The following is a 57,671-nucleotide window of genomic DNA, read 5'->3' on the forward strand; positions in this document are numbered from 1 at the left end:
CGATTGATTGGGCTGACATGGAATTATGCGAACTGGGCAGCTGACGGCATTATGGAACATAGAGGTGGCGGGCTGACTAGCAAGGGACGCGATTTGGTCAATCGCTGTAATGACCTGGGGCTGCTGCTAGATGTATCGCATTTGTCCGTACAAGGCTTCTGGGAGGTGCTGGAGGAGGCAGATCTACCGCCCATTGCCTCGCATTCCAATGCCTTTGCGATATGTGCTCATCCCCGTAATCTACGGGATGAACAGATTCGTGCACTGATCGCTCGTAACGGACGGATTGGTTTGACCTTCGTCACAATGTTTCTCAAAGAGCAGGGTACGGTAACTGCTGAGGATCTGCTACCGCACATTGAGCATATTTGTTCATTAGGCGGCGAAAGGCATTTGATGTTTGGCTCTGATTTTGACGGTATCGAGCACCATGTGCAAGGGCTGGAGCACTTGGGTAAATATCCGGTTTTTGCAGAACTGCTGCTGAAGCATTACCCTGAGGAGCTAGTCAAGGGATGGTTGGGAGGACATGCGCTGGAATACCTGCAAACGAATTTGCCTTCCAAAATGTCTTCTTAAATAGCTATTTACTAGGAGTTGTTTTTGGCTGCGAATACCTTGACAAAGTGAGAGCAATTACGAAATAATTGGAGCATCTTAGAATTTCATGGTGATAAAATAAGCATAAATACGGCAGACGTTGGAGCAAGACTGACGGGACACCATGCTGCACCGCCATATCAGAGGGGGCTCCATTACACAATGTTAATAAAGAAGGTTACTTGGCTTGAGCTCTTTTATGACTTATTGTTCGTAGCTGCTGTCTCCAAGGCCACTCATGTTTTGCTACATGTTGAGCATGGTAGTATCTCATGGGAACATATGGAAAAGTTTATTATGATTTTTATCCCAATATGGTGGGCTTGGGTGGGACAAACTGTCTACAACAACCGTTTTGGGCAAGACAGTATAACGCATCGAATCTTTATGATCCTGCAATTGTTTTTCGTGTTAATCATGACCGCCAGCCTTAATATAGATTTTGATGCGTATTATGTATCTTTTTTTGTTGGCTATATTGGGTTAAGAGGTTTGACTGTCATTCAATATTTACTTTCGGCACCCAAAGAAACGGCTCATAAACAGGAAACAGCTCGTTTTTTCGGAACCTATTTTTGGATTGGAATAGTTATCTCTAGTTTCTCCCTCTTTTTTGACTCTTGGGTTCGATATTTGATTTTATATACCGGTATAGCTGTTGATATCCTCATTCCTTTGATCGGTCGTAAAAAGTTGGTGATCACACCAATCCATACGGAACATCTTTTAGAACGCTTTGCACAGTTCACCTTAATTTTGCTTGGCGAATCTGTGATAAGTATGCTTTCTGTTTTACAAACCGATCATTTTACGGTTTCTTCTGTTGTATTTGCTGCTTTGGCTTTTGTATTAGTCATCGCAATCTGGTGGCAATATTTTGAGAATATGGAGAAGCGCGTAGATAAATCAAAACAATCAGCAGGACAGACTATTATTTATGGTCATTTGTTTATTTATCTTTCCCTTAGCATGCTAGCTGCTTCGATTCAGCTCTTGTTTTTGGGACAAGTAGACTATATCTTTGTGCTTTGCTTTACCTTTGCTTCTGTTTTTATTTACTTTTTGTCGGTTTTGCTGGTATTTCATCAGTACCGATTAAGTCATCTTAAACCTCGTCTCAGAGTCATTTTTTTCTTAACTGGAATACTCTGTGTCCTGTTTATCCTTAATATATTTATTGTCGTTCCCCCTCATCTCATCGTAGCTGAAATCATGCTTTTCTTTCTCCTGTTCGCTAAAACGACGGTTTGATCCGATTTCTATGGACGATATTTAACGCTGATTGGGGCGAAAAAGGGAACTTTATACGCTCTCCTTTTCTTTCTTGGCAAAATAGGAGTATAATAGCATGGATGTGTTAAGTATTGTATAGAGAAAAAGGAGTGACCACACGATGAGTAAAATCGTACCTGTCGGCGTTTCCGCCCGTCATATTCACCTGACTCAAGAGCATATTGAAATTTTGTTCGGAGCAGGCTATCAATTAACTGAATTTAAACCTTTGTCCCAACCAGGACAATTTGCCGCAAATGAAACGGTAGCTGTAATTGGTTCTAAGGGCCAATTTGATAAGGTTCGCATTTTGGGACCTGCTCGTCCCGCTTCCCAATTGGAAATCTCTCGCACTGATTCCTTTGCTATTGGTGTAAAAGCACCTGTACGCGAATCTGGTAGCATTGATGGTACACCAGGAATCACGGTAAAAGGACCAGCTGGTGAAGTGGAACTGCAAGAAGGCGTGATTGTAGCAGCCCGCCATATTCATTTCCATACATCTGATGCAGCTAAATGGGACATTAAGGACAAGCAGTTGCTGAAAGTACGTGTCGGCGGCGAACGTGGCCTTGTATTTGAAAATGTTCTTGCACGTGTGTCCGATTCTTTTGCTTTGGATATGCACATTGATACAGATGAAGCGAACGGAGCCGGTGTGAAAAACGGGGACAATGCTGAAATCGTAGACTAATATACACGTATTTAAATGCCGGAAGGCTTAAAGAGTCCGATTCTTGCAAAAGAATCGGGCTTTTTACATACTATATAATTTATAAATACTTCACTTATGTACAAAAAGAACATGAGTTCAAATTACACTCCATGGTATCTGCGGTTGATCTATGGCGATGGCCTATAAATCATGCTATAATTTAGTGTAATGCCTTTTTTAAAGGTTTTTTAGAACTTAAGATAAATTTACCCATGCCTAAAAATACAGTAAAATTACAAATTAGCTCGTGAAATAGATGGTGTAAGGAGTGACTAAGGAATGGAAAAGAAAACAAAAGATTACTCCAAATATTTTGATTTCTCGGATGCGAAGATTATTTCTGAAGATGAGCATAGCAAAAAGATCCGTATTCGCGGACGTGAAATCAACATTATGGCGGAGCCGAACCATAGAAAAGAAAAGCAGCGCGGTAAAGAGGACGTACAGGTATTGTATGATAACGCAGTTCCGGATGAGCTCAAGCATATCGGTGAGGGAAAGCATTATATCGTATACACATTTGGTTGCCAAATGAACGAGCATGATTCCGAAACCATAAAAGGCTTGCTGGAGCAAATGGGCTACCAGGCAACCGAGGATCGGAAGGAAGCAGACATCATTTTACTGAACACTTGTGCTATCCGTGAAAATGCGGAGGATAAAGTGTTTGGCGAGTTGGGTCACCTCAAGCATCTCAAAACAGAAAAGCCAGGATTACTGCTTGGCGTGTGTGGCTGCATGTCACAGGAAGAGAATGTCGTTAACCGAATTATGCAAAAACACGGTTTTGTTGATATGATTTTTGGTACCCATAATATTCATCGTCTGCCTCAGCTCGTCAAGGAAGCACTCTTTAGCAAAGAAATGGTGGTCGAAGTGTGGTCTAAGGAAGGCGACATTATCGAAAACTTGCCGAAGAAGCGTGAGGGTATGCGGGCTTGGGTGAACATTATGTACGGTTGTGATAAATTTTGCACCTATTGCATTGTTCCCTTTACACGTGGTAAGGAAAGAAGCCGCCGTCCAGAGGATGTAATCGCTGAGGTACGGGATTTGGCACGTCAAGGCTTTAAAGAAATTACCTTACTGGGGCAGAATGTTAACGCTTATGGCAAGGATTTGAAAGATTTGAATTACAGATTCGGGGATCTGATGGATGATATGCGCAAAATCAATATCCCGCGTGTACGTTTTACGACATCACATCCACGTGATTTTGATGACCATTTGGTTGAAGTGCTTGGTAAGGGTGGCAATTTGGTGGAGCATATTCATCTGCCTGTTCAATCCGGTAATACGGATATATTGAAGAAAATGAACCGAAAATATACCCGTGAGCGTGTTCTGGAACTGGCCGCGAAGATTAAAGTAGCTGTTCCGCATGTTTCTCTGACAACAGATATCATCGTAGGTTTCCCGGGCGAAACAGACGAGCAGTTTGAAGATACTCTATCTCTGGTGCGCGAGGTCGGATATGACTTTGCCTACACATTTATTTATTCACCACGTGAAGGTACGCCAGCTGCTTCGATGGAAGATAATGTGCCTATGTCGGTCAAAAAAGAGCGTCTCCGGCGTCTGAACATTGCTGTGAACCAAAACAGCCTTCGCTTTAATAGTCGTTTGCGTGGCGAAGTGGTTGAAGTGCTGGTGGAGGGCGAGAGCAAAAATGACAGCAAAGTGCTTGCCGGTCGGACCCGTTCCAATAAGCTTGTACATTTTGAGGGTTCTAAGGACCTGATTGGTTCCTTTGTTCAAGTGAAAATTACGGAACCTATGACCTTTTACATCAAAGGTGATCTGGTTGAAACGGCTGTAGCAGTTAACGGATAAAAGAATATTCTAGCGGGTTGCATGCGGTCTGAGTAAAGGGCTGTGTGCAAGGCCGTCTAAGTGAGAAAAGGAGCGATGGACAATGACAGAGGAGCGGTTGCAACAAACAGAACTTCAATCGGCGGCGCGCCAGCATGATCATTTGGTCAATCGCGAAATGATATTGGCAAAAGCCAAAGAATTGGCAGATATTTTGGGTAGCAGTGAGGAAGTACAGGTATTCCGGAAAGCAGAAGAAAAGATTCAAGATCATGGGCGCATCCAGCAACTGATTGCAACGATGAAAAAGAAGCAAAAGGAAATTGTAGCATTTGAATCCTTGAAGAATCAAAAAATGATTGCCAAAATAGAGGCCGAGCTACAGGAGCTACAGGAAGAGCTTGACGGTATTCCAATTGTAACGGAGTTTCAGCAGAGTCAGGTGGAAATTAATGAGCTACTGCAAATGGTGATCATGGCGATCCGTGATACCGTTGCTGAGAAGGTGAACGTAGAAGAGGGAAAAAGCACTTCCTCGTCGAATTGCAGTGATTAGAATGAAATCATGGTGTGGAGGCGTAGCTTCCACGCCTTTTTTTCGAAAGCAATTTGCCATCGTATGTGTTTATAAGACATCAAGAGAAATGGGACAACATAGAAGGGATGGAAGCAAGGAAATGGATAAGTTGGGTAAGATGCTAGAGGGAGAAAATAATACTTTTTGGGAGTATTTAGGGTGTGAGCTGATTGCAGCTGATGCAAACGAGGTACAGATCGCTTTGGAAGCCAAACAAGAGCATACCAATGTGATGGGTATTGTCCATGGGGGTGTGCTTACTTCATTGATGGATCAGGCGATGGGGATGGTCAGTATGGCTTCACGAAATATGGATCCATGTGTAACGACGAACCTAAATGTTCATTTCTTGTCAGCCATGAGACAAGGCCGCCTGGAGGTTAGGGCGCGGATTCTTCATCAGGGAGGTAGGACTATAACCACTGAGGCGGAAGTAAGGGATAGTGAAGGCACACTCGGGTCTACATCTACAGCAACCTTCCGAGTATTACGTACACAAGCAAGTGATTCAGGCAAAGCCTGACGCTTGACAAAAATTTTTATTATGTCATAATGAATTTATCAAAACGATATAATATGGTGATGCCAATGGATAGCAATCGTATAAACGAAGAGGCGCAAAAGGCGTCGTATAACATTAAGAAATACCGCACCCCGGATGGAGCTCCGGCGGATATCGTTATGTTTACCTTAACGAAGCGGGAGCGCAAGACGGTAACAAAGACGTTGCCGATTCGGGAGCTGAAAGTGATGCTCATCAAGCGCCGCAGTTGGCCGTTTGCAGGACGCTGGGCTTTGCCTGGAGGGTTTTGTCAGGAAGATGAGTCTATGTATGGAGCTGCCAAGCGGGAGCTGTTAGAGGAAACAGGTGTGGACGGCGGGCATCTGGAGTATTTGGGTGTATATAGTGGACCGGGACGTGATCCGCGCGGATGGATCATATCACATGCATTTTTTGCGCTGGTAGAAGAATGGATGTTGGAACAGCGCCAGGCGGCCGATGATGCTTCCGAGGTCGGGCTATTCACGATCCGCGAAGCGTTGGAGGAATTGGAGTTGGCATTCGATCACCGGGATATCATAGTAGATGCTTATCGCAAAATTCAGTTGCAGATGCTTCAGACGACGATCGCCAAGCAGTTTTTACCGCTACATTTTACACTGGGTGAATTATATCAGGTGATTCAGAGTGTCGTACCGGATTTCGAAGAGCCAAACTTTATTCGCAAAATAACATCGACTCGTAGCAGACAGGGAATACTGGAAGAGGTGCGTGATGAGAACGGCAAACCGCTCAGTTCCAACCAGTATTCACAAAGACCGGCACAGTTGTACCGTTTTAGTGACAGAGTACCGCGTTTATCTATCTACACGTAACATCTAATGTAATAGGTTACGCATAGAATGTACAATTTCACTTTGAGGATAAGGAGCTGACCGTACAATGCAGGCACTAATTGTTATTGATTACACGAAAGATTTTGTGGACGGTAGTTTGCCTGTAGGACAACCTGCGATTGAGTTGGATGAACGGATCGCAGCAATTACGCAGGCATACGTGGATCAAGGGGACTTTGTTGTCATGGCTGTGGATTTGCATGAGGAGAACGACCTTTATCACCCGGAGAGCAAGCTGTTTCCTCCACATAATATACGTGGAACCAACGGACGACATTTGTATGGCAAGCTTCGTAGCCTCTATGAGCAACAAAATAATCTTATCTACTGGTTGGATAAAACACGGTACAGTGCATTTGCGGGCACAGATCTGGAGCTCAGGCTGCGTGAACGTGGTATTCTGGAAGTTCATCTGATTGGTGTGTGTACAGATATATGTGTGCTGCATACGGCTATAGATGCCTATAACAAAGGTTTTGCTGTTATTGTATACAAGGACGCTGTGGCGAGCTTTAATCAAGCTGGACATGATTGGGCTTTAGGTCATTTTGAAGGAAGTCTTGGAGCCGCGGTATGGTCGGCTGAGGACACGGTTTTACGCCAGAAGAAGTAAAATAACTTAACGATTGTGCACCAATGTCCGATAACAAAATGGAGCCGGATATTGCTGGATCTGGGTAGATGAGGCGGTACGCTGCCACAAACCTGGGGACAGTCAGAGAGGATGATTACGATGCAGTCAACGAGCCTCGCATTACATACAGATAAATATCAGATTAATATGATGTACGCCCATTGGGTGAACGGAAGTCACCAGCGTAAAGCTGTGTTCGAGGCGTATTTTCGTAAACTCCCTTTTGGTAATGGATACGCCGTGTTCGCTGGTCTGGAACGCATTGTGAATTATATTGCAAATTTGCGGTTTACAGAAGAGGACATTCGCTACCTGTCTGAGCAGGAAGAGAAGTACGATCCCATGTTCATGGAGGCGCTTCGCCAGTTTAAGTTTGGTGGAACGGTCCATTCGATGAAAGAAGGGGCACTTGTTTTTCCAAACGAGCCTCTGGTACGTGTTGAAGGAACGATTATGGAAACGCAGCTTGTCGAGACGGCATTGCTGAATTTTATGAACTATCAGACACTCATTGCGACAAAGGCATCGCGCATCAAGCAGGTGGCAAGTGACGATACACTGCTCGAATTTGGAACAAGGCGTGCGCAGGAAGCTGATGCGGCGATTTGGGGAGCACGAGCAGCTTATGTGGCAGGTTTTGACGCGACTTCTAATATGCTGGCAGGCGAGCACTTTGGAATCCCGACGAAGGGGACACATGCCCATTCATGGGTGCAGACCTTTATGACGGAGCAGGAGGCGTTTGACGTCTATGCGAAGGTTTTGCCAGACCAGGTTACACTGCTGGTAGACACCTTTGACACGCTGGAAAGCGGTGTTCCTCATGCGATTCGGACAGCAAAAATGCTAGAGAGTCAGGGCAAGCGTATGAATGCAATTCGTTTGGATAGCGGTGACTTGGCTTATCTATCCATACAGGCGCGGGAAATGCTCGATGCTGAAGGCTTAGATTACGTACAAATTGTAGCTTCCAATGATTTGGATGAAAATACGATTTTTAACCTGAAAGCCCAAGGGGCACGTATTGATGTATGGGGTGTAGGAACACAGCTTATTACGGCTTCGGATCAACCATCGCTCGGCGGGGTGTACAAGCTGGTTGAGCGGGAAGTGGACGGCGAAATGCTGCCGACGATTAAGATCTCAGGTAACCCAGAAAAAGTATCCACACCAGGCAAGAAGGATGTATACCGCATTGTGGATAAAAAGAAAGGGAGAGCCGTAGCCGATTATATTTCTTTCCCTGATGAAGAACGTCCTCGCAATGGTAAGCGTCTGAAGCTGTTTAACCCCTTGCATCCGTATATGAAAAAGTATGTAGAAAATTACGAAGCCGTACCGATGCTTGAGCCTATTTTTATTAATGGACAGAAGGTATATGAGCTTCCTGAGCTGGATGAAATTCGTGCCTACCATACTTCACAGTTGAAACTGTTTTGGCCAGAATATTTGCGGAAGCTGAACCCTGAAATTTATCGTGTAAATCTGAGCGAGAAGGTATGGGAGCTGAAGCAAAAGCTGATCGACAGCTATATGCAGCCCGAAGTTGAAGAAAAAGAATAGTTGGAAGAGGCACCTCATGAATGTATGGGGTGCCTTTTTGGTTGCGGCATGTAAGAAACAGGAGCTTATTTATAAATTTCTCTCATCACATGTCGTAGCTCAGGGACAATAATGCGTTCCATTGCCAAACGAACAGCCCCGCGTGAGCCAGGCATAGAAAATACAGCTGTCTGGCCCAAAATACCAGCTACAGCCCGGCTTAAGATAGCTGCTGAACCAATGTCCTCAGCAAAGCTTAAATAACGGAAGATTTCCCCGAAGCCAGGTAGTTCCTTATCCAGTAGAGAGGAGACGGCTTCATATGTAGTATCACGTGGAGAAATACCGGTACCGCCTGTCAAAAGTACAGCCTCGATGTCATTCTGTGCCGCTGCTTCGGATACTAACTGCTGAATACCTTCGTAATCATCCTTGACGATGACATATCGAACAACCTTATATCCATTAGTTTCTAGTAGATCCATGAGCAGTCGTCCCCCGGTATCTGTTTCCACGGTACGTGTGTCCGAGACAGTCACGACCATGCAATTAACCTGTTGCGGGGATTCCTGTCGATGCTCCTCTACGGAAGACATATTCATTAAAATGTTCACTCCTTGATCGGTGGTTAGACATACACTTTTTACAATAGAGCAATGACTGAGTGTATGCAAGTCAGAAACAGGGGCTAAAAATCCATGTGATTAATATCCTTGCACTTGCACACTGGAATATAGTACACTTCCTTACATAAGTCGGGATTGTTTTGTTTTTATTTTATTGTAAGCGCGCACATCAAATGATTAATCTCAAGGATTAGCGGGTAATAGTACAGCAGGGTCAACAACTGGGAGGTAATGTAATATGAATCATTCATACCAACAATGCGTGGATGCTTGCCTGGAATGTATGAACGCTTGCAATGTATGTTACGTAGCGAGCTTGAAGGAATATGATTTAGCTATGCTGCGTGAATGTATTCGAGTGAGTAGGGAATGTGCAGAAATATGCGGATTTGCTGCTCAAATGCTGCAGCGTGGAACGGATTTTGCCGAGCAAATCTGTGAGCTGTGCGCCAAGGCCTGTGAGGTATGTGCTGCTGAATGCAGCAAGCATTCCCATGATCATTGCAAACATTGTGCAGAAGCCTGCCGTCGTTGCGTTCAGGCATGCCGCCAATTGGTGGCTGTGTAATTACATATATGGAACTAGTGCCTGAAGAGGAAATAAAAGGTTGCTTTCTACTGAATAGGTTTGTATAATGATTGGAATTAACGTCATGGAACGGGAGAGTAGCAGCGGAGCCGTATCATTACAGCGAGCCGGAAGAGGTGGAAGCCGGTATGAGGTCCGATGTGAAGCGCACCCGGGAGACGGTTGATCCAACGAGCAGAATTTCTAGTAGATCAGCCCGGCAGACACCGTTATTAGTCATTGGAGTGAAATCGCGATTTGTGTAAGTTAGCTTTAGCTGCACAACCGATTTACGAAGAGTGGTACCGCGGGGATATTGAAGTTCTCGTCTCTTGAATTATTTCAAGAGGCGGGGGCTTTTTTTGTTAGATTCTATAAAAAGAAGGAGAGAGATCATGTTAATGAGGATTGCTGCTCAAGCGATATTGGCCCATACGGGCTTGGAGGAAAAAGAAATTTTATCTTTATTTGAGGTGCCTCCGCAGCCTGAATGGGGAGATGTGGCGTTTCCGTGTTTTGTGCTGGCTAAAAAGTTTCGAAAGTCTCCACAGCACATTGCACTGGAATTAGCGGAGCTAGTAAACCATGAAGAAGGTTTAACTGCTTCAGCATCGGGTTCCTATGTAAATATAACATTGGATCGGTCAGTTCATATTCCGCTTATGCTTGCTGAATTGAGCAAGGCTGATTTCCTCAGGCCCAATATCGGGCACGGACAGCGGGTAGTTATTGATATGTCCTCGCCCAATATTGCCAAACCGTTTGGTATCGGTCATCTTCGCTCTACTGTTATCGGTGCTGCCTTGTATCGTATTCTTGGTGAAACCGGATATGTTCCAATAAGTGTGAATCATCTTGGAGATTGGGGAACACAGTTTGGCAAGCAAATTGCGGCCTATAAAAGATGGGGAAATGAGGAGGAGCTACAACATGATCCGATTGGTGAATCGCTGAAGCTGTATGTGCGTTTTCATCAGGAGGCCGAGCATGATCCGACTCTGGAGGATGAAGGCCGCGAGTGGTTCCGACGTTTGGAACATGGGGATGCTGAGGCTCAACAACTATGGGAGTTTTTTGTTGAAGTCAGTCTGGGTGAATTTGATCGTATGTACCAGCGTCTAAACATTACATTTGACCATGTGCTGGGAGAAAGTTTTTACAATGATAAGATGCAGGCAGTTGTTGCTCAATTAAGAGCAAAAGGATTGCTGGAGGAAAGTGATGGCGCGCTCGTGGTTCGTCTGGAAGATGAGGAACTGCCTCCGTGTCTTATTCTAAAAAAGGATGGGACCACCATTTATCCAACACGTGATCTGGCAACAGCGATTTATCGTCATGAAGTGATGAAGGCTGATCGGTTGCTGTACGTCGTTGGTGGGGAACAGAAGTTGCATTTCCAGCAGGTGTTTGCGGTGCTGAAGCATGCAGGGGAGGCTTGGGCGGAGCAATGTGAGCATGTGCCGTTTGGATTAATGCGGTTTGCGGGTAAGAAAATGTCCACAAGACGCGGAAAAGTTGTCAAACTGGAGGAGGTGCTGGATGAAGCTATAGCGCGTGCTCAAGCCATCATTAATCAGAAGAACCCCGATTTGCAGGAACAACAGGCAGTGGCTGAGGACGTTGGCATTGGGGCGATTATTTTTGGTGATTTAAAAAACAACCGGCTGAATGAAGTGGATTTTTCGTTGGAGGAGGCGCTGACTTTTGAAGGCGAGACCGGGCCTTATGTGCAGTATACTCATGCGCGCATACGTAGCCTTCTGGAGAAAGCTCACGCTCGCACCGATGTTGATAATACCAATTCTAGCGACAACGCCCTTGTCCAAGATAGCCATTCTCGTGATTTGAATGACGCATCGGATGAAATGTTGGGTGACGCAGGTTGGGCGCTGCTTAAGCAGTTGGGTCGCTATCACGGACAACTGATACGTGCGGCTCGCCAACTGGAACCTTCGGTAATTGCGAGATTTGCATTGGATACGGCCCAGGCGTTTAACCGTTTTTACGCCAAGGAAAGGATTGTCGATGGTGGACAGTGGCGTATTCAGTTAGCGGAACAAACTGCGGATATTCTGGCATGCGCGTTGCAACTTCTTGGTCTGAAAGCACCGAATCGGATGTAAGCAAAGCGAACAAAGGGGAGCGAGTTTTTACTGGCGGGATGACTGCTACCAGACCTGGCTCTTCCAAAGGAATACTGTAAAAGATTAATCTGTTACAGGCACTTTTGGGTATGTATAAAGATTGTGAGCAGAAAAGAGTTAGACGGGTTACACTAATCGCAGGTATTCCACTGTTTTGCAACCAATTTGTGCATATTTGAAACATTTGATGCTTTTATTGCGTCGGTAAGTATAGAAGCAAAGTAAACATGGAGGTGTATCTCATGAAAAAAAATAAAAGCGTGGCAGTTGCCCTGCTTGTCGTCTGCTCATTGGCTGTGGCTACGTCGGCTTCTGCTTTTCGTGATATAAAGGGAGCTGAACAGGAGAAGATCGTAAACTCACTTCAGGATAAAGGAATTATCCAAGGAATAACCAAGGATAAATTTGCACCAGATCAAACGCTCACGTATGCACAAGGAGTACACTTGGTTGTTCGTGCAATGGATCTTCAGGTAATGCCTGATTTCACAACGGGTTCCTTTGCAAACATTCCGGCTTCCGCATGGTATGCCCAGTCCTATCGGATTGCGGCCCAACACCAAATCCCTTTGTCACCAGATATTGATCCAAGCACCCGTATGACAAGAGAACAATTTGCGAATATTCTGTATAAAGCAGTGAGTGCAACGGGTGAATATCCAACTGTCCGTATGTTAATTAATGTAGCGGATGGCAAAAAATTAGATCAGGAATCAAACGCAGCAGTTCAATTCCTGCTATTGACCAAAATTGCAAAATTGGACGAACAGAGCAACTTTAACCCGGATCGTAAAGTAACGCGGATGGAGGCAGCAGAAATGGTCTATAACGCATCCGAATTTGTACAAAGTCATAAAACGGTTGAAGCTACTCCTGAAAATCAGGCTGAGCCTGTAGATCCGGTTCAACAAAACAATATTAGTATGAGTATAGAGAAAGCAAATGACCAGCAGAACAAAGTGACAATCACCCGTCTGCAGGCACCTAATCCAGGTTACGGCATTGAAGTGGATCACATCGACTACGTAGATGATACGAATGCAGTAATTTACTACAAGCTGACTAGTCCAAAGCCAGGGGAAATGAACATTCAAGTCATTACGGACACCCACACAAGTACGTTGGTAGACAGCAAGTATAAGCTTACGCTCAAAGCAGTAGATGGAACAGTGCTTCCACCCACAGGAACAGGCACGTCTGTAGCTAAATAAAATTACAAGCCATATGTCCTATATAAAAATAAACCAGCGAGCCTCCAATGTGTAGGGGAGGCTCGCTGGTTTTTTTCATGCCAAATGTTCATCGTTAGCCCTAAGTAATTGGGCTATTCAAGCTTTAAATGCTGACTTTGCCAGCAAGTAAGTCATTTTGCGCAGGAGGCGTAGCAGAGATTGAATCTGATTCTGTTGCAACTGTTCCCGACTGGAGCTGATACATTTGGAAGTAACGCCCGCCTTGGGCCATAAGTTCATCATGGCTACCCCGTTCAACAATTTCACCCCGATGCAGCACCAAAATTTGGTCCGCACTGCGAATGGTGGACAAACGGTGAGCAATGATAAAGGTCGTACGTCCCTTCTTGAGCACCTCAAGAGCGGATTGGATGAGCGCTTCCGTTTCGGTGTCAATATTGGCAGTAGCTTCATCCAGAATTAAAATTGCGGGATCAAAGGCTAGTGCACGAGCGAAGGAAATAAGCTGGCGTTGCCCGGCTGATAAGGTGCTGCCTTTTTCAATAACAGGCTCATCGAATCCTTGCGGCAAATGGGCCAGCAATTTGTCGGCTCCAACATCATGCAGCGCTTTATTCACCTGTTCTCTCGTGATTCGGCTGTCTCCGAGACTGACATTGGAGGCTACCGTACCTGTGAATAAATATGGATCTTGAAGAACAATGCCCATATGATGGCGAAGCCATTGCTTAGGGATGTCTTTGACGGACGTTCCGTCAATGGTGATCGTTCCTTTTTGCGGATCATAGAACCGGAATAGCAGGTTGATAATCGAACTTTTGCCTGATCCGGTATGTCCGACAAGGGCAACAGTTTGCCCGGGTTGTGCTGTAAAGGAAATATGTTTAAGTACATCATCCTTTTTGTAGGCAAAGGAAACGTCGTTAAACTCTACCTGGCCTTTGTATCGCGGCATGGTGCCGTCCGTCACCGGCTCTCCAGTTTCGTCCATCAACTCAAATACGCGTCCTGAGGATACGATGGAAGTATCCAGTACAGCGAGTTGGTTGACCATACCCGTCATAGGTTGGAACAGTCGTCCCAATACATCGACGAAGGCATACAATACGCCTAGTGAAACAGCACTACCTGTAGTTCCGAGCGCCTCAGATCCAAAATACCACAACACGACGGCAAAGGCGAGATTTCTCAACACGTTGACTAAATTGTGCGAAGTGAAAGCGTTCAAATTCAGCATTTTATTCTGATGCTTCATATAGTCATCATTCAGTTCCTCAAACTCTTGCTGCGTTTGTTTCTGGTGGCGGAACACGCGAATAATGGACATCCCTTGAATCGATTCATTGATAATCGCATTAATTTCACTGAGTCTGGACCGAATGATCGTATTATAGCGGGTGGCGACCTTGCGATACAATACAATCCACAAGATCAGTAACGGTACAATAAACAGAGAGATAAGACCCAGTCTGAAGTCCAGCAAAAAGAGTGCAACATATACTCCTGCCATCGTCACAATCCCTGAAGTGAAATTGGAGAGCACAGCCACAAACAAATCTTTGACTGCCTCAGTGTCATTCGTAACACGGGATACGACTTTGCCTGCAGGCAAGTTATCAAAAAAGTAAACTGGCAGCCGCTGGATGTGAGCGTAGAGATCAAGCCGAAGCTTTTGTATGACCTTGTTCGCCGAGGATTGCAGCCAGTATGTTTTGCCGAATTCAGCAAAAATGGAAATAACCAGGAAGAAGCAATACCAGCCAATCAGCTGAAAGATACCGGGCATTTCCGGTTTGTAAAAGCTATACAGTTCATCAGCTGTCAGAGCCTTAGCTTCATAGCGAAAGGTGTCGGAGCCGCGTGTCACAGTCAGCGTTCCGTTCGTAAAGGAGCGGTTACCGTCAGCCACTTGAACCGACCCATCGACAAATACGAAAGATTTCCCAACTTGTAAAATCCTCGCTTCGCGACCTTTAGTCTCCCCGGCCTCAAAGCGATCTTCACGCTTAAAGTGGGTGCCAGCATAACTTACAGTTCCGTCCACACGAGTCGTTTCATAAAATGGTTTTTCAATAGCGAGCATATGGTCGTCAATCATCGTTTTGGCGATGAAGGGACCAGCCAGCTCGGCGGCTACTCCGATAGCCAAAGCGATGAGAGCGGCGATAAAGCCTGCTTTGCTCGTCAGCGCGTACTGAAATAGCCTTTTGCCGATATTTGGTTTCATTAGGATACCTCCCCTGAGGTCAGATCAGATTCCACTTGTTGCCGTTCATACTGTTGTCGGTACCATCCGTCAGCCTGAAGTAGCTCGCTGTGGGTCCCTTCCTCAATAATGCGTCCTTGCTCCAGCACGACGATCCGGTCTGCATGTTCTACAGCGGAAAGGCGGTGGGTGGAGATCAGGGTTGTTTTACCCGAGCGCTGACGTCGGATATTGTCAATAATTCTTGCTTCCGTCCGGGCATCTACTGCAGATAGTGCATCGTCGAGCAATAGAATATCCGGATCACCGATAAAGGCGCGAGCCAGCGAAACGCGCTGCTTCTGGCCGCCGGACAGGGCGATACCTTTTTCTCCGACCAGTGTATCCAGCCCATCAGACAGGGTACCTAAATCCTGGTCGAAGGCAGCAGTACGGATAGCTTCCATAATGTCGTCGTCATCTGCATGTGGTTTTCCGAATTGAATGTTCTCGCGCACCGATTTGGAAAACAAAATTTGCTCTTGCGGCACGTAGCCGATCCAGCTGTGTAGTTGTTCTACTGCAATGTCCTCCAGACGTATGCCGGAGATTAAAATATCACCGCTACCCGTCGGATATTCATGTAGTAGCTGTTTGAGCAGCGTGGATTTCCCACTGCCTGTTCTACCGACGACGCCCAGCGTTTCTCCGCGTTTGAGCTCCAGACTCACATGTGACAGATTGTCAATAGTAGAGGTAGGGTAACGGAAGGTAATGTCTTTCATCCTGATGGATTCGAGGCGGTCCACTGGAACAGGTTGAGCTGCATCCTGAACGTCTGGCTGGACATCGAGAGTTTCATTAACCCGGTCCAAGGAAGCGCTACCGCGCTGCATAATGTTAATCAGCTCTCCAATGGCAAACATCGGCCAAATCATCATTCCCAAATACATATTAAAGGAGACCAATTCGCCTAGCGTGATATTGTTATGAAATACTAGATAAATACCATAACCGAGTCCGATGACGTAGCTAAGTCCTACACATAAACGAATGGTTGGTTCAAAGAGGGCATCCATCCGAGCGACAGCCAGATTTTTACGAAATACATCGTCGGTAATATCGGCGAAACGCTTTTCGTCCATTCGCTCTTGCACATAGGCGCGAATGACTCGGATACCTGCCACGGATTCCAACACCTGATCGTTCATATCACCAAATGCATCTTGTGCCAGTGTGTAACGCTCGTGAACGGCTTTACCGTAAATGCTCATAGCCAGTGCGATAAAAGGTAGGGGCAGGATAGCTGCCAGTGTCAACTTCCAACTGATTAAGGTGCCCATGGCAACTAATACCACGCTCAGATAGACCGTAGAGTCTGTCAGTGTCAGCATGCCGAAGCCTGCTGTACTTGCTACGGAGCGAAGGTCGTTCGTGGCACGAGCCATCAGATCGCCAGTGCGATTGCGTTCAAAAAATGGAGGGGTCATCCGCAACAGATGATTCATAAAGCGTGTGCGCAGTAAGCGCTCCACCAGATTGGCACCACCGAACAGCTTGTGCATCCATATGTACGTAATGTAGTAGATGACGGCTAGAATGCCTATGATGTACAAAATATAACGCCAAAGTGAGGACCAGGAAATTGAACCGCGCACAATCTCATCAATGGCACTACCTAGCAGCCGAGGTGGAGCAAGCTCCAGCACACCAACGGCTATCAGCAAAAACAATCCAATGGAGTATCGGCTTCGTTCTCTTTTGAAAAACCAGCTTAAATTTTTAAGTACCGAAAACAAGAGGAATCCCATCCTTTCATGACAAGTTCATTCGAGAGTTGTGTACCATTTTGAAGAAACAACAGGGCTTGCTGTCACAAGTATGATCCAGCAACAGGCGCAAAAAAGGCATACCGTCCGCAGACGATATGCCTTAAATCTCAATATCATATGGCGCGCAGGTATTTTCAGCACACTCACCACTGAAAAACTGCTCAAACGCAGGCAGCCACTCGTATTAAACCATACAACGCGAATGGCCCAATTTTGAAGGATGCGACAGGGGAGATGCTCCGGTATGAAGTTGTTGTGTTTGTAGATGTGGGTAAAATGCAATAGGAAATTTTAGCACCGGTAACACTCCTTTCATCCTCAAAATGGGTTCATTCTAACATGAGTAATCGTTCAAATTGGTAATAAATTTCAAAATGGATCTCGTATGGTTGAATCTTAACACCCTTTTTTGCGAGTTGTCAAACCTTTTTCAAAAAAATGTATATGGCTTGTCCAAGAAGCCCGCTGGGTTGGAACGGTTGGTGGTCATTCTAAAAGATGCTATGATATAGTTGGCAGACGTCATTGTACAAGGAGATGAGCATAACGTATGAGCATACAGGTAACTGAACCTGCGGCACAGTGGTACATTAAGGAGCTTAGTTTGAATCGTGGAGATTCGATCCGTTTTTTTGTTCGCTATAGCTCTGGCGGCGGGTTGCATCCAGGCTTTTCTCTGGGAATTGCCGTAGAGCCTCCGCAGCACCCCGTATTACAGCATGAAGCGGCTGGCATTACGTTTTATATGGAGGACCAGGATTACTGGTATCTGAAGGGCCATCACCTGGAAGTTAAGTATTTAGAGGAACATGATGACATTATTTACACCTATGTTGAGGATGGACAAACTTAGTGTTCCACTGTCAATCATAGCGTGCAAATAGTTGTTCTTGGACATGAAAAGCGGCGGAGTATCGTGTTACAGGAGATGAACCTGTACATGATGCTTCGCCGCTTTTTTGTGGTTAAGGCGGGTATGTCGTATGTTAAGGGTTGTTAAGTATCGGGCCATCGAGTGCAAAATCAAAATCATCAATGTCGTACACATGTACAGGTACGGAAGCTTCGATAATGCGGTGGATCCAGTCCAATTGATCCGTCAGAATGGGTAATGATTCACGCTGAGCTGTCAACACCAGTTCAGTCTCAATTGGATCAAAATATTCTCCGTAATGCGCCGTATCAACAGCATTAACGACAATGAGTGATGTATTGGCATCGAATAGAATAGGCAAGCTCTTGGCCCAAGGCATCTGAAGGGCACGCCGAATTTTTTTCTGATTCAAAGGTTCTTCAAAATAACTGATCAACTCGCTTACCTTCCGCTTCACATGTTGATCGTCCATAGGATTATCCATGAGCGGCTCTGTGCTATCCTGGAATTCGTATAGCTCTAGCAGTGATGTGTAAGGCACTATATATTCCACAGGGGCGGGAGATGTAAGTAGTTGGCCGTATATAGCCACCATTACAGCTTCCGTTACAAATTGTCGAGACATCGGTCAAGCCTCCTGCATTTACCAAATTATGCGATATGAGTATACCACAAAGCGGGACTGAATTCAGCCCGACATGCAGATTGCTATCATGTATTCCTATATTTGTTGTACGAATTTAGCTGCGGCCGATTAACAAGGAAAGCAATCCGGCAGCAATCAGAGGTCCAACAGGAACTCCTTTAAAGAAGGCAACGCCAATGACGGTCCCGATCAGTAGACCTGTCACAATAATGGGCTGTCCAGACATCAAAGTTACTCCGCGGCCGCCAAGATAGGCTACCAGAATTCCGATACCAATCGCGAGCAGTGATTTCCAGTGCAGGAAAGACTCCATCACCTGATTGATACTGATTTTACCGCTGGCTAGCGGGGTCATGACCCCAATCGTCAAAATAATAATTCCGATCGTCAGGCCATACTTTTCAAGCCAGGGGAAAGCAGAATGAAAGCTGGTTACCCGCAGTAGCAGTAATACAACCATGGCAATAGTCACGGTAGAGTTGCCACTAACAATCCCAAGACCAGCCAATACCAGTAAGATAAGTGAACTGTAATCCATACAGATGTTCTCCTTCGTTTATTTAGCTTTGGATATGTTCGGCGATTTGACGCCCGTGCCAGCGGCCTGTTTCAATAAACACTTCATTGGCATTGCTGCCTGAAGCGATGACCCCAGCGACATATATACCTGGGATGTTCGTTTCCATCGTGGCAGGATTAAATTCTGGTTTGTCCAGATCCTCAGCCATGTGGACGCCGACAGACTCCAGTAGTTTTCGTTCCGGGTGAAATCCAGTCAGTGCTAGTACAAAATCATTTTCGAGCCGGAACGCTTCTGTGTCCAGTGGAGTGACTAAGACATGGTCTGGATGAATTTCGGTAATACGTGCGCCTAAGTGCAGCGTGATCTTCCCTTTTTGTACCATACTGTCAAACAGTGGACGAACCCACGGCTTGATGTATTGGGACAACTCGCTTCGACGATATACCATATCAATCGTAGCTCCGACCCGCACCAATTCCATAGCAGCATCTACCGCAGAGTTGCTACCACCGATGACTGCGACCCGGGTTCCTGTATAGGGATGGGCTTCGCTGAAATAGTGAGTGACTTTATCCAATTGTTCCCCGGGAATGCCCAAATAGTTCGGATGATCAAAGTATCCTGTAGCCACAACGACATAGCGTGAGGAATACGTTTTGGTAATTTCCCCTTTGCTCAGGGTATGTACGGTAAATGTACCGTCATCCTGGCGATGAATGGACTGGGCCTCCTCATAATGCTGAATGTTCAAGTTATAATGAGTGGCAACCTTACGATAGTACGCCAGTGCTTCATGACGAAAAGGTTTGTCATTAGGGGTGCTGAATGGAACATCACCGATTTCCAGTAGTTCGGCGGTGCTAAAAAACTGCATGTTCGTCGGATACAGAAAAATGGAGTGAACGATGTTGCTTTTTTCAATAATGACAGTTTGCAAACCTCTGCGGCTGCATTCGATTGCAGCGGATAGTCCGCAGGGTCCGCCACCGATAATGATTACGTCGTGCATTTGGATGAACCTCCAGTTGTATTGGTTTATTACGCCAGTTTTGTAGGGTTAACATTATTTTGACGATTAAAAACAGCTCTCAGAATAGATGCAAATGGGTCGGGTATGGGAGAAGTTTTCAAATAATAATCCTACCGCAATGCGAACACAATATCCAGCCGTTTTCAGAAAGAGATGACGGACGGTGAAGATTGACAGCTACTTTTAGCGAACATATAATTAGATATATATCTATTTTATGTGGTTGAATTCGCTTGCATAGCAAGTATGTACTAGTGAAAAGAGGTGCAATAACGATGCAACTGGATAAAATGGTCAATTATCATAAAGCACTTGCTGATCCAACGCGAATGCGGATATTACTTCTTTTGTCCCGTGGGGAGATGCATGGCCAAGCTTTGGCGAAAAAGCTGAATTTATCCCAGCCGACTGTTACACATCATGCTTCCAAACTCCGTGAGGCTGGATTGATTAAGGAACGACGTGATAAAAACACGGTGTATTTTACACTGAATCCAGAGTTGATCCGGCAGCATGCCGAGGCGACGGTGCAATTTATTTTCGAAAAAGGCGAGGGGGAGGAAGAGATGTCAGAGTTGAATGAAACGCTGGAGGCGTCGGTCTTACGCAATTTTTTTTCCAAGGACGGCAAGTTGCGCCAAATCCCTGCACAGTATAAGAAAAAATTGATTGTACTTCAGATGCTGGCAGAAAAGCTGGAGCCAGGCCGTATGTATCCTGAACGTGAATTAAACGAGTGGATCAAGCAATACCATGAGGATTTTGCAACGATTCGGCGTGAGCTGATTATGCATCAGTTTATGTATAGGGAACGGGAAATGTACGAATTGAACCCGCGTGAGATGTGGACGCGCTGGGATCAGGTACGCTAAACGAAACTTGACAAAGATTTCAAAAAAGTTTCGTAGCAGCCTTGACAGACAATTGATGGACTTGTATGATAAAGGAAATTTTAGGAGGAGGCGATGTTATATGCTTACGAACATGAATGGATGGGTTCAGCAGCAGAATAACTTGTCTCCCGCACGGACGATGCACGGTTAAAGACTGTATAGATCTATAGTCTTGGCTTAGCAGTTGGTTGGACAGTAGAACCAACGAAATCCGCAGGGAGTGATTCCCTGCGGATTTTTTTATGGTTAGGCGTCTTGTTATCCAGTTGTTGGTTCTGGGGAGTGGTCCTTGAGAGACTGCTTGCTTAAGTGAACGAACGGATCACATCGGCCTGAATCGTATACCCTCCGCAGGGAAACCCCTGCGGATTTTTTGCGTTGTTTGCATGCGGGTAGAAAAATGTACACCTATCGAATAACACTACGATTAAAAATTAACGATGATTTCAGGAGGAAAACAATGAGTATACATGAATACGGTTGGTCTGATTACTGGAACGGTCTTTGGGACCAATGGAAGCAAAGCTTTGAGGAACGCGCAGGAAATACACAGGTACGTCCTGCCCGCTTGATTGCCGATTATGGACAAAAGGTGAAGCTTATCACAATGGATGGAGAACGCTGGGGAGCTGCTTCAGGTAAGCTACGACATGCTATTGTCGATCCGGCAGAAATGCCTGCTGTAGGGGACTGGCTAGCAATCACTACGCCAGATGAAGTGTCGGATGCAGTCATCCATGCAGTCTTGCCACGGAAAAGTCGAATATCTAGACAGGCCGCGGGCTTTGAGACGAAGGAACAGCTGATCGCTACCAATGTGGATACGCTGTTCCTTGTTAATGCGCTGAATCATGATTTTAATATGCGCAGACTGGAACGGTATTTAATTATGGCTTGGAACAGCGGGGTAAACCCGGTTGTCCTTTTGAGTAAGAGTGATCTTTGTGAAGATGTCGAACAACGGGTTGCTGAAGCGGAGGGAGTTGCCCCTGGTGTACCTGTTATTGTTATTTCTGCTTTGCAGAACGAAGGCAGAGAGCAACTGGAGGCGTTTCTTCAACCTGGCTGCACAGTTGCTTTGACAGGCTCTTCCGGTAGTGGCAAATCCACGATAGTAAACTGGCTCTCCGGGTCTGAAGTTCAACTGACACAGGATGTGAGGGAGGAAGACAGCCGGGGCAGGCACACAACCACTCACCGACAGCTTTTTCCCATCGCAAAGCAAGCCGTTTTACTGGATACACCTGGTATGCGCGAGCTTAATCTGTGGGATGATTCCATGGGTGTCGCTCATACCTTTACGGATATTATGGAAACGGCGCAGCAGTGCCGTTTTGCAGATTGCAAGCATAAGGGCGAAGCTGGATGTGCAGTGGAGGAAGCTATAGAGAGAGGGGAATTGTCGGAATCCAGAGTGAACAATTATCGCAAAATGCAGCGGGAACTGGAATATCAGGCGCGTAAGGAGGCAGACCGGCGCAGGAAAGATAGCCGTTCAAGCACAACCCCGGGTCGTAGGGATCAGCGAAGCGGCTGGCGACGTGATGTGGAGTGGTAAGCCGAACTGCAGTGAAGCATCAAATGTAAAAATATAAGAAAATCTATGTTGTAGTCGGCATATGGTATAAAGGGGTGAATATATGCCGAACTACAGCATTGTTGTGGATTTATCGGATCGTCGTTTATATTTAAAAGATGGAGATCAGATTGTTCTTAGTTATCCAGTCGGTATTGGCAAGTTGGCTACACAGACACCGCATGGGCAATTTACGATTATTAACAAACAGCCCAATCCCGGCGGCCCTTTCGGAGCGTTCTGGATGGGGCTGTCCAAGCCGCATTATGGCATTCATGGCACCAATGAGCCATGGTCCATTGGCAAGATGGTGTCACATGGCTGCATTCGAATGCAGAATAAGGATGTGCTTGAGCTTCAGGAGAAGGTAAGTATAGGCACGCCAGTCACGATACAGCCGTAGCGGCTAGACGACATCAGATTCTGTATTTACTCAGACGTGGAAACCGCGTCATAGGCTGGATCTGTGAAGCGTATTTCATGGCGAACGGCCGTAACCTTAAGTTAGATGCTGCGTTTAGTTACGATTTGGGTTGGATAGGGATACGGGCTTCAATTTGTTTGGAGCCCTCTTTGTCGTCTGCGGATTTGACTAACGGTCCCGAAAGACGTTCTCCTTGTGTACCGTACGCCTGTTTGGCGTTGGTCCACATATCTTCGTTTGGTTCGAAACTTATGACTATGGTGTAGCGGTTGGCAAGGCTCGGCTTTTTGACCCTCATGCTGAAGGAGCCGTCAGGCATAACTTTGGTTTGATCATCGTAGCCAAACTGCCATCGTCCCGGAAAATCAATCGTGAGTTTGACGTCCGACCCTTCCAGCAAATTGCTGCGCGCATATACATGATAATAGTTACCTTCTTGCTTCACATCAGGCTTAATCCACACTTGAGGGCTACCGTAGTCCTTAGGTTTGTTCCAGACGGGCTTAACCAAAGGGGTATTGTGGTCTTGTTCAGGGTCAAATTCAGCCCCAATCCGAACTTCATGCAGAAGCTGTTTGTTTTCTTCGTATTGATATACATAAGGACCTTCCAATTTGTTGCCACCGCTGCCATACAGATTTCGTATTTCATTTTCTTGGTCATCCGGACGGAACAGAACAGTCAGATCCATACTACCCTGTATACCGGGACGTTGCACCTGGAGTACAAAACTTCCGTCCTTTTGAATGGTTGTCTCATCCGTGTACCCAGTTAACAGGGAGTTTTTGACCGCAAGACTTCCTTTGATCCGCGCCCCAGCCGGGAGGTTGGAGTGTCCTGTAACCTTTACGATATTTTTATCTATACTTACGCTACCTGATATTTCGACATAGCTGCTGCCTTGCTGATGTACAGGTGTATGATTGGCAGCTCGTTCATCAAGGGATGATGCACCTTGGTTGGGATTACCCGTTACGGTGTAGGCACGTGCTTCAGCTTCATGTTGGGCTATACTCCGGGTAGAAGCTTTTTCCCTGCTGCATGCAGCCAGCATCGTTAGGATTAAGAATGCGCATAAAAGGTTCCAGCCTATTTTGGTAATCATGTGTTTACTCATGGTTTTTGCTCGCTCCTTGTCCATAGCTTCCAGGCTTAACGTGATAAAATTTTCGAAACTTTATGTATTTACCCTAATTAAAGGTTATGTAATCCCGTGTGCTTTATCCTATAAGTAACGTACCTGTTTAAACAACAGACAGAATGGTTAAAAATGGATAGCCTGATCATCCCCTTGAAAAGCAGGGGCAGCTTGCTGTAAAGGAGCCTGAGTCATATGTCCATTGACCGTTTTATCTTAAAAAAGCTGGACAACTGCCGGGAAGAGCATACACGCGCTAATTTACTAGAACTGTTTAGAATACGGATTGAGAAGGCGCAGAATAAGGAACGAGGCGGTAAAAAAGGTTATCGCAGAATACTTTAAATAGAGCCTGATCAAATGCATAAGCTACGGTAAGTCACATGTATCATGTTTCAAAGCTGCTGATATGGAGAGGGTGCTTAAATGCCCCTCTCTTTTTTGTGTCTAATGTGGACAAAAAAAAGTCCCTCTTAATAGAGGGACAATGCTAATGAATCATTTTCACTAACGCTATGCAGGATGGCTTCACAACCGACAATCTCTATACTGATCAAAGAGTTAAGACATTTTTGAAGGGCACGCTTGCCGCTGGAGATTTTATTCTCCAAAGTGTTACTTAGAAGTTTTAATGTTTTTTGTACCGGTTGCTTATTTTCTTGATTGAAGTATACGGGAATACGTTTGTTTTGAAATGTAATTAATGTTCTCACAAAAATCACCTCGCCTGAGTTATTTCATGGCTTAATTGTAGTGCCCGTTTCTTAAAATTACCTTAAAAACACCTTATAAAAACATAAAGGTCTGAAAAATTTACAAAGTGTTCACAACAATCTAGGTAACAATCGAATTTAGTTCTAACTAATCGACAAAATGACGTATATACCTATATTAGAAATGATTAAATACATATTATTGATACCAATGACTCTACTATTATTCGAAAATATGACTAAAGTATCTGTTTTATTTTTTAGAGTGGGTATTTTGTAACAAATTGACAGTCTGATAGTCGGATGCTACAGTTACGATAGCCATATTTCCGTAGAAATAGGCTTTTTGCGTGAACTTTGCTATATATTTAAGGATCGGGAGGGATGACAGATGATCCTGACCGTGCTTTCAGGACGACAGGAAACAGAGTGGTTTGACATCGAGGTAGCTGATGAATACTCGGTGGAACATTTAAAGTTGATGCTGGGTGTGCGCATTTTCGGCGAGCCTCCGGCGGAAGGCATGCAATATATTATGGAAGCAAAGTTCCCGGAAGGGCTTTGGTTCAGGGTGGGGGATAACCAGCTACTCACAGGATCAGGCTTGCGGGAAGGCTGTACTGTGCGTATTCAGCGCGCTTTTTCGACAACTCAGGACGAAGCGCCTGTGTATGGAAGGCGTTCTCTGTTTCAAAGTGAAAAAAATGGGTAAATACACACATGAAATTATATGAAACCTTGGTAAAATGAAATAGTAAGCGAAAAGGGGGACTTTTGTCTTGAATGCATTATACCAGCGATCCCCGAGATTAAGGCCGGCGCTCCGAGAGGAGAAGCTGGAGATTTTACGGCCTCCGGCTGAGCCGAGCAAGCCGTCTTTTTCTATTATATCTATACTTATTCCGTTAATGATGACGTTGGTGACTATAGGCTTTTACGTATATATGAGCAAAACAGGCAAGATGGGCAACAGTAACTATTTGATGTTCCAGATGGTCACTGTGGTCATGATGCTTACATCTTATACGATTCCTTTTTTCGTCTATTTAAATAATAAAAAGGAATATAAGCGTAAGCTGGAGGAACGGGACCGGATGTACCGAGAACAGCTCCAAAAGCATCGTGAAGAACTTGAAATGAAACGCGAGGAGCAAATTCGCACACTATATGAAATTCACGGTGACCCGCAAATATGCACTCAAATTGTTAAAAACCGTAACAGTTCACTTTGGGAACGATCACCGGAGGATGAGGACTTTTTGCAGGTGCGTATTGGGACTGGACAAGTCCCCTTTCATATTAAATTGCAAATTCCACGCCCAGACGGTTATGATCGAGATCCTTTGTTGGGAGCTGCGGATGAACTGGAAGAAGAATTTCGTCTGGTAGACGCCGCTTCCATTGCATTACCGCTGTTTCAATCCAAAGTGGTTGGATTGGTCGGCGAACGGGAGCATACCCTTGCTGCGTTAAGAGTCATCTTGGCACAAGTGACTGTTCGTCACTCGCCAGATGAAGTGAAAATTGCTTCCTTCTATGACGAGCGAGAGGAAAGTGAATGGACTTGGATGCGCTGGCTCCCACATGTGTGGGATGATGACCGAATCCAGAGAATGATGTCAGACCGCAGTAGCAGTGCCCATCAACTAGCTGATTTTCTGTTTGCCAGACTGAACCGTCGTAAAAATAATCGCAATGATCGCCATGGTAAAGGGATGGAAGTCCCGTGTTATATCGTTGTTTTATCTGACACCCAGCTGATTGAGGAAGAACCCTTGCTGCCGTTGTTACTGGAGGACGGCCGAGCCATTGATGCGTGTACAATTGTGCTGGCTTCTCGTAAAGAGGCTTTACCGATGCAGTGTCAGCTGATTGTGGAGGCTTCCAAAGAGCAGGGCGTATATGCCCGCAAATCAGAATCGGCGGAGGTTGAACAACAAAGTTTTAAACCGGATCGTTTGTCAAAAGAGGAAGCCGATGCATTAGCGCGGTACATGGCTCCTATTCGCTTGAAGCGTTCCTCTGCTTCTGATATTCCCGCTGTGCTGCCTCTGTTTGATATGATGAGCGTAGCGAGTGTGGAAGAACTGGACGTGGCAGATCGGTGGCGACGTAACCGCCATCCTGATACCTTACCCGTACCGATGGGCGTGCGTGCAGGCGGTAAGAGGATTATGATTAACCTGCATGATAAGATAGAGCGTCAAGGACATGGTCCCCATGGCTTGATCGCCGGTACAACGGGTTCAGGGAAGAGTGAGGTTATCCAGTCCATCGTAGCCTCGCTTGCTGCCGAGTTTCATCCGCATGATCTTGCTTTTATGCTGATCGATTACAAGGGTGGAGGCATGTCCAATACGTTCGTTAACTTGCCGCATGTTGTGGGTACGATTACGAACTTGGACAATAATTTGATTGAACGTGCCAAAATATCTCTTAAAGCAGAACTGGTTCGTCGACAGAAGATATTAAACGATGCAGGCAATTTACAGCATATTGATGAATATTACAGACTACTCCGGCAGCGGCAGGAACAACCGCTGCCTCATCTGGTTATTATTATTGATGAATTTGCACAATTAAAGCGGGATCAGCCAGAGTTTATGGACGAGCTAATTAGTATTGCCGCGATTGGGCGGACACTAGGTGTCCATTTGATTTTGGCGACGCAAAAGCCCGCAGGTGTCGTGGATGATAAGATCTGGAGTAACTCCAGGTTCCGCATCTGCTTACGGGTGCAAAGCGAAGGTGATAGCCGTGACATGTTGAAAATACCGAATGCCGCGTGGATTACGAAGCCGGGACGAGGATATTTCCAGGTGGGTAGCGACGAGGTGTTTGAAGAGATGCAGTTTGCTTGGAGCGGTGCGCCGTATATAGGCAACAGCGATATTTCTTCTGCACTACCTGTACATGAAGTGAGACTGAACGGGAAACGTGAAGCGCTACTGACGGGCGGCGAACGGGCAAGCTCAGGCTTAAAAGGAGAAGAAGCCCCTAAACAGCTTCAAGTATTTATTGATTATATTGCGAATGAGGCTGCTAAAGCAGGGATTGAACGACTTCAGGGACCGTGGCTTCCGCCGCTGCCTGAATTGCTGGATTTAACAAATCTGCCGGCATGCACCGAAATAGATAGTACATCGTCATCTTTGGAGCTGAAGGCTCTTATTGGTCTGGTTGATGATTTGCCGAATCAGCGGCAGGAGCCAATTTATGCATCGCTCGATCATGGTCATTGGGCTGTGTATGGCATGCCGGGCATGGGTAAAACGACCTTTTTGCATACGTTGCTGATGTCCACGGCTCAGCGTTTTACTGCGAATCATTGGAACGGTTATATCATTGACATGGGTCGAACGATGCGCGACTTTGGGGAACTTCCCCAAATCGGGGCTGTTATGATGGCTGAGGAGGATGACCGGATCAAGCGATTGTTCCGTTATCTGTTCAAGATGGTGGCCGTACGCAAGGAAATGCTTTCCGAGGCTGGTGTCAAAACAATAAGCTCTTATCGACGTTCTGCTGTCGAGGATATTCCGCAAATTGTCGTAATTATTGATGGATACCTTAATTTCCGTAATGCTTATCCAGATGAAAATGAATTACTGGAATCTCTTTTGCGTGAAGGAGGTAGTCTAGGTATTACGTTTATCATTACAGCGAACCGGATTACCGATGTATTTGAGAAATTCCGTAGTAACATACCAAATGCTGTTTCTTTTGAAATGTCCGACCCGAGTGACTATTATTATGCGGTAGGGCGACCAGCCAAAACGCCAGGACCGTTAATTCCAGGTCGCGCTCTGATTAAAGGGCATGTTCCTCCACTGGAGTTCCAGACGGCTTTGCCTTCACCAGGAGAAGATGAGTCTGAACGATCAGCACAGCTACGCCGTAATATTGCTGGCATTGCGCAGGAATGGAAAGGTACGCACGCACCAGCCATCCTCCCATTGCCTGAGCGGATTCCACTGTCGGAACTGCTTCAGCAGTGGGATCGGACAAGTGGACCATCGGGTGCACTTCCTTATGAGGTACCTGTAGGTCTACAGAGTGACGATCTTGAGCCTTTTCTCCTGAATCTAAAAGAAGGGCCCAATTTTATCGTAGGTAGTCCAATGGAGGGCGGAAAAACGTCTTTTCTAATGAGTTGGATTATATCGCTTGCTTATTACACATCACCCGATCAATTGGAAGTCTATACGATCGATACACGCTATGGAGGCGGAGGACTATCTAGATTACGGCATCTTCCTCAAGTTAAGGCTGCTGCCGAAAGCGAAGAAGAAATGGGACCTCTGGTCCAGCAAGTGTATGATATCGTTCAACAACGGAACAAGGAGGGGAATGATCCCGAATTGCTCTTGGTCATTGATGATGCGGATATGTTAAGCAAGCAACTGAACGATTTTATGATAAAGGATCAGCTCTCCGCCATTGTACGGTTGGGACGTGATCGCAATGTGCATGTCGTGCTATCGGGTGTGCCATCTGATTTCCCTACCTTTGGTGTGGACTGGTTTAATGATGTCAAGGCAAGCCAAAGCGGTATGCTATTTGGAACACTAGATTCGAATGATCTATCGTTCTTTCGTATCCCTTATTCGGAGGCGAACGTCGCTGCTGGTGGCCTAAAAGTCCTGCCACCTGGGCAGGGATACTACGTACGGCGCAAATTTACCAGGATAAAAGCTGCAATTCCCTTCTCAGAGCAAGTGAGTTGTGAGGATTGGATAACGAAAATTCGTGACCGATGGCATGTTGTAGTTTGAAGGGAGGTGGCTCATAATGTTAACGTTTCAAGCTTCCAAGCAGAAGTTAATAACCCTCAAGGCGAAGGAACTGTTTTTTCTAGCAGGCGTATTGGGTTCTGACAGACTGCTTGGGGTGGAAGATCCGTTTAAGGGCTATCTAGCAGAGGAGTTGGCAGAAGAGTGGGAGCAGGTAAAAGCTACTCTTTTGGAAAAGGGTTATCTAAAGCGGGTAGATAAGGGCAAAGAGCTAGCAATGCCTCCTACCGTTTTTTCAAGAGTCGCTATCGCGGGATTATCCAATAGGGCTTGCCGTATACGCTATGTGCGGGGAGGTAAGCGGTTTGAAGGCTATCTCCATTGCACGAACGAGCGTGTAGTGGAACTCGTGAAATCCGCTGATGAACCCGATGAGTATCGACTGTACGATCTGGGTAATGTGGAAAAGGCTTGCGAAACATTGATTGATAAAATGGGTTGGGTAGATCGACTTGTACCTGAATCCCCGGCGCTTATGTTCTCCAAGCAGGCATTTAATAAGATTTACGAGCAATCGGCAGGAGAAAGTGTGTCTCTGATCAGCAGTAAACTGACCGAGGCTAGCGGAGATGCAGAGGGGGCTGCAAGACTGGCTCAGTCTTTGAGTTCCCGTGTAGCCGAGGGAGAACTGCAATTGCTGGTTTGGAACGGCAGGGAGTGGGAATCACAACGAGCAGCCTTTGTCCTGTGTCCTGCAATGAACTGGATATTTCGGATGAGCTCTAGTGGTAACGGAGACTGGCTGATTGCAGCTATGGCTTCAAGAGATCAGTTTGTGGATTTATTATTAAATTGGTTGAAGCAGTCGGCAGCGACTGAAGAAGTGACAGAAGAAGGGTGATGGATATGCGCATTCGAGTTGAACCGGATGTGCTTCGGGGGCTTAGCGGGCAGCTACAGCATGCGGCGGAGCAAATTCAACAGTTAACAGCAGGTTTGGAGCAGGCGTTACAATCGCTGGATTGGGATGTATCTGCACGCGAGGCGATCTTGAATCATTGGATGCAGGCCAAGCGGATGTCAGAACAGATCCATGCTTACCTCCATACATCAGGTACACAACTGAACCGAAAGGCAGAGCAGTTTCAGTCTGTTGACCACAACTATCAAACGATACTGTCATTTGCCAGCCAACCATTGGGACGACCCGTCACGATGCTCGATTGGTCGAATCAGCAATCACCGTCTATTCTGCCTGGGCAAGCTTCAGAAGGAAGCAGTCTGATTTCAAACCCGCAGTCTGTTGTACATGCCATTGCTGGTGTACAGTCTTCGGATGTAGAAACGTTGCATCAGGATATACTGATGCAGGCATCTTCTAGCAGTCCGCAGGATTGGTATTTTACTGATCCGTCTACAGCAAGAGATCAGCCTGTCGCTTAGTTGGGATCGCGTTCCGGGACAATCTGGATCGACTGCAAATTTTACTTGAATTCGCTCCACAATTCCCGGCTTTATGGGACTTATTAGGTGGTTGTTTTATTAATATTATACTGTTAGGTGCTGTTTTATAGTTAAAAAGTGGGATTGTTACAATTAGGTCCTTTGCCTTTTGTAGGGAGTTAAATAGCCATAGTACAATTTGAACCAGATAAACAAAAACATTTGTATCATCAAGGAGGACGCAAAAAATGGCAGGACGCATTTTAATTACCCCAGAACAGGTTGATCAGGTGGCTAACCAATTTAAACAAAGTGGTGAGCAAAGCCAACAGATCGTTTCCAGTTTGACACAGTCCATCTCAGGTATGGAAGGTCAATGGGAAGGTATGACTAAACAACGCTTCTTCCAAGAGTTTCAGGAAGCTAGCAAACAAATGCAAGCTTTCGTAACGACTTTGAATAGCATCAGCCAAGAATTGACAGCTATCGCTAACAAATTCCGTACAGTTGACCAAACGAAATAAGTTGCCTTGCCTGATAGGGATCAACTTATCATACACCACTCTATAAAGAAGCAATATGTGAGCCATTCCTCATGGTTTGGCACAGGATGTTCAGGAAAAACCGGGCGATCTTCGGATACCCGGTTTTCTTGCCATCCATAGATGTATATAATAAGGTGAGGAATACTAGTATACTGAATGATGTAAGGAGAGGGATGTTTCATGTCTTTTCAACCGAATCCGGGAGACGAATTGATCATAAACGGCACAGCTTATGTGGTTGGGCGACATCCCGCTGCACCCGGTTTAGCCTATGCTCAAGCAGGGCGACAGGGAATTGTATACCAGCTAAATGCCAAAAACGGAGCACCGCATGAGGCCAAAGCCCTTAAGGTGTTTTTTCCGAAGTTTCGCATCCCGGCTATGGTTTATCAATCTGAGCATATGGAAGCATACGGGGATATTCCCGGTTTGCAGGTATGCAAGCGTGATGTGCTCACTCCAGAAAGAAACGGAAGTCTGATCGCCGAGCAGCCTGATTTGCTGTATGCGGTGCTGATGCCATGGGTTCACGGTATGACATGGTTCGATTGTCTCACAGATCAGCGTCAGCTTGAGGCTTCCGATAGTCTGGCTTTAGCCAGAGCATTGGCAGGGATCGGTTCAGCTATGGAGCAAAAAGGATTGGCGCACTGCGATTTATCGGCGCCGAATGTGATGCTTCCGTTTTTTTCTGAAGTGGAACTGCCTCAAGGCACGTCAGCTGTGGAATTGGTGGACGTGGAACAAATGTATAGTACTAAAATGGATCGTCCAGACGCTCTATTGGCAGGTTCGCCAGGGTATGCCGCCCATCGTACCGTCCACAGCGGGTTATGGAGTGCGTATGCAGACCGTTTTGCAGGGGCAATTATTATAGGAGAAATGCTAGGCTGGTCTGATCGTGTAGTAGTCGACAAAGCGTGGGGCGAAAGTTATTTTGATCAGCATGAAATGCAGACGCCTTGCGAACGTTATTTTATTTTACGAAAATCACTTGAATCCCGTTGGGGCAGCAAGGTGGTAGAATTGTTCAGCCGTGCCTGGGATAGTCAGGATTTAAGCAGTTGCCCTACTTTTGGCGAATGGCTGGTTGTACTTAATGCGGTTACTGAGCAGGAAATTCCAGTTGAGGCTATAGAATCAGAGCCTGCTGCGACAGAAACAATAGAATCGGCAGCGGTGGACGGCCTTGCCAGTGAAGCAGCATCCTCTTTGGCAGCGCCTGCACCGCTCAAGGCTGAACAGGCTGCACTACTAAATCAGGCTGCCCTGGAGCAGGGAGAGCGTGGGGTAACGGACAAGCTGTTCCGACAAGCACGTGATTTAGAGCAGCAAAACAAACCTGCTGCAGCGCTGGAAGTATACCGGTCGTTGTATCATTTTGTAGAAGACGGCAGTCCTCTGCATGTGGAGGTGTCGGCTGCGATCACAGGACTAGAGGAGCAGTTGAATCCCAAGACGCCAGAGCAGCCTGAAAAATCAAAAGCCTGGTATCGCTCCAAGGCGTTTATCGTGACAACTGCGGCCGCAGTCGTTCTATTGGCAGCTGGAATCCCAGCCGTGAATATTCTTGCAGATCAGTCCAATCAGCGGCAAATCGAGGCAGCCAAGCAGGAAGAGGCAGCGAAGGCTGCAAAGGCGGCCGAGGAAAAGCTGGCAGCCGAGCAGGAAGCCGCTCAAAAATTGCTGACGGAGAAACAAAGCCAGGAAGCGGAACAACAGGCCAAACAACAGGCACTTGCTGTTCAAAAGCAACAGGAAGAGCAGAAGAAACAGCAAGCCCTTATCGCTCAACAGGTTAAATATGAAGCTTATCTCGCTCAAAAGGAACAAAATAAGCAGGTGGCTGCCAAGTTGGCGAAGCAAAAAGCGTATGATCAACAGGCAAAGTATGAAAAATACTTGGCTTTGAAAAAAGAGCAGGAAGCTCGTGCCGCCCAGGAAGAGGCAGCTCGTAAGGCAGCAGCCGAGGCGGAACAAAAGCAAAAAGAGTCCATGCATGCACGAAATAAGGAGAACGTTCTTCAGCTTATTTCCCTGTACAACAAGGCGTATGCCTCTCAGGAAGGTGGAAGCGCTGCGAAGGCAAAGAGCTTTGCGAAGCGTTTTAGAACACTATATGATAGCAATCCTTCCTATTATCGTTCGGTAGGCGAAGTGGGGTATCGCGCTTCCTCGATCTATAATTTTTTAGGGGATACGAATTTTAGACTGCCTAAAATATAATATTTAATATGTCTATATATGGACGGAATGATAGGATACGACACAGATGGAGATAGAAGGTAACTGAGGGGAGCATGTACAAATCATGAATTATACAATACAGGCTTCACAACGGACTCCCGCCCTGATCATTTACCTGATTGACATCAGCGCGTCGATGAACATGCTGATGGAGGGGCGGCGGCGTATTGACGTTGTATATGAAGCTATATCGTTGGCGATCCGGCAGATGGTTTTTCGGTCAACCAAAGGAAATCGGCTGACAGCGCGCTATCGGATTGCGATTTTGGCTTATAGTGACGATGTGTATGACCTGCTGAATGGTGTCAAGGGAATTGATGAAATCGCGGCCATTGGTTCGTTGCCCGATTTGACACCCAAACGATTCTCGGATTCAGCAAAAGCCTTCTTGCAAGCTGAACGTATTTTGCAGGCAGAATTACCAGGGATGCAGGATTGCCCTGCACCATTGGTCTGTCATATGACAGATGGGGTTTCCACAGGCGATGATCCGGAACCGATTGCGAAGCGTATTATGAGCATGAGTGTACCGGACGGTAATGTACTGGTGGAAAATATATTTTTATCCGACAGGTTGCTGGAAACGCCTATTCAGGACCCCCGTCGCTGGAAAGGTCTGACGCATAATACGCCGTTGCAGGATGAACATGCTGTGAAATTGCGTGATATGTCTTCTGTACTGCCTGAAAGCTATCGAGAAATGCTGTTTGAGGCAGATTATCAGTTAGGTGAAGGAGCCATTATGATGCTGCCCGGAACCTGTGCGGAACTGGTGTCCATTGGGTTCCAAATGTCGGCCGCAACGCCTGTACGGTAAGGAGGTAAAAGCATGAATCCACTGCTGTCCCTGCTCCCCGCGAGCAAAAAAAAGGGAATGAATGCAAGGCTGACTCAGCAATTTGCTTACATAAGCTCTCAGACAGGCGATCAGCCTTTATCATCTCATCACAGTCGTTTTATGTGTCGTTATGGCTATGGAAGATCTGCCGAATCTGCCAGTATGGGGGAAAGCGGACAGGATTTCGCCGCAGTACGTATTCATAAATCCGTCTGTTGTTTTGTCTTGTGTGATGGTGTCGGGCTCAGTTACCGAGGAGATTTTGCGGCGCGCTATCTGGGTTCTTCTTTACTGGATTGGATGGAACGGGGACAAGATCTGTCTGCTGACCAATTGAGAGTGTACCTTGAACGTTTGGCAGGTACAGCGGCAGAGGAACTGGATCGGCAGCCTTTGGATCACGAATCAGGCTTAATGCGTTCGGTATTGGAAGATAAACGTCGTCAAGGTAGCCAGTCCATGTATATTTGCGGTAAAATCGAACTGCCGAAGCGTGGTAGCCGTGGTCGTCTCCGACTTGCCTGGCAAGGGGACTCACGTTTGCGACTATGGAATGGTGCCGAGGAAATCAGCGAGCTATTCGATCATACCTTCTCAACAGCGGAGCGCTGGTCTACAAGCCGTGGGCCGATTGGAGGGAAGCCTCATTGGTATGAAAGAAGCATATCCACAGATATGCCGATGAGATTACAGGTATATACGGACGGTTTATCCGATTTGGACCCCATTCGCGAGCCTGTCCCTGATGAGCAGATACAGGTATTGCTAGATGCATCCCATACCGGGGGACTTGATGATGATGCTGCATTTATTGAGCTGCAGTGGTAAATGAATAAGCAAAAGGACGTTATACAACCATGGATATGGATGTATACGTCCTTTTTTTGATTTTTGATGAATGCATGGAACATTCAATTCGTTAAGATATTTATAGAATGTAACGAGGAGAAGAAGGAAAGACGCGCTATTTCGCGTAATATTCGTCTTTTTCTTAAATATCGCAAAAAAATGCGCAAAAATGGTGATTATAAAGTATATCCTTTTGGGTAATCTTGTGATTATACAGATTACTGAAGGGAGCGATAGATATGAGCTACACATATGCAGGAGGCGCGCGCTTTGAAGGCAAAACGGCTCTGATCACGGGGGCTGGTTCTGGCATTGGCAAGGCAACGGCCATTCAAATGGCTAGAGAAGGAGCAAATGTCGCTCTTTTTGACGTAAGTAATGAGCGTATTTTGGAGACAGAAAGAGAAATTAATGCTATACGTGAAGGGTCAGCGCGGGCATTTGACGTGGACATTGCCGATCCGGTGCGTGTGGAAAAAGCAGTTCTGGAAGCGGTTGAATTATTTGGCGGTCTGCATATCATTTTTGCTAATGCGGGGATTAACGGGGTCGTCGGACCGATCGAGGATCTGAGCATTGAGGATTGGCGGCAAACATTGTCCACGAATCTGGACGGTACCTTCCTGACGGTGAAGTATACAATACCACATTTGAAAAAGAACGGTGGCGGCAGCATTATTATTACCAGCTCCATTAATGGAAATCAGCGCTTTACCAGCTTTGGGATGTCAGCCTACAGCACATCGAAGGCAGGTCAAACTGGTTTTGCTAAAATGGCTGCGCTGGAGCTGGCTAAGTTTCGTATTCGTGTCAATGTCATCTATCCGGGTGCCATTTCGACGAATATTGATGAAACCACGGAGAAGTCGGAAGGGTTAAAGCAAATTACCATCCCCGTCAAGTTTCCCGAAGGAGGACAACCGTTGGCTGATGGGCCGGGTCAACCCGAGCAGGTGGCTGATTTGGTAACATTTTTGGCCTCAGATCATTCGCGTCACATTACTGGCGCGCAAATTGTAATTGATGGGGCAGAGTCGTTATTGTTTTAAAAAATACTGTTCATACACTGATCGACAGCCTGGATGACAAATATGTTGACTATATTACTTTCATCAGCTTCACGATGCTTGGTGATATGTACAATGCTCGCAATGGGCGCGATGAGAGGCAATGATGCGAGGGCGTACAGGAGATAAAATACGGAAGAACCACCGAAGGATGAAAAATCCAGTGCGGTGGTTCTTTTTTTTCACTCGTCTTGTATGCCATCATTATAGGGGGAGGCGATGAAGGATGTTCCAGGATTTCAAGCTCGTCAGTGACCGCCCGGTCTCGATACAAGTAAAAGAATACGTCAATCGTTTAATTATAAAAGGGGCGCTCCAGGCGGATCAGAAGCTGCCTTCCACACGAGAAATGAGCGTTCTGCTTAAGGTGAGCCGCAATACAGTCATTGCAGCCTATGAAGGCTTGGAGGATGACGGGTTTACGTATGCAATTCCCGGAAAGGGTAGTTATGTGGCCGCCATGGTGGGCCAGTCGGCCGTAGATAACGGAGGATCTGACGGTTCTGCCACCTGGGAGATCGACTGGAAGGCAAGAATGAACGAGTATGCTGTATCGGCTGTTGATCTGGATATGATGAAGCAGGGCATTCGTGCCCAAAAGGGAACTATCTCGTTCACAAGCATCGCTCCGGATGAGCAGCTATTTGATCTGGGGGATGTAAGGCGAGCTTTTATGGATCGGATGGCAATCGAAGGGCAGGTGCTGCTCAACTACGGCTATGCCAAGGGCTACAAGCCGCTGATTGATTACCTGATGCATTATATGGAGAACAAGGGCGTCGATATAATTGGCAAGGATATGCTGATTACAGGCGGGTTTACAGAAGGCTTTGACATTGTGCTGTCGGCTTTACGCCCTTCTGCACGCCGTGGAGCGGTAATTTGTGAAAATCCGACCCATCACACAGCGATCAAAAATTTGAAGTTGCAAGGATTTGAGATTACCGGCATTCCGATGGAGTGTGACGGTATTGATGTAGAGCGGCTAGAGGAGGTATTGCAGACCAATAGCTTCGATTTGGCTTATTTGACTCCTTCCTATCACAATCCGACAGGCATCGTCATGTCGCCAGCAAAGCGCAGCGCTGTTATGAAATTAATGATGCGCTATCAGATTCCGGTGATCGAGGATGGATTCAATGAGGAGCTGCGTTACTCGGGAGCGCATATTGCGCCCTTAATAGCGACAGCAGGCCAAGGGAACGGAGTAATCTATGTTGGCAGCTTCTCCAAGGTGCTGTTCCCTGGCTTGCGTGTAGGTTGGGTGCTTGGAGACCGAGCACTGATTGACACTCTGGAAAGCATTAAGCGTGCGCGCACCATTCATACCTCAACAATCGATCAATCGATTTTATACCAATATATGCTTAACGGAAATTTCGATAAACATGTAAAAAAAGCACGTACAGAGTATAAGCGCAAATATGAGCTGACAAAGACATGCTGTGAAGCACATCTTCCTGAGGCGCAGGTGTCTGGTGACGGGGGCTTGCATTTGTTCCTTACCTTCCCGACAGGCGTAAATACACGCCAGCTGCTAGAAGCTTGCACAGAACAGGGCGTCATTTTCACACCGGGAGACAAGTTTTTTATTCAAGAAGGCGAAGGGATGAATACATTGCGGCTTGGGTTTTCACGAGTAACAGATGAAAATATCGAACGGGGTATTCAAATAATCGGTAAACAGACGCGTAACTTTCTTAAGGCATAAGGATTAAGAAAAGAGCTATGGAGACGGAATATTGTTCTGAAGAAGCACCAGCGATCGGATGAACATCCGTAGCCACATAAAGATTTTGAAGAAAAATGAGGTGTCATGATGAAAATTGGCGTTATTATGGGCGGTATTTCCTCTGAGCGTGAGATTTCTCTGCAGACAGGTCAAGAGATGATCAATCATTTGGATCGCAGCCGTTATGAAGTGGTTCCAATGGTGATCGAGCAGCGAGCGGATTTAATCGCGCAGGTCCAGCAGGCAGGCATTGATATCGCGCTGTTGGCACTGCATGGTCAGTATGGCGAGGACGGCACGGTGCAGGGAGCGCTGGAGACGCTGGGCATTCCCTACACAGGCAGCGGTGTCCTGGCAAGCAGCTTATGCATGAATAAGCAGTTGTCCAAGATGCTGTTGAAGGCAGCGGGTGTGCATACGCCTTCAGGCCTTTACTGGCAAGGGATGGACGATTATGATCTGCAGGTGGTGGAGCGTTTGGGCTACCCGGTTATTGTGAAGCCGAATACGGGGGGATCCAGCATCGGCATCCAGCTTGTACAGAATGAGAAGGAGCTGCTACCGGCTGTTCAGGAGGCTTGCAGCTTGGATCAAGAGATTTTGATTGAGCCCTATTATAAAGGGACCGAGATTACCTGCTCGATCGTGGACGGCGAGGTATTGCCGATTATTGGTATTAGCTCCGCTCGTTCGAAGTGGTTCGACTACAAAGCTAAATATGAGGTCGGTGGTGCTAAGGAGGAGGTGATCGAGCTTCCTCCCGTTATTGAGGAGCGTGTGCGCAAGGCGGCACTGGCCAGCTACCGACTGCTGCAATGTAAGGTCTATGCAAGGGTCGATATGATTTTGTGTCAGGATAGGCCTTACGTGCTGGAAGTGAACACATTACCGGGAATGACCGCCAACAGCCTGCTTCCGAAGAGTGCGGCAGCTGCGGGTATAACCTTTACACAACTGCTGGACCATATTATTGCCAGCTCGCTCCATGAGCGTAAACAGGAATGGGGGATGGCGTAATATGTTTAGTGAAAAGGGGACAGGGCGGTTTGTATCCTCGCGTGTACGGGATATTCGGCCATCGGGAATTCGCGCTTTTTTTGATCTGAATGCAGCAGGAGGAGATACAATCGCCCTTGGGGTCGGAGAGCCTGATTTCGTTACACCGGAAAAGGTACGTGAAGCTTGCATTCAAGCATTGCGTGAAGGACAGACGAAATATACTTCGAATGCCGGCTTGATGGAGCTGCGGGAGGAGATCTCTGCTTATTTTTCCGGCAGCTTTGCGCTTTCCTATGACCCTGAGCAGGAAATGATTGTGACGGTGGGGAGCAGTGAAGCCGTCGACCTGGCGCTGCGAGCAGTGATCGATCCGGGTGACGAGGTGCTGATTCCAGCACCAAGCTATATTGCCTATGAACCCATTACCCATCTGCATGGCGGTAAAATTGTAGAGGTGGCGGCTACGGCAGAGGAGCAATTCAAGCTGACCCCGCAAGCGCTGCAAGCGGCAATTACACCTCATTCAAAGGTTTTAATGATCAATTATCCCTGTAATCCGACTGGAACAGTTATGACGAAGCAGGATTGGCTACCGATTACAGAGCTCATTATCAAACATAATCTGGTCGTCATTTCGGATGAAGTGTATGCCGAACTGACTTACGGGAGAAAGCATGTCAGTATCGCCTCTTTGCCGGGCATGAAGGAGCGTACGATTGTCATCAGTGGTTTTTCCAAAGCATTTGCGATGACAGGCTGGCGGGTAGGCTATGCGTGCGGTCCGCATGAGCTGATTGCCAGCATGCTGAAAATCCATCAGTACACAGCCATGTGTGCGCCCACCATTGCACAGACTGCCGCGCTGGAATCATTGCGCCATGGCTTGGCTGCCAAGGATGAGATGATGGCGAGCTACAACGAACGTCGCAAGCTGTTTGTGGCCGGCTTGAATGCAATCGGGCTTGCTTGTCATGAGCCTGAAGGGGCTTTCTATGCCTTCCCTTCAATTACTTCTAGTGGCATGTCATCTGAGCAGTTTGCACTTCGTATGCTGAAGGAAGCGAAGGTGGCGGTCGTACCGGGACATGTATTCGGATCAGGCGGAGAGGGCTTTATTCGCTGCTCATATGCAGCCTCGCTCGTCGATTTGGAGAAGGCGCTGGAACGGATGGGAAGGTTTATGCAGGTAATGCAGCCGGTATGATGAACAGGGTTAATAACTCAACTTTTGCCGAACGTTTTCATAAAATATTTTACAAATACCTTTATGATTTTCGAAAACATAAAGGTATTTTTCTAGGGCGTGTATTCAAACTATAAATCATAGTTAAATGATGGTAAATTGAGATATGAAAAGACGATACGAAATATGCGACGATCAATGGGATCAAATTAAAAAACGATCTAGAGGCGGATTAACTACCTTTTGGTAGTTAATCCGCATGCCATTTTGCATTAATTGAACATGTGGAACCCGTCGGTGATCAGCGGCATTACCCGCACGGCCAGCTCGGAGGGGGGCTCTGTTCTTCCCTCCAGATTCCAGCGGTAGGTAACACCGTATAAAGACCAACTTAACAGGATTGCTGCGGTTGCGAGCGACTTCGAGTCCGCAGCGGCGTCTGCTCCAGAGATCAGCTGAAGGGTGAGTTTCTCAAGATGCAGCTTGATATTTTCTTCAAGCAAGAGGGCCACTGAATCGTATTTCTTGAAGCAGTGGTGGCTTGTTTCATGGTAATTACATAATGCCACAATAAGCTCCAGAAGCGTCTTCTTCGTCAAAGGTCCTTTCGTATCGACTTTACAGACTACCATATTCGTAAATGCGTCCAGCAAAAAGGCTTCGAACAGCGCATATTTATCCGGGAAATGTGCATAGAAGGTCGCCCGGTTAATCGTGGCTGCCTTGGTGATGTCACCGATAGTTATCGAGTTGAAGTCCATGATGTTCAACTGCTGAATGAAAGCATCCAGAATTAATTGACGTGTCCGAATGACGCGCGGGTCGTTTGGATTGGGAGGAAGTACACCAGCCATCCTTTGAACACTCCTTTCAGTAAAGATACTAATCTCTTATTATAAACATGTGTTGAATAGACAACAATTATTATCTCCCAATACGACAGTTTTTTTCACTTCTTGCTTAAGCAACAAATTAGTCGGATTGTTGGTTGAAGCGGGAACAGGAGCTTGATACTATTGCACTCATATCCACTTTGAAAATAATTATTGAAACTATAGGAGGCGTAATTCTTGACTAAAGAGCAGCAGCAAACTCATTCACTGGAGGCCTTATTTGAACCTCATACGGTTCATCAATTAACTATACCTAACCGGATTGTAATGTCGCCGATGGCGCGTGCTTTTGCACCGGAAGGAGTGCCGGGTGAGGATACTGCCGCCTATTACCGACGCCGCGCAGAGAACGGGGTAGGGCTCGTCATCACCGTAGGCATGATTGACCATCCGGCTGCAACAAGTGAGCCCGGACTTCCTAGTATCTTTGGCGAAGCCGCTTTGAACGGCTGGAGGGAAGTGGTCAGACAGGTCCATGAGGCTGGAGGGGTCATATTCCCGCAGTTATCGCATATGGGGATGATTCGCCCCGTGGGTTCCCAGCCTTACCCGGACGCTCCGTCGATTGGGCCTTCGGGACTGGATATGCAGGGGAACAAAGTAAGCGAGCCGATGACGGAAGAAGAAATTGCCAAGGTCATCCAATCCTTTGTCGATGCGGCAGTAAATTCACAGCAGGTTGGCTTCGACGGAATTGAGCTGTCGGGCGGTCACGGCTTACTGATCGACCAATTCTTCTGGGAGAAAACCAATCAACGGACGGACCGCTATGGCGGCGATTTCCTGAAGCGTACCCGGTTTGCAGCCGAGATTGTCCAGGCAGTCCGCGCTGCCGTCGGCCCGGATTATCCGATCTCCATGCGCCTGTCCCAGTGGAAAATGGCAGATTATACGGCGAAGCTGGTAGATACGCCGGAGCAGCTGGAGCAATTCCTGACTGTGCTGGTACAAGCGGGCGTAGACATTTTTCATATCTCGACGCGCCGATTCTGGGAACCGGAATTTGCAGGTTCGGAGCTTAGTCTTGCCGGATGGGTGAGGAAGCTCACCGGGAAGACAACGATTACTGTTGGCTCCGTAGGCATGGACAATGATCCCGCAGATGGAGAGAAGGCAGACAACCAAGGACTGAAGGAGCTGCTGAAGCGGCTGGATAACTGTGAGTTTGATCTGGTAGCTGTCGGACGCGCGCTCCTGGGTGATCCGGCATGGGCGAAGAAAATCCGGGAGGGACGGACAGAGGACATTCTAGCCTTTACTCCTGAGTCTGCAGCCAATCTGTATTGATTGCGTGCTTGTCATAAGAAGGTGACATAAGAAAACCAAACAAGCAGGTTAAGACATCCAGCCTTGATCCGCTTGTTTGATTTCATAAATTAGGGTGATGGTATATTTGTATAAAGACAATGTAAACAACCAAACGAAAACAGATGGACGATAAGATCAGAAAAAGAATACACTGACGAAGACGATTGCGGCCTGCTATCCCCAAACCGAAATCCAAAAGTGTATCAGGCTGTGCGGTTTGGAAGGGACGGCGACGGTTCAGTACAATTCCGTTAGGATGGGCTGATCTTACAGCAAAAAGATGATTTTCACTTCCATGGACACCATAAACGCCCGCCGTTAGATAATGTGAATGCCCTATTATCTTTTGCCTATACACTGCTGTCCAACGATATGAAATGGGCACTGGAAGCTGTGGGCTTGGATGCTTATGTAGGTTTTCTGCATAGAGGTTGTTCAGAGTGAGCCTCATTGGCATTGGATGTGATGGAAGAACTTCGAGAAGTATATGCCGGCCGTTTTATCCTTACATTGATTAATAAGAAAAATGATTAAATAAAAGATTTTACAAAAAAAGAAAACGGGGCTGCCATGATGAACGATGTTACAAGGAAAAATCGTAATGAAGGCATGGCACAATGAAACAGGATAGGATTATTTATCCCTATGTGAATGTATTTCGGATTTTACCCAATTCGACGTTTAAAGTACGAACTCGAAGAGTTGATAGACAAAACAGAAGACAGCTTGCGCTTCTACAACTTAGAAGATAACTACAAAAAGAAAGTGGATCATATAGGGGCCAAAGAAGCTTGCGATATGGAAAGTCCGCTGATTCTGTAAGGTGCGAATGTGAAGCTCACATAAAAATCCCGGGTCCTTCGCACCTCGAAAAATGTCGAAAAGCAATTGAATCGGTTGCCTTCAGAAAAGGGCAATGGTTGATCCAAGCCTTTTTGGCATCGTTTTTTGCGAGAATGTGTGGAATTGATATCATTAGGGTATGAATTACTGTATTTTCGCTGTCGCACTCCATGTGAGTGCGTGAATGATATGAAAAAAGAAGTCTTATTTCGTGGCCTGCCCAGCAGTGAATAAGTGCAAATTTCTTTTTAAAGGATTATTCGACAAATTCCCCCTTACTTTTATACAATAATGAACTAACATTTACTATGTTGAAGTATAAAATAAGGTGGGAGTTGCTTATGAGGATTTCCATTAGTAAGTTTCTAAAGCGTTATGTAACGATTCTATTGAACTACGCAATAGTTATAGGGGTATTTTACGCTTTGGGATATCAAATGAGTGCTATGGGAATCTATGCAATTCTGACAGGAATTGTGAGTGGAGAAATAATCAATTTGGCATTATCAAAGCGAGAGAAATGAACCTATGTATCCCTTGATTACATCAAAATCAGGGGATTTTTCATTTGATTAAAAGGTTCAACAGAGTTTCTACCTGGGAACTCTGTATCATTTACTAATAGTAAGAATATGGAGAAATGAAATAGTCATATCAACTCTGTTAAACCTTTTATTTCGGCAATCCAATTTTACTTTTGCTATTCGTTTTCACAATCTTCCCTTGTGTGTAAGTTATGCTGAATTTTCGTTATAAACATTAGCTGCATAATATATTGACAGATGGTTAATTATGGAGAAGAATAGAGGGTGATTTTTAAAATAATGGAATTTTTATGTGAAGGATGGTTATGACTTGAAGCATACACCTACGATTTCAGCGGAGTTTGAGGATTATCTAGAACAAAATGATATGACGTTGAGTCAATTTGCCGAATATTCAGGGGTTCATCAAAGAACGCTTAGTCATTGGATTACTCAGCATCGTCCTGTTTCTGTACAGCAGCTAGACCGAATTACTGTGGCTATGGATTTGCCGGAAGGCTATTTTTACGATCTATACATAGAAAATTACATCATTGACCTTTCCCCGAATTTTAGGCGAATTGAGCCATTATTGTATCGTTGTGCGGAGCTGGACAAGCTGGATGCAATCCGTCGAATGGTTGGACATATCATGGATAATCCGCTATATGCGACCAGGCTATTTGATGTTGCAGAAGCATTATTTGAACAGGGACGACATGCTGCTGCGCTGCCTCTCTATGAGAATGTCGCAGAAGTGGAGAAATATCAGCATTCTGAACGCTTGGCCATCTGCCAATATCGTATATTCTCGATTCAAGTTGGAGACGATCAGAGCGTAATCTCAAGGCAGCAACGCTATTTGAACCCTTCGTGGAACGTCTGGATGAAATAGACCAGCTTGATGCTTTAAAAGATTTGGCGAATGTGTATCGTTCTTTGCGCTTATGGGACAGGCTTGATGTGACCGCTCGAAAAATGAGAGATAAAGCGGAAATCCAATATACATTAGAGCATCAGCAGAAAAAACGAAAGCCTGCGGAACTAGAAAAGAGGCTGAGCCGTCCATTGTTTGTGTACATCACCTATTCTGATTTACTGTGTGCCAGTGTATATGAGGCCAAAGGCGATTATGAGCAGGCATTAGAATATACATACGCCTACGCTAATTTAGATTGGGTCAAAGAGACGGACGAGGAAACTCTGCATTGGATGAAACTATTTCAAGATTGGGCAGAAGGTAATATCTACACCTATAAACTATTATCTGGAGATATAAGTGTACTAAACAATTATGTTGAATATATTGCTGCATCGTCAGATGCTTCTGAAAAAGTAATGGTTACAAAACTATTAAATATTATGATGGCGGCTAACCGATATCAAGTTGATGTGGATGACATACTTCAACAGTTCGAAACGGAGATTGATTCGATCACCCAACAGCAATTATCTGCTGATATGTACACTCATCAAGTGGTTCCAGAACAATCAACACGTTTTAAATATGAACTGGCTAAATACTACTTAAATAAAGGTAATTACTCATATGGATTTAAATACTTACTAGACGTTTTATCTAAATCATTAGTCATTAACAAAGAAGCCTTTTTCATTAGCTGCATAAAATTATTTGAGCAGTTCAAACAATTTGCAGACTTTAGACTGTGTACAAAGTATGAGAGTTTAGTTAGAGAAGGGCGAAAAGAAAGATTATTTTATTATTAATAGTTATTAATCATTTCTCAGTGTTGATTCCAAGTTGAATAAAATAAAATATATATGGAAAACGAAGAAGGTAGAATGTTGCTGTGCAAGTAAAGCGGTCGCTTTTGCCACGAATTTTAACCCTCCTCTGACTTTTTTTAGGAAATACGGGGGCGGTGACGATGGGAAGCAACATCCGACTGCGTAGTGAAACAATAGTTGAATTTTAAGTTCAGCTTGTAGGAGTCTGTTGCATTTTTTTAAATAAACATAAAACGCCAAAAAAGTGCCTCTGGAATGCTCCAGAAGCACTTTTTTTTGTCGAGCAAATTTTCAAAAAATCCAAAAATTTACGTTTTGTATTAGGATATGACACAGAAGGGGGAATCATGCTGATGAATCCAGGTGTGACTTTACTTCGTGTCGAACGGGCCAGAAAAAGACTGTACCAAGTCCAGAAGAAATATGGATTTTTAACGCATCCCAAAGTGATTGAACAATCCATGAAACTGGATGAACTATTGAATCAATACCAAATATACAAAATGAAATCTTAACAAATGAGTTCATGACATGTTGCTAAAGGAAGAGTGTGAAATCCAATCTCCAATCTCCAAACCCCAATCAAAATTCTAAATCTATACTATGAAGAGGTGATAACGTTGTTGAACAAACGAAATCCTGTAACCCCTTTTGGCTGGAAAATCAAAGAAAAGCTAGTCGAGAGGCAAATGGATCAGAGAACATTTTGTGATACCTACCATATTCCTGCTAGCCGCTTGTCTAATCTCATTCATGGAACACGTAAGGCCAAAAAATATAGAGTACAAGTATCTCAATTGCTTGGGATCGAAGAATAACCCTCTTTCTCCTTTATGGATACAGGACATCCTAATGATATGTAAGCTACAGTGGCAAAGGACTCCAGGTTTCTTTAATATAGATTGTACATAGGAAGCTTAATACAAGGAGTGATGGAAATGTTCTCCAGAATGGCAGAGCAGAAGATTGCCGAGGCGATGGCCAAAGGTGAGTTTGATCATTTACCGGGAGCGGGCAAGCCACTGGTGATCGAGGATTTGTCACATGTTCCAGAGGAGCTGCGGATGTCGTACAAGCTGTTGAAGAATGCAGGCATTTTACCGGAAGAGCTTCAGCTGCAAAAGGAATGTGTCCAGCTACGTGATTTGCTTCACGCTTGTCATGAGGCAGGAGAGCAACAACGGATCAGTCGCAGGCTGACTGAAAAATCACTTCGTCTCCGTATGCTGCTGGAGGAAAGAGGGCTGAATACGTCGTCTGTATTTTATGAATATGAGTCCGCTATGCGTAAGCGATTGGAGGAATAGAAGCGAGAGGAGCAAAGGGCGGATGCCCCTGCCCGTACACTTTAATCTCCGTGCTTTACCTCATTACCGTTGCAGTGCAGATAATCTCGTGAGGCATTGTTTCGTCAGGATGACAGGTTCTTTGGGCAGTTTGTCCAAATGAAAGTCATCGATTAAATCCACAGCCTTCACAGGCTCAGGTGAATCCAGCAGCCCGGAAAAATAGGCGAGCCAGCCAATGACTGCTTCCGGTGTGACACCTTGTCGGCGCATAGCTCGGAGTGCTACGCCACCATGTCGTTTGGCCAGCCTTCGCCCATCAGGGCCTAGGACAAGGGGAACGTGTGCGAAACGTGGCGGCTGCAACCCCAAAGCTTGGTACAGCAATAGCTGACGGGGAGTCGAATCGAGAAGATCATACCCGCGTAGTACGTCGGTCATATGCATATCCGCATCATCGACAACGACAGCCAGCTGATAGGAAAACATGCCGTCGGCTCGTTTGACGATAAAATCGCCCCCCTCAGCCGCACCAAAGGCCACATGACCTGCTACCTGATCATGAAACGAAATAACGGCATCTGGATGTTGCGGCACTTTAAAGCGAAGTGAAGGGAGTTTATGTTGTGCTTTGGCTACGACATCTTGAGAGCTAAGGTTACGACATGCCCCCGAATACGCAGGCCCTTCACCAGACAGTCCATGTGGAGCATGGGCGGCGGCCAGAATGTCGGCCCGACTGCAAAAACAAGGATACAGTAAATCTTGCCTCTGTAGTTTCTCCAATGCAGACTGGTAGCGTTCCAGCCGTTGGCTTTGAGTGTAGGAACCGTAGGGACCGCCTACGTCGGGTCCTTCGTCCCAATTCAGCCCGATCCAGCGCAAGTCTCCCATAATCCCTTGCGCCAACTGGCTGCGAGCTCGCGTCATATCAATATCTTCCATGCGCAAAATATAGGTTCCGCCCAGGGAACGAACGTGCAGCCAGGATAATAAGGCAGTACGAGCGTTTCCTAAGTGTATCCATCCCGATGGTGTTGGGGCAAATCGCCCTCTGATGGGTTGGGCCTGTAATTCCATACGAAAGTGACCTCGATTCTATATTCCGTCCTTCAGCAATCCATATCAACCATATTATAAAACGAACTTACCGCGAGTGCATCCCGACAGGTACAGGAGCTAACACAGGAAACTTACATAGCCGCGATGGCCAGACGGGAAATTTAAATATCTGTATAATAGATTTAGAAGAATTATGCACTACAGATCAAAGAGAAGTCCCAGAGTGCAGCTTAACATTTTTTATTCAGTATTCAATAATTACAGGTAATGAAAAATTCACAATAATAAAGGAATTAAAACTTAGATTCTACGCATCAAGCGTATCATTGGAGAGATTTCATTGACAGATAAACAACTGCCTATTATACAAGTGATCCCCGAGCTTAAACATACACTGCAATCCCAGTCGGCGGCGGTACTGATTGCACAGCCGGGAGCGGGGAAAACGACGGTAACACCTCTGGAGCTACTGCATGAGCCGTGGCTGGCAGGGCAAAAGATGATTATGCTGGAGCCGAGGCGTTTGGCAGCGCGTGCAGCAGCAGCGCAAATGGCAAAAGCGCTCGGAGAGCCCACCGGGAAGACCGTGGGTTACCGGGTTCGTATGGATACAAAAGTAGGGCCATACACGCGGATTGAAGTGGTTACGGAGGGCGTACTGACCCGGATGTTGCAACATGATCAGGCGTTGGAGGGAGTCGGCCTGATTATTTTTGATGAGTTTCATGAACGCAGCCTGCCTGCAGATTTGGGATTGGCACTTGCTCTGCAAAGCCAGGCGCTGTTGCGACCGGATTTGAAGATATTGATCATGTCTGCCACCCTGGAGGCAGAGCCTGTATGCAGATTATTAGGGGATGCGCCATTGCTGGAATGTCCAGGCACTGTATTTCCGGTAGAAACCTTTCATACGTCCAAACCTTCGTCAACCTCATTAGAGTCCTTTACGGCTGAGACGGTAGAAAAGGCACTTCATGCTCATGATGGCGATCTGCTGGTGTTTTTACCAGGGGCTAGAGAAATTCACAGAACGGAACGAGAATTGGCTTCAAAGCATTTACCAGCACATGTCAAGGTCATTCCGCTGTATGGGAGCATGAAGCTGGAGCAGCAGGATGAAGCAATACGCCCGTCGGCTTCGGGCAGTCGAAAAGTGGTATTGGCCACTTCAATTGCGGAGTCTAGCTTGACCATAGCCGGGATTACGGTGGTGATCGACAGCGGACTGTCGCGGGAGTCTGTATTTTCCGCGCGGACCGGTATGAGCCGTTTGACCACCGTCAAGGTGTCCAAGGCCTCCGCCGATCAGCGGCGCGGACGGGCGGGCCGTCTCCAGCCGGGCGTATGCTACCGGCTGTGGAGCGCGCAGGAGCAAGCCGCGCTCCCCGATGCCAGTCGCCCGGAAATCGCGGCGGCGGATCTGGCCCCGCTCGCGCTGGAGCTGGCCGCCTGGGGCGTGCGCGAGCCCGCCGAGCTGGCCTGGCTGGATGCCCCGCCTGAGGCCGCGTACCGCCAGGCCACAGGTCTGCTGCGCCAGCTCGGCTGCCTAGATGAAGCAGCCGATGGCACTACAGGCGGCATCACCGCGCATGGGCGCGAGGTGTCCGCCTTGGGCACGCACCCGCGCCTCGGGCACATGCTGTTGCGCGCAGCAGCCCTCGGCCTGGCACCAACTGCCAGCCGTCTGGCTGCGCTACTGCAAGAGCGTGATCCGTTCCGCGCTCATGGCGGAACGGATTTGCGCCCGCGGCTGGATGCCCTGCGCGAGGCGACCCATGCCCGCAGCACGCACAGCCTGCTGCGGACGGCAGACGATACAGTGATTCGCCGTATCGTGCAAGAGAGCCGGCAGCTGCTAGCCTCGCTGCCGACAGTAGCCGCAGCGCAGGACAAGCCTAACGGCTCCGCGGCTTGCGGGCTGCTGTTGGCCTTTGCGTATCCGGATCGGATCGCGCAGGGCCGAGGGGACGGCCGCTTTTTGCTTAGCGGCGGCCGGGGCGCGCGACTCCGACAAGTGGAGTGGATGTCGCGTTCGTCCTATCTGGTCGCCGCTGAAGTGGACGACGAGGGAGCAGATGGCGCCATTCAGCTGGCTGCACCGGTTGAACTGCAAGAGCTGATCCAGCATTGCAGCGATTTGTTGCTGGAACAAGCCAACGTATACTGGGATAGCTCCGCCTCAGCAGTGAGAGCCCGCAAGGTACTGCGGCTGGGCTCACTCGTCTTAAAGGAAACGTCCTATGAGCGACCTCCAGCAGAGGAGGTTGCTGCCGCCTTGATGCAGGGTGTCCGTGAACGAGGGCTCAAGCTGCTGTCATGGAATCGGCAAACCCTCCAGCTGCAGGCTCGTTTGATTTTTATGCACTTCTCGGCGCCTGAGGACTGGCCGGACTGCACGGAATCGGCATTGCTGGATTCACTGGAATCGTGGCTGTTGCCTTTTGCTCTAGGAGCCAAAAATGTATCCGATCTGCAACGGCTGGACAGTGCTGCATTACTGCTTGGCAGGCTGGATTGGGAACAGCGGCAGCAGCTTGATCAGGAAGCGCCGACGCATATCCGCGTACCCAGCGGTTCCCGCATTCCTGTCGATTATTCGAATCCTGAGGTACCAGCGCTGGCCGTACGACTACAAGAATTGTTCGGTATGAGGGATACGCCTCGTATTGGACGCGGACGTGTGCCAATTGTATTGCATTTACTGTCACCTGCTCAGCGACCTGTCCAAGTGACATCCGACTTGTCCAGCTTCTGGAGCGAGGCTTATTTTGAAGTCAAAAAGGACCTGAAAGGCAGATATCCCAAGCATTATTGGCCGAATGATCCACTGGAAGCTGTGGCGACCAAAAGAGCAAAGCCAAAGCGTTAAATAGAAGCTGTTTTATGCTAATCGATTTTTTGAATTTTTGTAAAATCGTTTAAACGTCATAATAGCGGGGTAATGAAAAACGAACCACTCAACACTAAAATATTGGGAGGCAACTATCATGGCTAATAACTTAAACGATTATAACGAAAAGAAAATTGTCGGTGTTTTTGATACAGAACAGGAAGCGTCTCGTGCGATTGGACAATTGCAGAGCAAAGGAATTCCAAGCAGTGAGATTTCTGTGATCACACGTGACCGTGACGATCTAAGAGCGATTAATGAAGAGACAGGCACCAAGGCACCGGAGGGTGTAGCGACAGGTGCGGCTACAGGTGGAGTTGTAGGCGGTGTCGCTGGCTTGCTGGCAGGCATCGGGGCCTTGGCTATTCCGGGTATCGGACCTATCCTTGCCGCTGGACCTATCGCGGCTACTCTTACCGGAGCAGCTGTCGGAGCGGGAGCAGGTGGCTTGGTCGGTGGACTGGTCGGGCTGGGCATTCCAGAGGATGATGCACGTCAATACGAGACATACGTCGATCAGGGCAAGATTTTAGTGCTGGTGGATTCAGCTGACCATCACAGGGATGTTTATGATATTTTCCGCACCAACCGTTCGCTGAATGCGGATCGTTATAGAACATATGATGATACGGTGGCAGACACGCCGCGTACAGATGTGTACACAGATACTAAAAGGAACCTGTAAACACCTTACGGCTAGTTAAGAAAGTGATTTACAGTAGGCTTTCCTATCTCCTTTGCAAATAGGTTGTTTCTACAGCAGCAGCAGTCTCCCCGAGAGGGAGGACTGCTGCTTTTACATATGGCTACTCATTGATAAACCTGAGATAAATGATGCTTTGCATGCCATTGGCACGTTTAACCTTCTATATATTTTTACAGAATTGTCGCTATAATAGATTTGAGGATTTTGCAAAAATCTTGGATTTATAAATTGCTAGATGTAACAGGAGAGTGACATGAGTCAAAAAGAGAGAATATCTGAAGTCGCTTTGCTGAGAGGGCTGGCTTTTGCCGCCGTTGTTCTTCAGCATTCCGTCGCACATTATGCGGTTGCGCAGGGGGCGCGCATCCAGGACGGGGTTTTGATGACACTTTTACTGCTGTGTTCCAAATTTGCAGTTCCTGTGTTTGTATTTATCACTGGAATGGTGTTATTTTACAATTATGATGGATCCTTAAAGTACGGAACGTTTTTACGTAAAAGATTCATGGACATCATCGTTCCTTATATCATATGGTCTCTTTTATACGAATTGGGAAATCAACTTGCCCAAAGTGGTGGATATATTCACCCGCTGGATTTTTTCCAGAAGCTGTTGAACGGGAAAAGCAGCTATCATCTATGGTACATCGTTATGATTATTCAATGTTATGTGTTATTTCCCGTGTTTCGTTATGTCGTTCGCCGTTTGTCTGCGTTACTGCCGTCAAAATGGCGACCCGCTGCATTGGCTGGATTCGGCGTGCTATATATTTTACTCATGTTCGCCGTTGGACCCGTATACCAAGCGATGGATAAGCTCCAGCTTCCGGTCATTACCTCTTGGTTTACCCTGTATGCTGACCGGAATGTGATCTATTTTTTCTTTTATTTTGTGCTAGGAGCGGCAGCCGGGATGAACGTCAAGCGTTGGAATGCTTGGGTAACCAAAGCACAGATGATATACTGGCCGTTGTTTATCGTAATTACAGGCTACTTACTGTATGAGATGATCGGTCAGTTCCAGACGCCGCGAGGTACAGTTCTTTCCTTTAACTATTTGTCTCTGCTGCGTCCGGTCATGGCTGTATATTGCGTTGCGTCTATTTTTGTAGCTTATCGGGTAGCGACGTGGATTGCTCATAAGGGGGGACGTGCGGCGAGTATGCTGACGGCCATCGGAACGTTGTCCTATGGAGCGTATCTCATGCATGCTTTTATGCTGCGTGTGACCTATTATTTTGACGAGACGTTGTTTGCAGACTGGAGTCACGTTCTTCGTACGCTGGCTTCATTCGTTCTCTGTATGATCTTTTCCGTTGCTGGAACATGGCTGCTGGCACGTTTGCCTCTGGGCAAATGGATCGTGGGGCTTCGGGTTCGTCCTCGCCCGACTGGAGGTCCGCCAGCCTTACAAAAGCAAGCCTGATTTGATAACCCAATCACATATGTTCACAAGAGTATCCCAAAGCCAAGAAATAGGGCCAAGGGATACTTTTCTATCTACATTTGTTTAATAGTATACATACTGATAGACTGGATGTTCACATCCATATGGGGAGGGTCGCTAAATGAGTGGTCCAGATATAAGAAGCGTTTTTCCGATGAAAAATATTAGAAGTCTGTGTTTTTTGAACAATGTAGTGGTTAAACCATATATCGAAATCGGGGATTATACCTATTATGACGATGATGATAACCCTTTGGATTTTGAGAAAAATGTCCTATACCATTTTGATTTTATAGGGGACAAATTAAAGGTTGGTAAGTTTTGCGCGATTGCTTCCAAAGCCAAATTTATTATGAATGGCGCTAATCATAGTACAAATGCGTTTACCACTTTTCCTTTTGGAGCGTTTGGCGGAGATTGGGAAGTTGGTTTACCCAATTTAAGTGGGGGCTACAAAGGGGACACTGTGGTTGGAAATGATGTTTGGATTGGTTACAATGCTACCATTATGCCCGGAGTTCAAATTGGTGATGGCGCGATCATTGCGTCAAATGCCGTGGTGACTAAAGATGTTCTGCCATATTCCATTGTAGGAGGAAATCCCGCGAAGTTAATTCGTTATCGGTTTGATGAGGAAACTATAGCTATGCTCCAAACCCTGAAATGGTGGGACTGGGACATCCAAAAAATAACAGAATATATTCCTATTTTGACAAGTAACGATACGGAGGCCTTAAAACAATTAATCCAGTCTTCGTAATCTGTAACTCTATTTTTTAGTTTTAGTTATATTATTTCAACATATGAAAAATTCATAATAGTAAACCATAAAATCATTTCTCAGCGCTTCGCACACTACCATATATCGCCTCATTCTATATCTCTCACCATCTTAAAACAGGTCACAAGGGATGGAGAGTTCTCATAAGCTCTCATATCATCAAACGAAATAGTCTATGGACGCAGAGTGGTTTATAATGGAAGGTAAGGTGCACGAATAAGGTGTGGAGGAGGCTGCAAAATGGCGTTTATGATATCCCAGCGGGCTTTTATCAAAATTTATCTGATCACAATGGTGGAGAGGCATCGCGGTTATGGATATCAGATGCTCGAATCAATGAAGGATGAGTTTAGTGGTTTTGGATATGTTCCGCCTCAGAGCGAGGTCTACCGGGCGCTGCATGAGCTGGTACAGGAAGGCGTTTTTTACCGTACCAAGCGTTTGAAAGGAACAGACCCGCGCGTGGATTTTCAGGAGATTGTACTCTATCACTTTACAGATGATGGGGAGGAGAAAGCCCGACTGTACAAGAAGCAGGTCAAAGCCGATTTGGACCGTTGCTTAGGTATGCTGCATAAAGCGGAACAAGACAACTATTCCTAACCACGAAAGGATGAGAATGATGGGTAGAAAGCTGAAATGGGGAATTTTAGGCACTGCGGAGATCGCCCAAATCGCTGTAATTCCTGCGATTCAGCAATCCGAACGCGGAGAAGTGCTTGGGATTGCTAGTCGTAATGCGGATAAAGCCGCTGAGGCCGCCCGGGAGTTCGATATTCCGAAAAGTTATGGAAGCTATGATGAACTGTTGGCTGATCCCGAAATCGGAGCGGTGTACATTCCGTTGCCGAACCATCTGCATGAAGAATGGACCATTCGGGCAGCGGAGGCTGGGAAGCACGTTTTGTGTGAAAAACCATCTTCTCTTAGCTCGGCCGGGACAAGCCGCATGATTGAAGCATGTCAACGTGCAGGAGTGATCTTTGCAGAGGCTTTTATGTATCGCTATCATCCTAAACATCGAAGAATTAAGGAAATTATCAATAGTGGGGAAATTGGTGACATTCGCGGCATCCATTGCACGTTTACGTTTAACAATACCGATCAGGCAGATAATGTGCGCTTTAATAAAAACATGGGCGGCGGCTCGCTGTATGATGTGGGCGTGTATCCGATATCAGCCGCTCGTATGTATTTGGATCGGGAGCCGGAGGCAGTGACGGTACATGCCTTATTTTCCCCGGAGCATGACAACGTCGATATGATGGCTTCCGGCTTGCTGGAATTTCCGGGTGGAGTCAATCTTACTTTCGATTGTGGCATGTGGGCAGCCAATCGTTCCAACATGGAAATTCTCGGTAGCAAGGGTACGATTGCGATGCCCAAAATGTTCGGCTGGGAAAGAACGTCTGTGGTACCGCAAATTTTCGTCCACGTCGGTTCGGTTACGCGTGAGGAACGTCTGAAAGGTTTTAATTCCTTTGAACTGCAAGCGGATGCTTTTGCTAAAGCGGTGCTTGACGGTGTCCCGTTGCCGTATGAGCCAGAAGATGCGGTGAGCAATATGAAAGTGATCGACGCTTGTATCGAATCAGCTCGCAGTCGGAAACGGATAGAAATTGGATAAATGGGATCACCGTATTCCCGTAAGGCATAAAAAGCAGCCTGTCCAAAGGACAAGCTGCTTTTTTAGATGAACGAATACATAAGCGTATAGCATTACATATTTTCATCATAATCTGTGACATCACGCTTGGCGGCAGTTGCAGGCGAGTTTGATGTACCGTATTTCTCCACGGCGTCCCATGCGCCCGCATCGTCAAATCGTCCTGCATTCCGTTGGCGAACCTCACCTGCACCCTTGAGCGGCGGAGTCATGACCTGTTCCTCTACAGGACGGTCATTCGATAATTCTCGAGTTGGCGTGTGCTCGACTGTATAGGCTGTATATGGAATGGCTTGCAACCGTTCAAAAGGAATTTCTTCCCCGCTCTCCACACATATTCCGTATGTCCCATCCTTCATCCGTTGAAGGGCTGCATTGACCTGCTCCAGCTCGTCTTGCAGCGAATCATTAATCGCCAGATCACGGGACCGTTCAAAGGTTTCTGTCCCTATATCAGCGGGGTGGTTATCATAGGACGAGAGCTCACCTGTGGAATCTGTCAGTGTTTCTCCCAATGGAGCGTTTTCCTGACCGTTTTGTTCAAAATGCTTTTCTAAATCCTTTTTCTGCTCCAGCAACATATGTTTCAGCTCTGCAAGCTGCGAATCGTTCAAATGGTTCATGATCATCTCTCCCCTTCGTGGTCTGTATAAGTGACACGTATGCTCTTTTATACCCGTTCAGAGGGCCGGGCAATCAGCAGAGACTTTTATTCCCAGCCTAGAATATGATATAAAAAGAATAGTGTGTTAAGGAGGGAATAACCGATGGATGAACATATGAAGCGTCGTCTGGATAAACAAAAGCAGTTGTTTAAACAACTGGGCATTCAGCTGGACGCGCTCTCCATTCATGAGAAACAGTTTAAGAATAAAATGCGCGGCTATGACCCGGACGAGGTGGATGCCTTTCTGGATGAAGTGATCAAGGATTACGAACGCTTTTATGCGAATATAGCCGACCTGATGGACAAGTGGCAGGAGCAGCAGGCAACCATACGTGATTTGAAAAATGCACCTAAGCCTGCCGCCGACCTTAATGGACTTGACCGTCGTCAACTGGAGGATATCGTTAAGCAGTTGGAATATAGTGTACGACAATTAAAAGTGCGAGTACGTCCTGAAAATGACTATTTTCCGGAGTAAGGTGCAGTAAGCACTGTGTTGGTGCCTCTATTGTGGTATGATGGAAACATGCATTTTACCAAACATTTAATGAGGCACACACATAAAGGTGGTTAACATGAGTACCCATTTTTCCGTTAGTATCCATTGTCTGCTTCTTCTGGCTGAAGGGGCACCGGAGCGAATGACATCGTCACTTATTGCTTCCAGCATCAATACAAACCCGGTAGTTGTGAGAAGGATTATGAGCCGACTCAAGCAAGCGGGTTTGGTTGATTCGTCGCCTGGAGCACGCGGCTTTCGTCTAAGCATGTCCAGTTCAAACATCAATCTGAAAATGATCTATGAGGCGACCAAGGATGAAGGTCCGTTGTTCGCCATCCATACCGATAGCAATCATAATTGTGAGGTAGGTAGGAACATAGACGCATTGTTGGATGGTTTATATACCGTGGCAGAGCAGAAAATACAGGCGTTTTTCGAGACTGTTACGCTGCGAGATCTGGAGCAGGCACTTCAGCAGCGCGTGGGGCAACAAAGTTCATCTATGTAAAGACGCTGGTAAGGAGAAATTGATATGAAAATCATCGTACTTTCAGACACTCATATGCCGCATAGAAGCAAAACGTTACCTAGTCGGCTTGTACAGGAGTTAAAAGGCAGTGACCTCATTCTTCATGCCGGAGATTGGACGGATTGGTTCGTATATGAACGTCTAGCTGAATTTGCGCCTGTGCAAGGCATTGCCGGAAACAATGATGGAATGGACATCGTAGAGCGTTTAGGCTATCAGCGAATCGTTGAAGCCCAAGGCAAGCGGATCGGTATGGTTCACGGTCAC

53 protein-coding genes, 2 pseudogenes and 1 other annotated feature (2 of these 56 running past the window's edge) are annotated in these 57,671 nt (G+C 46.4%); of the genes and pseudogenes, 44 read left to right on the plus strand and 11 right to left on the minus strand.

Going from position 1 to position 57,671, the window contains the following annotated elements:
• The 9 genes from T3H97_RS10330 to T3H97_RS10370 all read left to right on the plus strand — a co-directional run.
• A protein-coding gene (locus T3H97_RS10330) for a dipeptidase (protein ID WP_328802452.1) crosses the window boundary here: on the plus strand, positions 1 to 579 show its 3' portion. It extends 489 nt beyond the left edge of the window; 579 of the gene's 1,068 nt are visible here — the last part of the coding sequence; the start codon falls outside the window, past its left edge; it ends in the stop codon at positions 577 to 579.
• A gap of 183 nt (positions 580 to 762) precedes the next feature.
• Positions 763 to 1,851 carry a low temperature requirement protein A gene (locus T3H97_RS10335; protein WP_328802453.1) on the plus strand — a complete coding sequence of 363 codons (1,089 nt, stop codon included), beginning with the start codon at positions 763 to 765 and terminating at the stop codon, positions 1,849 to 1,851.
• 142 nt (positions 1,852 to 1,993) lie between these two features.
• Positions 1,994 to 2,566 carry a phosphate propanoyltransferase gene (gene pduL, locus T3H97_RS10340; protein WP_013309962.1) on the plus strand — a complete coding sequence of 191 codons (573 nt, stop codon included), beginning with the start codon at positions 1,994 to 1,996 and terminating at the stop codon, positions 2,564 to 2,566.
• 300 nt (positions 2,567 to 2,866) lie between these two features.
• On the plus strand, positions 2,867 to 4,420 hold the full coding sequence (miaB, locus tag T3H97_RS10345) for a tRNA (N6-isopentenyl adenosine(37)-C2)-methylthiotransferase MiaB (protein WP_076292674.1): 1,554 nt from the start codon (positions 2,867 to 2,869) through the stop codon (positions 4,418 to 4,420).
• A gap of 82 nt (positions 4,421 to 4,502) precedes the next feature.
• On the plus strand, positions 4,503 to 4,955 hold the full coding sequence (locus T3H97_RS10350) for a YlbF/YmcA family competence regulator (protein WP_328802454.1): 453 nt from the start codon (positions 4,503 to 4,505) through the stop codon (positions 4,953 to 4,955).
• Between the two features lie 121 nt (positions 4,956 to 5,076).
• Entirely contained in the window at positions 5,077 to 5,499 is a 423-nt protein-coding gene (locus T3H97_RS10355) for a PaaI family thioesterase (RefSeq protein WP_025719091.1), read from the plus strand.
• Positions 5,500 to 5,564: 65 nt separating this feature from the next.
• Positions 5,565 to 6,353: an NUDIX domain-containing protein gene (locus T3H97_RS10360; RefSeq protein ID WP_023988247.1), complete on the plus strand. Its 789-nt coding sequence runs from the start codon at positions 5,565 to 5,567 to the stop codon at positions 6,351 to 6,353.
• Positions 6,354 to 6,420: 67 nt separating this feature from the next.
• Positions 6,421 to 6,987 carry a cysteine hydrolase family protein gene (locus T3H97_RS10365; RefSeq protein ID WP_272640510.1) on the plus strand — a complete coding sequence of 189 codons (567 nt, stop codon included), beginning with the start codon at positions 6,421 to 6,423 and terminating at the stop codon, positions 6,985 to 6,987.
• 120 nt (positions 6,988 to 7,107) lie between these two features.
• Positions 7,108 to 8,571 (plus strand): nicotinate phosphoribosyltransferase, encoded by a 1,464-nt coding sequence (locus tag T3H97_RS10370; RefSeq protein WP_023988249.1) that lies wholly within the window; start codon positions 7,108 to 7,110, stop codon positions 8,569 to 8,571.
• A gap of 65 nt (positions 8,572 to 8,636) precedes the next feature.
• Here T3H97_RS10370 and T3H97_RS10375 read toward each other — a convergent pair whose 3' ends face one another.
• Positions 8,637 to 9,152: a MogA/MoaB family molybdenum cofactor biosynthesis protein gene (locus tag T3H97_RS10375; RefSeq protein WP_328802455.1), complete on the minus strand. Its 516-nt coding sequence runs from the start codon at positions 9,150 to 9,152 to the stop codon at positions 8,637 to 8,639.
• 262 nt (positions 9,153 to 9,414) lie between these two features.
• On the opposite strand from T3H97_RS10375, the gene T3H97_RS10380 reads away from it, so the two are divergent.
• The 3 genes from T3H97_RS10380 (at position 9,415) to T3H97_RS10390 (ending at position 13,099) form a co-directional block, all read left to right on the plus strand.
• Positions 9,415 to 9,744, plus strand: a complete 330-nt coding sequence (locus T3H97_RS10380) for a four-helix bundle copper-binding protein (RefSeq protein WP_023988251.1) — start codon at positions 9,415 to 9,417, stop codon at positions 9,742 to 9,744.
• Between the two features lie 77 nt (positions 9,745 to 9,821).
• Positions 9,822 to 10,080, plus strand: a binding site (T-box leader).
• Between the two features lie 59 nt (positions 10,081 to 10,139).
• A complete protein-coding gene (gene argS / locus T3H97_RS10385; RefSeq protein WP_328802456.1) occupies positions 10,140 to 11,867 on the plus strand; it encodes an arginine--tRNA ligase in 1,728 nt (575 codons plus the stop codon).
• A gap of 263 nt (positions 11,868 to 12,130) precedes the next feature.
• Positions 12,131 to 13,099, plus strand: coding sequence for an S-layer homology domain-containing protein (locus T3H97_RS10390; protein ID WP_328802457.1), 969 nt, complete (start codon positions 12,131 to 12,133; stop codon positions 13,097 to 13,099).
• A gap of 124 nt (positions 13,100 to 13,223) precedes the next feature.
• Here the strand turns inward: T3H97_RS10390 and T3H97_RS10395 are convergent, their stop codons facing one another.
• Both T3H97_RS10395 and T3H97_RS10400 read right to left on the minus strand, forming a co-directional pair.
• The gene (locus T3H97_RS10395) at positions 13,224 to 15,308 is read right to left on the minus strand and encodes an ABC transporter ATP-binding protein (protein ID WP_328802458.1); all 2,085 of its coding nucleotides are present in this window, start codon (positions 15,306 to 15,308) and stop codon (positions 13,224 to 13,226) included.
• Positions 15,308 to 17,065, minus strand: a complete 1,758-nt coding sequence (locus tag T3H97_RS10400; RefSeq protein WP_134902679.1) for an ABC transporter ATP-binding protein — start codon at positions 17,063 to 17,065, stop codon at positions 15,308 to 15,310. Before T3H97_RS10400 ends, T3H97_RS10395 begins: the two co-directional genes overlap by 1 nt.
• 583 nt (positions 17,066 to 17,648) lie before the next feature.
• Between T3H97_RS10400 and T3H97_RS10405 the strand changes: the two genes are divergently transcribed.
• Positions 17,649 to 17,951, plus strand: a complete 303-nt coding sequence (locus T3H97_RS10405) for a HesB/YadR/YfhF family protein (RefSeq protein WP_104495332.1) — start codon at positions 17,649 to 17,651, stop codon at positions 17,949 to 17,951.
• A gap of 133 nt (positions 17,952 to 18,084) precedes the next feature.
• On the opposite strand, the gene T3H97_RS10410 is transcribed toward T3H97_RS10405, so the two are convergent.
• From T3H97_RS10410 to T3H97_RS10420, 3 genes are all read right to left on the minus strand, one after another.
• Positions 18,085 to 18,597 carry an ADP-heptose synthase gene (locus tag T3H97_RS10410; protein WP_134902677.1) on the minus strand — a complete coding sequence of 171 codons (513 nt, stop codon included), beginning with the start codon at positions 18,595 to 18,597 and terminating at the stop codon, positions 18,085 to 18,087.
• Between the two features lie 115 nt (positions 18,598 to 18,712).
• Entirely contained in the window at positions 18,713 to 19,156 is a 444-nt protein-coding gene (locus T3H97_RS10415) for a DUF441 domain-containing protein (protein WP_039273550.1), read from the minus strand.
• A gap of 22 nt (positions 19,157 to 19,178) precedes the next feature.
• Positions 19,179 to 20,150 carry a YpdA family putative bacillithiol disulfide reductase gene (locus T3H97_RS10420; RefSeq protein ID WP_328802459.1) on the minus strand — a complete coding sequence of 324 codons (972 nt, stop codon included), beginning with the start codon at positions 20,148 to 20,150 and terminating at the stop codon, positions 19,179 to 19,181.
• 296 nt (positions 20,151 to 20,446) lie between these two features.
• Here T3H97_RS10420 and T3H97_RS10425 point away from each other — a divergent pair, with 296 nt between their 5' ends.
• The 3 genes from T3H97_RS10425 to T3H97_RS10435 all read left to right on the plus strand — a co-directional run bounded on the left by T3H97_RS10425 (position 20,447) and on the right by T3H97_RS10435 (position 23,043).
• The gene (locus tag T3H97_RS10425) at positions 20,447 to 21,043 is read left to right on the plus strand and encodes a DUF2087 domain-containing protein (protein ID WP_061829408.1); all 597 of its coding nucleotides are present in this window, start codon (positions 20,447 to 20,449) and stop codon (positions 21,041 to 21,043) included.
• Between the two features lie 481 nt (positions 21,044 to 21,524).
• Entirely contained in the window at positions 21,525 to 22,622 is a 1,098-nt protein-coding gene (gene rsgA / locus T3H97_RS10430) for a ribosome small subunit-dependent GTPase A (protein WP_328802460.1), read from the plus strand.
• A gap of 82 nt (positions 22,623 to 22,704) precedes the next feature.
• A complete protein-coding gene (locus T3H97_RS10435) occupies positions 22,705 to 23,043 on the plus strand; it encodes a L,D-transpeptidase (protein ID WP_023988260.1) in 339 nt (112 codons plus the stop codon).
• 118 nt (positions 23,044 to 23,161) lie between these two features.
• On the opposite strand, the gene T3H97_RS10440 is transcribed toward T3H97_RS10435, so the two are convergent.
• Positions 23,162 to 24,181 (minus strand): flagellar motor protein MotB, encoded by a 1,020-nt coding sequence (locus T3H97_RS10440; protein ID WP_328802461.1) that lies wholly within the window; start codon positions 24,179 to 24,181, stop codon positions 23,162 to 23,164.
• Positions 24,182 to 24,397: 216 nt separating this feature from the next.
• On the opposite strand from T3H97_RS10440, the gene T3H97_RS10445 reads away from it, so the two are divergent.
• Complete coding sequence (locus tag T3H97_RS10445; RefSeq protein ID WP_023988262.1) at positions 24,398 to 24,547, plus strand: hypothetical protein; 150 nt, start codon at positions 24,398 to 24,400, stop codon at positions 24,545 to 24,547.
• Between the two features lie 128 nt (positions 24,548 to 24,675).
• On the opposite strand, the gene T3H97_RS10450 is transcribed toward T3H97_RS10445, so the two are convergent.
• Positions 24,676 to 24,915, minus strand: a complete 240-nt coding sequence (locus tag T3H97_RS10450; protein WP_013370782.1) for a hypothetical protein — start codon at positions 24,913 to 24,915, stop codon at positions 24,676 to 24,678.
• Between the two features lie 391 nt (positions 24,916 to 25,306).
• Between T3H97_RS10450 and T3H97_RS10455 the strand changes: the two genes are divergently transcribed.
• The 12 genes from T3H97_RS10455 to T3H97_RS10510 all read left to right on the plus strand — a co-directional run bounded on the left by T3H97_RS10455 (position 25,307) and on the right by T3H97_RS10510 (position 40,572).
• Positions 25,307 to 25,627, plus strand: a complete 321-nt coding sequence (locus T3H97_RS10455; protein ID WP_023988263.1) for a hypothetical protein — start codon at positions 25,307 to 25,309, stop codon at positions 25,625 to 25,627.
• Between the two features lie 67 nt (positions 25,628 to 25,694).
• On the plus strand, positions 25,695 to 29,690 hold the full coding sequence (essC, locus tag T3H97_RS10460) for a type VII secretion protein EssC (RefSeq protein WP_328802462.1): 3,996 nt from the start codon (positions 25,695 to 25,697) through the stop codon (positions 29,688 to 29,690).
• 16 nt (positions 29,691 to 29,706) lie between these two features.
• The gene (locus tag T3H97_RS10465; RefSeq protein WP_328802463.1) at positions 29,707 to 30,549 is read left to right on the plus strand and encodes a hypothetical protein; all 843 of its coding nucleotides are present in this window, start codon (positions 29,707 to 29,709) and stop codon (positions 30,547 to 30,549) included.
• Between the two features lie 5 nt (positions 30,550 to 30,554).
• Entirely contained in the window at positions 30,555 to 31,091 is a 537-nt protein-coding gene (locus tag T3H97_RS10470; RefSeq protein ID WP_328802464.1) for a WXG100 family type VII secretion target, read from the plus strand.
• Between the two features lie 248 nt (positions 31,092 to 31,339).
• Entirely contained in the window at positions 31,340 to 31,615 is a 276-nt protein-coding gene (locus tag T3H97_RS10475; RefSeq protein ID WP_013309990.1) for a WXG100 family type VII secretion target, read from the plus strand.
• A gap of 201 nt (positions 31,616 to 31,816) precedes the next feature.
• A complete protein-coding gene (locus T3H97_RS10480) occupies positions 31,817 to 33,862 on the plus strand; it encodes a serine/threonine-protein kinase (RefSeq protein ID WP_328802465.1) in 2,046 nt (681 codons plus the stop codon).
• 85 nt (positions 33,863 to 33,947) lie between these two features.
• On the plus strand, positions 33,948 to 34,700 hold the full coding sequence (locus tag T3H97_RS10485; RefSeq protein WP_013309992.1) for a vWA domain-containing protein: 753 nt from the start codon (positions 33,948 to 33,950) through the stop codon (positions 34,698 to 34,700).
• A gap of 12 nt (positions 34,701 to 34,712) precedes the next feature.
• Positions 34,713 to 35,549: a hypothetical protein gene (locus T3H97_RS10490; protein ID WP_328802466.1), complete on the plus strand. Its 837-nt coding sequence runs from the start codon at positions 34,713 to 34,715 to the stop codon at positions 35,547 to 35,549.
• A 260-nt stretch (positions 35,550 to 35,809) separates the two neighbouring features.
• Complete coding sequence (locus T3H97_RS10495; protein ID WP_023988269.1) at positions 35,810 to 36,619, plus strand: SDR family oxidoreductase; 810 nt, start codon at positions 35,810 to 35,812, stop codon at positions 36,617 to 36,619.
• 244 nt (positions 36,620 to 36,863) lie between these two features.
• Positions 36,864 to 38,348, plus strand: coding sequence for an aminotransferase-like domain-containing protein (locus tag T3H97_RS10500; RefSeq protein WP_328802467.1), 1,485 nt, complete (start codon positions 36,864 to 36,866; stop codon positions 38,346 to 38,348).
• A 108-nt stretch (positions 38,349 to 38,456) separates the two neighbouring features.
• Entirely contained in the window at positions 38,457 to 39,386 is a 930-nt protein-coding gene (locus T3H97_RS10505; protein WP_328802812.1) for a D-alanine--D-alanine ligase, read from the plus strand.
• Between the two features lies 1 nt (position 39,387).
• The gene (locus T3H97_RS10510; RefSeq protein WP_328802468.1) at positions 39,388 to 40,572 is read left to right on the plus strand and encodes an aminotransferase class I/II-fold pyridoxal phosphate-dependent enzyme; all 1,185 of its coding nucleotides are present in this window, start codon (positions 39,388 to 39,390) and stop codon (positions 40,570 to 40,572) included.
• Positions 40,573 to 40,823: 251 nt separating this feature from the next.
• Here the strand turns inward: T3H97_RS10510 and T3H97_RS10515 are convergent, their stop codons facing one another.
• Complete coding sequence (locus tag T3H97_RS10515) at positions 40,824 to 41,405, minus strand: TetR/AcrR family transcriptional regulator (protein WP_328802469.1); 582 nt, start codon at positions 41,403 to 41,405, stop codon at positions 40,824 to 40,826.
• Between the two features lie 216 nt (positions 41,406 to 41,621).
• Between T3H97_RS10515 and T3H97_RS10520 the strand changes: the two genes are divergently transcribed.
• The 6 genes and pseudogenes from T3H97_RS10520 to T3H97_RS10550 all read left to right on the plus strand — a co-directional run bounded on the left by T3H97_RS10520 (position 41,622) and on the right by T3H97_RS10550 (position 47,175).
• A complete protein-coding gene (locus T3H97_RS10520; RefSeq protein ID WP_328802470.1) occupies positions 41,622 to 42,731 on the plus strand; it encodes an NADH:flavin oxidoreductase in 1,110 nt (369 codons plus the stop codon).
• Positions 42,732 to 42,936: 205 nt separating this feature from the next.
• Positions 42,937 to 43,405: pseudogene (gene cas1, locus T3H97_RS10525) on the plus strand (CRISPR-associated endonuclease Cas1); the annotation flags it as partial.
• 1,045 nt (positions 43,406 to 44,450) lie between these two features.
• A pseudogene (locus tag T3H97_RS10535) lies at positions 44,451 to 45,847 on the plus strand (helix-turn-helix domain-containing protein).
• A gap of 368 nt (positions 45,848 to 46,215) precedes the next feature.
• Positions 46,216 to 46,383, plus strand: coding sequence for an aspartyl-phosphate phosphatase Spo0E family protein (locus T3H97_RS10540; protein WP_071558834.1), 168 nt, complete (start codon positions 46,216 to 46,218; stop codon positions 46,381 to 46,383).
• Between the two features lie 108 nt (positions 46,384 to 46,491).
• A complete protein-coding gene (locus T3H97_RS10545) occupies positions 46,492 to 46,686 on the plus strand; it encodes a Rha family transcriptional regulator (RefSeq protein WP_029517081.1) in 195 nt (64 codons plus the stop codon).
• 114 nt (positions 46,687 to 46,800) lie between these two features.
• The gene (locus tag T3H97_RS10550) at positions 46,801 to 47,175 is read left to right on the plus strand and encodes a DnaJ family domain-containing protein (RefSeq protein ID WP_053325287.1); all 375 of its coding nucleotides are present in this window, start codon (positions 46,801 to 46,803) and stop codon (positions 47,173 to 47,175) included.
• A gap of 63 nt (positions 47,176 to 47,238) precedes the next feature.
• Here T3H97_RS10550 and gluQRS read toward each other — a convergent pair whose 3' ends face one another.
• Positions 47,239 to 48,234 carry a tRNA glutamyl-Q(34) synthetase GluQRS gene (gene gluQRS, locus T3H97_RS10555; protein WP_328802471.1) on the minus strand — a complete coding sequence of 332 codons (996 nt, stop codon included), beginning with the start codon at positions 48,232 to 48,234 and terminating at the stop codon, positions 47,239 to 47,241.
• 322 nt (positions 48,235 to 48,556) lie between these two features.
• Here gluQRS and hrpB point away from each other — a divergent pair, with 322 nt between their 5' ends.
• From hrpB to T3H97_RS10585, 6 genes are all read left to right on the plus strand, one after another.
• A complete protein-coding gene (gene hrpB / locus T3H97_RS10560) occupies positions 48,557 to 51,085 on the plus strand; it encodes an ATP-dependent helicase HrpB (RefSeq protein WP_328802472.1) in 2,529 nt (842 codons plus the stop codon).
• Between the two features lie 118 nt (positions 51,086 to 51,203).
• Entirely contained in the window at positions 51,204 to 51,791 is a 588-nt protein-coding gene (locus T3H97_RS10565) for a general stress protein (RefSeq protein ID WP_328802473.1), read from the plus strand.
• Between the two features lie 274 nt (positions 51,792 to 52,065).
• Positions 52,066 to 53,238, plus strand: a complete 1,173-nt coding sequence (locus T3H97_RS10570; RefSeq protein ID WP_328802474.1) for an acyltransferase — start codon at positions 52,066 to 52,068, stop codon at positions 53,236 to 53,238.
• 142 nt (positions 53,239 to 53,380) lie between these two features.
• Positions 53,381 to 54,019, plus strand: coding sequence for a CatB-related O-acetyltransferase (locus T3H97_RS10575; RefSeq protein WP_328802475.1), 639 nt, complete (start codon positions 53,381 to 53,383; stop codon positions 54,017 to 54,019).
• 261 nt (positions 54,020 to 54,280) lie between these two features.
• Positions 54,281 to 54,643 carry a replication termination protein gene (locus tag T3H97_RS10580; protein ID WP_013310011.1) on the plus strand — a complete coding sequence of 121 codons (363 nt, stop codon included), beginning with the start codon at positions 54,281 to 54,283 and terminating at the stop codon, positions 54,641 to 54,643.
• Between the two features lie 19 nt (positions 54,644 to 54,662).
• Positions 54,663 to 55,667, plus strand: coding sequence for a Gfo/Idh/MocA family protein (locus T3H97_RS10585; RefSeq protein WP_061830313.1), 1,005 nt, complete (start codon positions 54,663 to 54,665; stop codon positions 55,665 to 55,667).
• Between the two features lie 92 nt (positions 55,668 to 55,759).
• Here T3H97_RS10585 and T3H97_RS10590 read toward each other — a convergent pair whose 3' ends face one another.
• Positions 55,760 to 56,329, minus strand: a complete 570-nt coding sequence (locus T3H97_RS10590; protein ID WP_328802476.1) for a TraR/DksA C4-type zinc finger protein — start codon at positions 56,327 to 56,329, stop codon at positions 55,760 to 55,762.
• Positions 56,330 to 56,473: 144 nt separating this feature from the next.
• Here T3H97_RS10590 and T3H97_RS10595 point away from each other — a divergent pair, with 144 nt between their 5' ends.
• From T3H97_RS10595 to T3H97_RS10605, 3 genes are all read left to right on the plus strand, one after another.
• Positions 56,474 to 56,851 (plus strand): DivIVA domain-containing protein, encoded by a 378-nt coding sequence (locus tag T3H97_RS10595; protein WP_023988297.1) that lies wholly within the window; start codon positions 56,474 to 56,476, stop codon positions 56,849 to 56,851.
• A gap of 97 nt (positions 56,852 to 56,948) precedes the next feature.
• On the plus strand, positions 56,949 to 57,383 hold the full coding sequence (locus tag T3H97_RS10600; protein ID WP_134904703.1) for an Rrf2 family transcriptional regulator: 435 nt from the start codon (positions 56,949 to 56,951) through the stop codon (positions 57,381 to 57,383).
• 24 nt (positions 57,384 to 57,407) lie between these two features.
• Positions 57,408 to 57,671, plus strand: the 5' portion of a protein-coding gene (locus tag T3H97_RS10605) for a metallophosphoesterase family protein (protein WP_328802477.1). The gene runs 237 nt beyond the window's last position; only the first 264 of its 501 coding nucleotides appear in the window; the start codon lies at positions 57,408 to 57,410; its stop codon lies off the right edge, out of view.

Source organism: Paenibacillus sp. LX16 (genome assembly GCF_036252815.1).
Classification (GTDB): Bacteria; Bacillota; Bacilli; order Paenibacillales; family Paenibacillaceae; genus Paenibacillus; species Paenibacillus polymyxa_B.

What these genes read in the sequence shown, in the direction of transcription:
- T3H97_RS10490 (WP_328802466.1), top strand. Translation starts at nt 34,713, where the DNA reads ATGAATCCACTGCTGTCCCTGCTCCCCGCGAGCAAAAAAAAGGGAATG.
- T3H97_RS10380 (WP_023988251.1), top strand. Translation starts at nt 9,415, where the DNA reads ATGAATCATTCATACCAACAATGCGTGGATGCTTGCCTGGAATGTATG.
- T3H97_RS10335 (WP_328802453.1), top strand. Translation starts at nt 763, where the DNA reads ATGTTAATAAAGAAGGTTACTTGGCTTGAGCTCTTTTATGACTTATTG.
- T3H97_RS10365 (WP_272640510.1), top strand. Translation starts at nt 6,421, where the DNA reads ATGCAGGCACTAATTGTTATTGATTACACGAAAGATTTTGTGGACGGT.
- T3H97_RS10355 (WP_025719091.1), top strand. Translation starts at nt 5,077, where the DNA reads ATGGATAAGTTGGGTAAGATGCTAGAGGGAGAAAATAATACTTTTTGG.
- T3H97_RS10510 (WP_328802468.1), top strand. Translation starts at nt 39,388, where the DNA reads ATGTTTAGTGAAAAGGGGACAGGGCGGTTTGTATCCTCGCGTGTACGG.
- T3H97_RS10405 (WP_104495332.1), top strand. Translation starts at nt 17,649, where the DNA reads ATGAGCATACAGGTAACTGAACCTGCGGCACAGTGGTACATTAAGGAG.
- T3H97_RS10595 (WP_023988297.1), top strand. Translation starts at nt 56,474, where the DNA reads ATGGATGAACATATGAAGCGTCGTCTGGATAAACAAAAGCAGTTGTTT.
- T3H97_RS10440 (WP_328802461.1), bottom strand. Translation starts at nt 24,181, where the DNA reads ATGAGTAAACACATGATTACCAAAATAGGCTGGAACCTTTTATGCGCA.
- T3H97_RS10495 (WP_023988269.1), top strand. Translation starts at nt 35,810, where the DNA reads ATGAGCTACACATATGCAGGAGGCGCGCGCTTTGAAGGCAAAACGGCT.
- T3H97_RS10480 (WP_328802465.1), top strand. Translation starts at nt 31,817, where the DNA reads ATGTCTTTTCAACCGAATCCGGGAGACGAATTGATCATAAACGGCACA.
- T3H97_RS10350 (WP_328802454.1), top strand. Translation starts at nt 4,503, where the DNA reads ATGACAGAGGAGCGGTTGCAACAAACAGAACTTCAATCGGCGGCGCGC.
- T3H97_RS10370 (WP_023988249.1), top strand. Translation starts at nt 7,108, where the DNA reads ATGCAGTCAACGAGCCTCGCATTACATACAGATAAATATCAGATTAAT.
- T3H97_RS10435 (WP_023988260.1), top strand. Translation starts at nt 22,705, where the DNA reads ATGCCGAACTACAGCATTGTTGTGGATTTATCGGATCGTCGTTTATAT.
- T3H97_RS10390 (WP_328802457.1), top strand. Translation starts at nt 12,131, where the DNA reads ATGAAAAAAAATAAAAGCGTGGCAGTTGCCCTGCTTGTCGTCTGCTCA.
- T3H97_RS10485 (WP_013309992.1), top strand. Translation starts at nt 33,948, where the DNA reads ATGAATTATACAATACAGGCTTCACAACGGACTCCCGCCCTGATCATT.
- rsgA (WP_328802460.1), top strand. Translation starts at nt 21,525, where the DNA reads ATGAGTATACATGAATACGGTTGGTCTGATTACTGGAACGGTCTTTGG.
- T3H97_RS10570 (WP_328802474.1), top strand. Translation starts at nt 52,066, where the DNA reads ATGAGTCAAAAAGAGAGAATATCTGAAGTCGCTTTGCTGAGAGGGCTG.
- T3H97_RS10600 (WP_134904703.1), top strand. Translation starts at nt 56,949, where the DNA reads ATGAGTACCCATTTTTCCGTTAGTATCCATTGTCTGCTTCTTCTGGCT.
- T3H97_RS10580 (WP_013310011.1), top strand. Translation starts at nt 54,281, where the DNA reads ATGGCGTTTATGATATCCCAGCGGGCTTTTATCAAAATTTATCTGATC.
- gluQRS (WP_328802471.1), bottom strand. Translation starts at nt 48,234, where the DNA reads ATGGAATTACAGGCCCAACCCATCAGAGGGCGATTTGCCCCAACACCA.
- T3H97_RS10395 (WP_328802458.1), bottom strand. Translation starts at nt 15,308, where the DNA reads ATGAAACCAAATATCGGCAAAAGGCTATTTCAGTACGCGCTGACGAGC.
- argS (WP_328802456.1), top strand. Translation starts at nt 10,140, where the DNA reads ATGTTAATGAGGATTGCTGCTCAAGCGATATTGGCCCATACGGGCTTG.
- T3H97_RS10465 (WP_328802463.1), top strand. Translation starts at nt 29,707, where the DNA reads ATGTTAACGTTTCAAGCTTCCAAGCAGAAGTTAATAACCCTCAAGGCG.
- T3H97_RS10475 (WP_013309990.1), top strand. Translation starts at nt 31,340, where the DNA reads ATGGCAGGACGCATTTTAATTACCCCAGAACAGGTTGATCAGGTGGCT.
- T3H97_RS10590 (WP_328802476.1), bottom strand. Translation starts at nt 56,329, where the DNA reads ATGAACCATTTGAACGATTCGCAGCTTGCAGAGCTGAAACATATGTTG.
- T3H97_RS10455 (WP_023988263.1), top strand. Translation starts at nt 25,307, where the DNA reads ATGATCCTGACCGTGCTTTCAGGACGACAGGAAACAGAGTGGTTTGAC.
- pduL (WP_013309962.1), top strand. Translation starts at nt 1,994, where the DNA reads ATGAGTAAAATCGTACCTGTCGGCGTTTCCGCCCGTCATATTCACCTG.
- T3H97_RS10505 (WP_328802812.1), top strand. Translation starts at nt 38,457, where the DNA reads ATGAAAATTGGCGTTATTATGGGCGGTATTTCCTCTGAGCGTGAGATT.
- T3H97_RS10540 (WP_071558834.1), top strand. Translation starts at nt 46,216, where the DNA reads ATGCTGATGAATCCAGGTGTGACTTTACTTCGTGTCGAACGGGCCAGA.
- T3H97_RS10425 (WP_061829408.1), top strand. Translation starts at nt 20,447, where the DNA reads ATGCAACTGGATAAAATGGTCAATTATCATAAAGCACTTGCTGATCCA.
- T3H97_RS10415 (WP_039273550.1), bottom strand. Translation starts at nt 19,156, where the DNA reads ATGGATTACAGTTCACTTATCTTACTGGTATTGGCTGGTCTTGGGATT.
- T3H97_RS10500 (WP_328802467.1), top strand. Translation starts at nt 36,864, where the DNA reads ATGTTCCAGGATTTCAAGCTCGTCAGTGACCGCCCGGTCTCGATACAA.
- T3H97_RS10410 (WP_134902677.1), bottom strand. Translation starts at nt 18,597, where the DNA reads ATGTCTCGACAATTTGTAACGGAAGCTGTAATGGTGGCTATATACGGC.
- T3H97_RS10470 (WP_328802464.1), top strand. Translation starts at nt 30,555, where the DNA reads ATGCGCATTCGAGTTGAACCGGATGTGCTTCGGGGGCTTAGCGGGCAG.
- T3H97_RS10445 (WP_023988262.1), top strand. Translation starts at nt 24,398, where the DNA reads ATGTCCATTGACCGTTTTATCTTAAAAAAGCTGGACAACTGCCGGGAA.
- T3H97_RS10585 (WP_061830313.1), top strand. Translation starts at nt 54,663, where the DNA reads ATGGGTAGAAAGCTGAAATGGGGAATTTTAGGCACTGCGGAGATCGCC.
- T3H97_RS10515 (WP_328802469.1), bottom strand. Translation starts at nt 41,405, where the DNA reads ATGGCTGGTGTACTTCCTCCCAATCCAAACGACCCGCGCGTCATTCGG.
- T3H97_RS10575 (WP_328802475.1), top strand. Translation starts at nt 53,381, where the DNA reads ATGAGTGGTCCAGATATAAGAAGCGTTTTTCCGATGAAAAATATTAGA.
- T3H97_RS10420 (WP_328802459.1), bottom strand. Translation starts at nt 20,150, where the DNA reads ATGCACGACGTAATCATTATCGGTGGCGGACCCTGCGGACTATCCGCT.
- T3H97_RS10550 (WP_053325287.1), top strand. Translation starts at nt 46,801, where the DNA reads ATGGAAATGTTCTCCAGAATGGCAGAGCAGAAGATTGCCGAGGCGATG.
- T3H97_RS10565 (WP_328802473.1), top strand. Translation starts at nt 51,204, where the DNA reads ATGGCTAATAACTTAAACGATTATAACGAAAAGAAAATTGTCGGTGTT.
- T3H97_RS10375 (WP_328802455.1), bottom strand. Translation starts at nt 9,152, where the DNA reads ATGAATATGTCTTCCGTAGAGGAGCATCGACAGGAATCCCCGCAACAG.
- miaB (WP_076292674.1), top strand. Translation starts at nt 2,867, where the DNA reads ATGGAAAAGAAAACAAAAGATTACTCCAAATATTTTGATTTCTCGGAT.
- T3H97_RS10360 (WP_023988247.1), top strand. Translation starts at nt 5,565, where the DNA reads ATGGATAGCAATCGTATAAACGAAGAGGCGCAAAAGGCGTCGTATAAC.